The 56915-nt window shown below is 70.6% G+C and carries 52 protein-coding genes (1 of these 52 running past the window's edge); 21 read left to right on the top strand and 31 right to left on the bottom strand.

Going from position 1 to position 56915, the window contains the following annotated elements:
• The 4 genes from ORI60_RS10185 to ORI60_RS10170 all read right to left on the bottom strand — a co-directional run.
• Nucleotides 1-72: the beginning of a GNAT family N-acetyltransferase gene (locus ORI60_RS10185; RefSeq protein ID WP_266036652.1), read on the bottom strand. It extends 369 nt beyond the left edge of the window; the window shows 72 of its 441 coding nt (coding positions 1-72); its start codon is at nt 70-72; its stop codon lies beyond the left edge, outside the window.
• Nucleotides 73-151: 79 nt separating this feature from the next.
• Nucleotides 152-2431 (bottom strand): proprotein convertase P-domain-containing protein, encoded by a 2280-nt coding sequence (locus ORI60_RS10180; RefSeq protein WP_266036651.1) that lies wholly within the window; start codon nt 2429-2431, stop codon nt 152-154.
• 482 nt (nt 2432-2913) lie between these two features.
• Nucleotides 2914-3273 (bottom strand): S1 family peptidase, encoded by a 360-nt coding sequence (locus ORI60_RS10175; RefSeq protein ID WP_266036650.1) that lies wholly within the window; start codon nt 3271-3273, stop codon nt 2914-2916.
• A 208-nt stretch (nt 3274-3481) separates the two neighbouring features.
• Nucleotides 3482-4768 carry an MFS transporter gene (locus tag ORI60_RS10170; protein ID WP_266036649.1) on the bottom strand — a complete coding sequence of 429 codons (1287 nt, stop codon included), beginning with the start codon at nt 4766-4768 and terminating at the stop codon, nt 3482-3484.
• Between the two features lie 154 nt (nt 4769-4922).
• Between ORI60_RS10170 and ORI60_RS10165 the strand changes: the two genes are divergently transcribed.
• On the top strand, nt 4923-5471 hold the full coding sequence (locus tag ORI60_RS10165; RefSeq protein WP_266037280.1) for a class I SAM-dependent methyltransferase: 549 nt from the start codon (nt 4923-4925) through the stop codon (nt 5469-5471).
• A 177-nt stretch (nt 5472-5648) separates the two neighbouring features.
• Here the strand turns inward: ORI60_RS10165 and purU are convergent, their stop codons facing one another.
• From purU to ORI60_RS10140, 5 genes are read right to left on the bottom strand one after another with little or no spacing between them, the layout of a single operon-like run.
• The gene (gene purU / locus ORI60_RS10160) at nt 5649-6491 is read right to left on the bottom strand and encodes a formyltetrahydrofolate deformylase (RefSeq protein ID WP_266036648.1); all 843 of its coding nucleotides are present in this window, start codon (nt 6489-6491) and stop codon (nt 5649-5651) included.
• Nucleotides 6491-7069: a sarcosine oxidase subunit gamma gene (locus tag ORI60_RS10155; RefSeq protein WP_266036647.1), complete on the bottom strand. Its 579-nt coding sequence runs from the start codon at nt 7067-7069 to the stop codon at nt 6491-6493. The genes purU and ORI60_RS10155 overlap by 1 nt, the downstream gene beginning before the upstream one ends.
• The gene (locus tag ORI60_RS10150; RefSeq protein WP_266036646.1) at nt 7059-9896 is read right to left on the bottom strand and encodes a 2Fe-2S iron-sulfur cluster-binding protein; all 2838 of its coding nucleotides are present in this window, start codon (nt 9894-9896) and stop codon (nt 7059-7061) included. The genes ORI60_RS10155 and ORI60_RS10150 overlap by 11 nt, the downstream gene beginning before the upstream one ends.
• Nucleotides 9893-10174 carry a sarcosine oxidase subunit delta gene (locus tag ORI60_RS10145; RefSeq protein ID WP_266036645.1) on the bottom strand — a complete coding sequence of 94 codons (282 nt, stop codon included), beginning with the start codon at nt 10172-10174 and terminating at the stop codon, nt 9893-9895. The genes ORI60_RS10150 and ORI60_RS10145 overlap by 4 nt, the downstream gene beginning before the upstream one ends.
• 8 nt (nt 10175-10182) lie before the next feature.
• Nucleotides 10183-11421 (bottom strand): sarcosine oxidase subunit beta family protein, encoded by a 1239-nt coding sequence (locus tag ORI60_RS10140; RefSeq protein ID WP_266036644.1) that lies wholly within the window; start codon nt 11419-11421, stop codon nt 10183-10185.
• A 69-nt stretch (nt 11422-11490) separates the two neighbouring features.
• Here ORI60_RS10140 and ORI60_RS10135 point away from each other — a divergent pair, with 69 nt between their 5' ends.
• The gene (locus ORI60_RS10135; protein ID WP_266036643.1) at nt 11491-12150 is read left to right on the top strand and encodes a GntR family transcriptional regulator; all 660 of its coding nucleotides are present in this window, start codon (nt 11491-11493) and stop codon (nt 12148-12150) included.
• Here ORI60_RS10135 and ORI60_RS10130 read toward each other — a convergent pair.
• From ORI60_RS10130 to ORI60_RS10100, 7 genes are all read right to left on the bottom strand, one after another.
• Nucleotides 12113-13729, bottom strand: a complete 1617-nt coding sequence (locus tag ORI60_RS10130) for a BCCT family transporter (protein ID WP_266036642.1) — start codon at nt 13727-13729, stop codon at nt 12113-12115. The genes ORI60_RS10135 and ORI60_RS10130 overlap by 38 nt on opposite strands.
• A 5-nt stretch (nt 13730-13734) precedes the next feature.
• Nucleotides 13735-14865 (bottom strand): aromatic ring-hydroxylating oxygenase subunit alpha, encoded by a 1131-nt coding sequence (locus ORI60_RS10125; protein WP_266036641.1) that lies wholly within the window; start codon nt 14863-14865, stop codon nt 13735-13737.
• 20 nt (nt 14866-14885) lie between these two features.
• Nucleotides 14886-15179 (bottom strand): hypothetical protein, encoded by a 294-nt coding sequence (locus ORI60_RS44600; RefSeq protein ID WP_323055896.1) that lies wholly within the window; start codon nt 15177-15179, stop codon nt 14886-14888.
• Nucleotides 15176-17623: a GcvT family protein gene (locus tag ORI60_RS10115; RefSeq protein ID WP_266036640.1), complete on the bottom strand. Its 2448-nt coding sequence runs from the start codon at nt 17621-17623 to the stop codon at nt 15176-15178. The genes ORI60_RS44600 and ORI60_RS10115 overlap by 4 nt, the downstream gene beginning before the upstream one ends.
• Nucleotides 17620-18705 (bottom strand): S-(hydroxymethyl)mycothiol dehydrogenase, encoded by a 1086-nt coding sequence (locus ORI60_RS10110; protein WP_266036639.1) that lies wholly within the window; start codon nt 18703-18705, stop codon nt 17620-17622. The genes ORI60_RS10115 and ORI60_RS10110 overlap by 4 nt, the downstream gene beginning before the upstream one ends.
• Before the next feature lie 14 nt (nt 18706-18719).
• Nucleotides 18720-20000: a serine hydroxymethyltransferase gene (gene glyA / locus ORI60_RS10105; RefSeq protein ID WP_323055895.1), complete on the bottom strand. Its 1281-nt coding sequence runs from the start codon at nt 19998-20000 to the stop codon at nt 18720-18722.
• 181 nt (nt 20001-20181) lie between these two features.
• Nucleotides 20182-20964: an IclR family transcriptional regulator gene (locus ORI60_RS10100; protein WP_266036638.1), complete on the bottom strand. Its 783-nt coding sequence runs from the start codon at nt 20962-20964 to the stop codon at nt 20182-20184.
• Nucleotides 20965-21129: 165 nt separating this feature from the next.
• Here ORI60_RS10100 and ORI60_RS10095 point away from each other — a divergent pair, with 165 nt between their 5' ends.
• The gene (locus ORI60_RS10095; RefSeq protein ID WP_266036637.1) at nt 21130-21447 is read left to right on the top strand and encodes a bifunctional 3-phenylpropionate/cinnamic acid dioxygenase ferredoxin subunit; all 318 of its coding nucleotides are present in this window, start codon (nt 21130-21132) and stop codon (nt 21445-21447) included.
• Nucleotides 21448-21460: 13 nt separating this feature from the next.
• Here ORI60_RS10095 and ORI60_RS10090 read toward each other — a convergent pair whose 3' ends face one another.
• Nucleotides 21461-22231, bottom strand: a complete 771-nt coding sequence (locus ORI60_RS10090; RefSeq protein WP_266036636.1) for an SDR family oxidoreductase — start codon at nt 22229-22231, stop codon at nt 21461-21463.
• Nucleotides 22232-22293: 62 nt separating this feature from the next.
• Between ORI60_RS10090 and ORI60_RS10085 the strand changes: the two genes are divergently transcribed.
• Nucleotides 22294-23538, top strand: a complete 1245-nt coding sequence (locus ORI60_RS10085) for an MFS transporter (protein WP_266036635.1) — start codon at nt 22294-22296, stop codon at nt 23536-23538.
• Nucleotides 23539-23543: 5 nt separating this feature from the next.
• On the top strand, nt 23544-24155 hold the full coding sequence (locus ORI60_RS10080) for a TetR/AcrR family transcriptional regulator (protein ID WP_266036634.1): 612 nt from the start codon (nt 23544-23546) through the stop codon (nt 24153-24155).
• A 97-nt stretch (nt 24156-24252) separates the two neighbouring features.
• Here the strand turns inward: ORI60_RS10080 and ORI60_RS10075 are convergent, their stop codons facing one another.
• The gene (locus ORI60_RS10075; RefSeq protein ID WP_266036633.1) at nt 24253-27156 is read right to left on the bottom strand and encodes an ATP-binding protein; all 2904 of its coding nucleotides are present in this window, start codon (nt 27154-27156) and stop codon (nt 24253-24255) included.
• 133 nt (nt 27157-27289) lie between these two features.
• On the opposite strand from ORI60_RS10075, the gene ORI60_RS10070 reads away from it, so the two are divergent.
• Both ORI60_RS10070 and ORI60_RS10065 read left to right on the top strand, forming a co-directional pair.
• The gene (locus ORI60_RS10070; RefSeq protein ID WP_266036632.1) at nt 27290-28852 is read left to right on the top strand and encodes a S8 family peptidase; all 1563 of its coding nucleotides are present in this window, start codon (nt 27290-27292) and stop codon (nt 28850-28852) included.
• 21 nt (nt 28853-28873) lie between these two features.
• Nucleotides 28874-30406 carry a S8 family serine peptidase gene (locus ORI60_RS10065; RefSeq protein WP_266036631.1) on the top strand — a complete coding sequence of 511 codons (1533 nt, stop codon included), beginning with the start codon at nt 28874-28876 and terminating at the stop codon, nt 30404-30406.
• A gap of 69 nt (nt 30407-30475) precedes the next feature.
• On the opposite strand, the gene ORI60_RS10060 is transcribed toward ORI60_RS10065, so the two are convergent.
• On the bottom strand, nt 30476-32281 hold the full coding sequence (locus ORI60_RS10060) for a trypsin-like serine protease (protein ID WP_266036630.1): 1806 nt from the start codon (nt 32279-32281) through the stop codon (nt 30476-30478).
• A 136-nt stretch (nt 32282-32417) separates the two neighbouring features.
• Nucleotides 32418-33983, bottom strand: a complete 1566-nt coding sequence (locus ORI60_RS10055) for a phospholipid carrier-dependent glycosyltransferase (RefSeq protein ID WP_266036629.1) — start codon at nt 33981-33983, stop codon at nt 32418-32420.
• A 153-nt stretch (nt 33984-34136) separates the two neighbouring features.
• Here ORI60_RS10055 and ORI60_RS10050 point away from each other — a divergent pair, with 153 nt between their 5' ends.
• Together ORI60_RS10050 and dinB are read left to right on the top strand one after the other, a co-directional pair.
• The gene (locus ORI60_RS10050) at nt 34137-35102 is read left to right on the top strand and encodes a serine hydrolase domain-containing protein (protein WP_266036628.1); all 966 of its coding nucleotides are present in this window, start codon (nt 34137-34139) and stop codon (nt 35100-35102) included.
• Nucleotides 35103-35137: 35 nt separating this feature from the next.
• Nucleotides 35138-36328 (top strand): DNA polymerase IV, encoded by a 1191-nt coding sequence (gene dinB / locus ORI60_RS10045; RefSeq protein WP_266036627.1) that lies wholly within the window; start codon nt 35138-35140, stop codon nt 36326-36328.
• A gap of 72 nt (nt 36329-36400) precedes the next feature.
• Here dinB and ORI60_RS10040 read toward each other — a convergent pair whose 3' ends face one another.
• Both ORI60_RS10040 and ORI60_RS10035 read right to left on the bottom strand, forming a co-directional pair.
• Nucleotides 36401-36604: a cold-shock protein gene (locus tag ORI60_RS10040; protein WP_258949282.1), complete on the bottom strand. Its 204-nt coding sequence runs from the start codon at nt 36602-36604 to the stop codon at nt 36401-36403.
• Nucleotides 36601-36849 carry a hypothetical protein gene (locus ORI60_RS10035; RefSeq protein ID WP_266036626.1) on the bottom strand — a complete coding sequence of 83 codons (249 nt, stop codon included), beginning with the start codon at nt 36847-36849 and terminating at the stop codon, nt 36601-36603. Before ORI60_RS10035 ends, ORI60_RS10040 begins: the two co-directional genes overlap by 4 nt.
• A gap of 148 nt (nt 36850-36997) precedes the next feature.
• Between ORI60_RS10035 and ORI60_RS10030 the strand changes: the two genes are divergently transcribed.
• The 4 genes from ORI60_RS10030 (at nt 36998) to ORI60_RS10015 (ending at nt 40618) form a co-directional block, all read left to right on the top strand.
• Entirely contained in the window at nt 36998-37228 is a 231-nt protein-coding gene (locus ORI60_RS10030; protein ID WP_266036625.1) for a hypothetical protein, read from the top strand.
• A gap of 108 nt (nt 37229-37336) precedes the next feature.
• Complete coding sequence (locus ORI60_RS10025) at nt 37337-38995, top strand: discoidin domain-containing protein (RefSeq protein ID WP_266036624.1); 1659 nt, start codon at nt 37337-37339, stop codon at nt 38993-38995.
• 67 nt (nt 38996-39062) lie between these two features.
• Entirely contained in the window at nt 39063-40142 is a 1080-nt protein-coding gene (locus tag ORI60_RS10020; RefSeq protein ID WP_266036623.1) for a dihydrodipicolinate reductase, read from the top strand.
• Nucleotides 40139-40618, top strand: a complete 480-nt coding sequence (locus ORI60_RS10015) for a carboxymuconolactone decarboxylase family protein (RefSeq protein WP_266036622.1) — start codon at nt 40139-40141, stop codon at nt 40616-40618. The genes ORI60_RS10020 and ORI60_RS10015 overlap by 4 nt, the downstream gene beginning before the upstream one ends.
• Nucleotides 40619-40632: 14 nt before the next feature.
• Here the strand turns inward: ORI60_RS10015 and ORI60_RS10010 are convergent, their stop codons facing one another.
• On the bottom strand, nt 40633-42246 hold the full coding sequence (locus ORI60_RS10010; RefSeq protein WP_266037278.1) for a GMC oxidoreductase: 1614 nt from the start codon (nt 42244-42246) through the stop codon (nt 40633-40635).
• A 223-nt stretch (nt 42247-42469) separates the two neighbouring features.
• Here ORI60_RS10010 and ORI60_RS10005 point away from each other — a divergent pair, with 223 nt between their 5' ends.
• Both ORI60_RS10005 and ORI60_RS10000 read left to right on the top strand, forming a co-directional pair.
• Nucleotides 42470-42679, top strand: coding sequence for a hypothetical protein (locus ORI60_RS10005; RefSeq protein WP_266036621.1), 210 nt, complete (start codon nt 42470-42472; stop codon nt 42677-42679).
• Nucleotides 42680-42804: 125 nt separating this feature from the next.
• Complete coding sequence (locus ORI60_RS10000; RefSeq protein WP_266036620.1) at nt 42805-43353, top strand: DUF1062 domain-containing protein; 549 nt, start codon at nt 42805-42807, stop codon at nt 43351-43353.
• Here the strand turns inward: ORI60_RS10000 and ORI60_RS09995 are convergent.
• A complete protein-coding gene (locus tag ORI60_RS09995) occupies nt 43337-44206 on the bottom strand; it encodes a LysR family transcriptional regulator (protein ID WP_266036619.1) in 870 nt (289 codons plus the stop codon). The genes ORI60_RS10000 and ORI60_RS09995 overlap by 17 nt on opposite strands.
• A 74-nt stretch (nt 44207-44280) precedes the next feature.
• On the opposite strand from ORI60_RS09995, the gene ORI60_RS09990 reads away from it, so the two are divergent.
• A complete protein-coding gene (locus tag ORI60_RS09990; RefSeq protein WP_266036618.1) occupies nt 44281-44886 on the top strand; it encodes a dihydrofolate reductase family protein in 606 nt (201 codons plus the stop codon).
• A gap of 96 nt (nt 44887-44982) precedes the next feature.
• Nucleotides 44983-47967, top strand: coding sequence for a TIM-barrel domain-containing protein (locus ORI60_RS09985; protein WP_266036617.1), 2985 nt, complete (start codon nt 44983-44985; stop codon nt 47965-47967).
• Here the strand turns inward: ORI60_RS09985 and ORI60_RS09980 are convergent.
• Nucleotides 47945-48646, bottom strand: coding sequence for a FadR/GntR family transcriptional regulator (locus ORI60_RS09980; RefSeq protein WP_266036616.1), 702 nt, complete (start codon nt 48644-48646; stop codon nt 47945-47947). The genes ORI60_RS09985 and ORI60_RS09980 overlap by 23 nt on opposite strands.
• 145 nt (nt 48647-48791) lie before the next feature.
• On the opposite strand from ORI60_RS09980, the gene ORI60_RS09975 reads away from it, so the two are divergent.
• From ORI60_RS09975 to ORI60_RS09965, 3 genes are read left to right on the top strand one after another with little or no spacing between them, the layout of a single operon-like run.
• Nucleotides 48792-50111: an SLC13 family permease gene (locus ORI60_RS09975; RefSeq protein WP_266036615.1), complete on the top strand. Its 1320-nt coding sequence runs from the start codon at nt 48792-48794 to the stop codon at nt 50109-50111.
• Between the two features lie 5 nt (nt 50112-50116).
• Nucleotides 50117-51523 carry an acyl-CoA synthetase gene (locus ORI60_RS09970; protein ID WP_266036614.1) on the top strand — a complete coding sequence of 469 codons (1407 nt, stop codon included), beginning with the start codon at nt 50117-50119 and terminating at the stop codon, nt 51521-51523.
• A complete protein-coding gene (locus tag ORI60_RS09965; RefSeq protein ID WP_266036613.1) occupies nt 51507-52856 on the top strand; it encodes a carboxyl transferase domain-containing protein in 1350 nt (449 codons plus the stop codon). The genes ORI60_RS09970 and ORI60_RS09965 overlap by 17 nt, the downstream gene beginning before the upstream one ends.
• Here the strand turns inward: ORI60_RS09965 and ORI60_RS09960 are convergent.
• The 6 genes from ORI60_RS09960 to ORI60_RS09935 are packed head-to-tail and all read right to left on the bottom strand — an operon-like array spanning nt 52838 to nt 56605.
• Nucleotides 52838-53002: a hypothetical protein gene (locus ORI60_RS09960; RefSeq protein WP_266036612.1), complete on the bottom strand. Its 165-nt coding sequence runs from the start codon at nt 53000-53002 to the stop codon at nt 52838-52840. The genes ORI60_RS09965 and ORI60_RS09960 overlap by 19 nt on opposite strands.
• A 14-nt stretch (nt 53003-53016) precedes the next feature.
• Nucleotides 53017-53319, bottom strand: a complete 303-nt coding sequence (locus tag ORI60_RS09955; protein WP_266036611.1) for a hypothetical protein — start codon at nt 53317-53319, stop codon at nt 53017-53019.
• The gene (locus tag ORI60_RS09950; RefSeq protein WP_266036610.1) at nt 53316-54491 is read right to left on the bottom strand and encodes a cation:proton antiporter; all 1176 of its coding nucleotides are present in this window, start codon (nt 54489-54491) and stop codon (nt 53316-53318) included. The genes ORI60_RS09955 and ORI60_RS09950 overlap by 4 nt, the downstream gene beginning before the upstream one ends.
• Nucleotides 54492-54495: 4 nt before the next feature.
• On the bottom strand, nt 54496-54969 hold the full coding sequence (locus ORI60_RS09945; RefSeq protein WP_266036609.1) for a cation:proton antiporter regulatory subunit: 474 nt from the start codon (nt 54967-54969) through the stop codon (nt 54496-54498).
• A gap of 8 nt (nt 54970-54977) precedes the next feature.
• Nucleotides 54978-55625, bottom strand: a complete 648-nt coding sequence (locus ORI60_RS09940; RefSeq protein WP_266036608.1) for a response regulator — start codon at nt 55623-55625, stop codon at nt 54978-54980.
• The gene (locus ORI60_RS09935; RefSeq protein WP_266036607.1) at nt 55622-56605 is read right to left on the bottom strand and encodes a histidine kinase; all 984 of its coding nucleotides are present in this window, start codon (nt 56603-56605) and stop codon (nt 55622-55624) included. Before ORI60_RS09935 ends, ORI60_RS09940 begins: the two co-directional genes overlap by 4 nt.
• Nucleotides 56606-56712: 107 nt before the next feature.
• Between ORI60_RS09935 and ORI60_RS09930 the strand changes: the two genes are divergently transcribed.
• Nucleotides 56713-56850: a hypothetical protein gene (locus ORI60_RS09930; protein WP_266036606.1), complete on the top strand. Its 138-nt coding sequence runs from the start codon at nt 56713-56715 to the stop codon at nt 56848-56850.
• Nucleotides 56851-56915: the final 65 nt, after the last annotated feature.

Below are 56915 nucleotides of genomic sequence, written 5' to 3'. Positions count from 1 at the left end.
CATCGCGTCGAAGGCGAGGGCGGTGTCCGCGCCGTCCAGCTCGGCGACCGAGAGGGTGTTCTGAGTGGTCATGCCGCTGATGTTCACCGAAACAAGTGGCCTCTCAGAATACCCAGTGAGGGGTTAAACCAAGAGGCCACTTGTCGTGGAGCTACGGGGTCAGGTTGATGCCCCACGTGTCGATCGTGCCCACATCGGACGCCGCGAGGTCGCGGACGCGGAGCTTCCACGTGCCGTTGGCGCCCTCTCCCGCGAGGTTGGCGGTGAAGGTGCGGTCGATGTTGTCGGCGGAACCGCCCGAGCGGTTGTGCAGCGTGTACGACGTGCCGTCCGGCGCGATCAGGGCCACCGTCAGGTCACCGACGTACGGGTGGACGATCCGCACCGTCACCACCGAACCGGCGGACGGCGTCGCGGAACACCCGGAGATCACGACGTCGCTGTCGACCGCGGCGCCCGCGTCCGGGATGGCGACGTCGGCGGGGTTGGTGCCGGCGCAACTGCCGCCACCGCCGCCCGTGACGGTCAGCGAGTAGGTGGCCGTGCGGGAGGCGGAGCCGGCCGCGGTGATCGTCACCGGGTAGGTGCCCGCCGCGACGGACGCCGTCGTGCTGATGGTGAGCGTCGAGCTCGACCCCGTCTGGACGGACGCCGGGCTGAACGAGGCCGTCGCGCCGGAGGGGAGCCCGGACGCCGACAGCTGCACGCTCTGCGGGTCGCCGCTGACCGTCGCCGTGCCCACGGTGGCCGAGACCGACGAGCCCGCCGCCACCGAACCGGACGCCGGAGACACCGACACGGAGAAGTCGGCGCCCGGCGTGCCGGTGCCGACGGCCGACTTCCACAGGGTGTAGGCGATGCCGTCGACCGCGCGGTTGAGGTGCGTGTCGCTGATGTTCGCGGTGGTGTCGCACGAGGCGTGGTAGCAGGGGTCGAACGCGGCACCCGAGGTACCGCCCCACTTCGTCGCCTGCGCCGCGGTCTTGCGGGCGCTCGCGCCCATGGCGTAGCCGGACGCGGGGATGCCCGCGTTGGTGAAGGACGCGTCGTCGGAACGGTTGCGGCCCTCGGTGTTCTCCTCCGGCTGCAGGCCCAGGGAGTCCCAGTACGCCTTCATGTGCGTGGACTGCGCCGAGGTGATGTTGTTGATGAAGTAGCCGCCGTTGGTCGAGCCCACCATGTCGAAGTTGAAGTAGGTCTTGATCTTCGTGCGCTCGGTGGACGGGAGCTGCGAGACGTAGAAGCGCGAGCCGTTGAGGCCCTGCTCCTCGTCGGTCCACCAGCCGAAGCGGACCTTGTTCAGCATCGAGGGGTTGGTGCGCGCGAGCACGAGCGCGGTCTCCAGCAACGCCGACGAGCCCGAGGCGTTGTCGTTGATGCCCGCTCCCGCGGACACGCCGTCGAGGTGGGCGCCGAACATGTAGACGTTGTTCGCGTTGCCGCCGGGCCACTCCGCGATCACGTTCGGGCCGGCACCGGTGGTGCAGCCCGAGGTGCAGGGCTGCTCGGTGACGCTGAAGCCCGCCGCGGTGAGCTTGTCCTTCACGTACGTCACGGACGCGCGGTAGCCGGCCGAGGTCGAGCGCCGGTTGCCGCCGTTCTGCGAGGCGATCGTGCCGAACGCGGTCAGGTGCGCCTTGACCGCGTTGATGTCGATGTCCGGGATCTGCGGCCCGGTGCCGCCGGTGACCGTCAGCGTGTAGGTCGCGGTCTTGGTCGTGCCCCCCGCGGCCCGGACCGTGATCGGGTAGGTGCCCGACGAGATCGACGCCGCGGTGCTGATCGACAGCGTGGAGTTCGTGCCCGTCGTGACGGACGAAGGGCTGAACGACGCGATGGCGCCGGAGGGCAGCCCGGTCGCGGTCAGCGCGACGGTCTGCGCCTGGCCCGCGGTCGTCTGGGTCTGCACGGTCGTCGAGACCGCCGAGCCCGCCGCCACCGAACCGGACGCGGGCGAGACGGCGACGGAGAAGTCGTTCGCCGGGGTCGAGCCGCCGAGGTTCAGCGACCACGCGTCGATCCGGCCGACGTCGTTGTTCGCGTTGTCGTTGACCCGCAGCTTCCAGGTGCCGTTCGAGGTCTCGCCCGACAGGTCCACGGTGTAGGTCTGGTCGATGTTGTCCGCGGATCCGCCCGAGCGGTTGTGCAGGACGTAGGCGGAGCCGTCCGGGGCGACCAGGCTGACCTGGAGGTCGCCGACGTAGGTGTGGACGATCTTCACCGGCACCGTGGCGGTCGCGGACGGGGCCGAGGCGCAGTCGGAGATGACGATCGACGACTCGACCGTCGTGTTGTCACCGATCGCGACGTCGCCGTCGTTGGTGCCGGAACACCCGGCCAGTGCCGCGGGCGCGGCCGATGCGGGGACGGCCAGCGCCGCCACGGTCATCGACACCAGTGCTGTGGCGAGCAGAGATCTTCTTCTTCGCACAGTCGGGCTCCTTCGCAGGGATGCAGGGTCACGCGACCGTAGCCGCCGAAGTCGCGGCCGGCACCCGGTCGTTCGGATGGTTGTCGTCACGATCGGCGTGCGGCGTTCCGCCGATGTCCGTTTTCACTTTCAAGTCGTGGCTTCCGTTGGGCCATCAGAGGGATAGCGTCGGAGAACCGGCCGGAAGGAGACATCGATGTCGCTCTCGCCAGACACGCCTCCCGGCTTCGCGGACACCCTGCGCGCGGCCGTCGTGGCGCGGGGCCTGTCGCTGGAGCGGATCCGCGACCACCTCGCCCGCCGCGGGGTGTCGGTCAGCCTCGCGACGCTGAGCTACTGGCAGACGGGGCGCAGCCGGCCGGAGCGCCGGGCGTCGCTCACGGCGGCCGGTCATCTCGAAGAGGTGCTGGCGCTCGAACCCGGTGCGCTGTCCGGGCTTCTCGGGCCCGCGCAGCGCGGAAGCCGCCGTGAGACGAGCACGATCAGCGCGTTCTGGCCGGTGCCGTCGGTGATGGACGACGTCGTCGGCGGGGTCGACACGCGCTGGGACGGACCGAGCAGTACGTCTCCGACCCCGGCCACCACGGGCTGCCGGCCTGCACGGTGCCGGCCTGCTGGCGTTGCTGGGACCTGGTCTCCACGACGTGGACACCGTCGCCGAGCGCGCGCACCTTCTCCAGGAACCGTTCGGTGGCTTCGGTTTTGCGCGTGGTGTTGACGGTGACGTCGACCCGGTTGTCGCGCACGTCGACGCCCCAGCTGTACACGCCGGGCACGCCGTCGCCGATCAGCTTCTCGACGTCACCGAGCAGGTTCTCCAGGTCGGCCGCGCTGCGTCGCACGACAACGGCCTCGACGCCCTCGGCCCGCGCCCGCCGTGCGGCTCGCTCGTCCGCAACGGCGACGGTGAGCTTGCCTGAGCGCCAGAATCGATCCGCACGCGGCAGCGATGATTTTGCTGCGCATTCGCATGAGTGGAACTCCTTCAAAAGGCAGGGTGCGGAAACGGTATTCCGGCCTGCCTCGAAGGCGCATTGTTCAACTGTTCAGTCAGCGCGGCCAGCGCACGTGCTCGTCGTTGATGCGGAACTCGTGGGCGTGCGTCCACACAACGCCCTCGGCGTCACGGTGTTCGTGCTCGACCACTTCCGGATCGTGCGTGGGCCAGAACTTCACGGCGATGACCGCGGCCGCGGCGGTCACCGTGCCGAGAACGAGGAAGGCCGTGCCCGTGCCCGCGGACGTCGCCGCCCAGCCGGCGAGCGGGTAGCAGAACAGCCAGCAGGCGTGGGACAGCGCGAAGTCCGCGGCGAACAACGCCGGGCGGTCCGCGGGATCGGCGGAGCGGCGCAGCAGACGCGCTCCCGGCGTGAGGGCGAGCGAGCACCCGGCGCCGATCAACGCCCACAGCACCAGCAACGTCTGCCAGTGCCCGGCGAGCACGGTTCCCGCGCACAGCACGACGACCAGCAGGACCGCCGCGCGCAGCACCACGGCGCGGTCCGCGAACCGGTCGAGCAGCCCGGGCAGGGTGAGTGCCGCGACGAGCGATCCCAGGCCGTTCGCGGCCAGTGCGACGGCGACGTCGGACGCGTCGCGGCCGAGGCCGTCCCGCACGTGGGCCACGGTGTTCACGAACACCATCGAGCCCGCGGCCGCCGCCGCGAGGTGCACGGCGAGAAGCCCGCGCAACCGCGGGGTGGCGAGGTAGATGCGGATGCCGCGCGTGGTGGCGTCGTACCAGTCCCCCTTGCGCGGCAACGACTTCGGGCGCGGCAGTGCGACGGAGAGCACGAGCAGGGCCGACGCCGCGAAGCCGAGAGCCGTGCCGAGGAACAGCTCGTGGAAGCTCACCAGCGCCAGAGCCGCGGCGGCGAGCGCCGGACTGAGGAGGCTCTCCAGGTCGTAGGCGGTGCGCGACAACGTGATCGCGCGGGTGTAGTCCCGTTCACCGGGCAGGACGTCCGGCAAGGTCGCCTGGAACAACGGCGTGAACGCGGCGGATCCCGCCTGCAGCAGGAAGATCAGCACGTAGACGTGCCACACCTCGCCGGCCCACGGCAGCACCGCCGCGACCGCGACGCGGACGAGGTCCAGCGCGACCAGCACCGCCCGGCGGGGCAGCGCGCCGAGCACCGCCGTGGCGATCGGCGCCACCGTGACGTAGGCGATCATCTTGATCGCCAGCGCGGTGCCGAGCACCGCGCCCGCCGCGGACCCGGCCAGGTCGTACGCCAGCAGGCCGAGCGCGACGGTCGCGAGTCCCGTTCCGGTCAGCGCGACGACCTGGGCGCCGAACAGATTCCGGTAGACGGGATCGCGCAGAACGGAAACCACGGCGGAACTATAAGCACCAGAACAGGTTTGCGTCGACGGTGCAACAGCCGAACACTGGCAACAGCAATGGATTCACATTAATCCAATGTAGGATTTCTCCGTGCCCACCCCGTACGACGCCGTCGCCCCGCTGTACGCCGAACTCATCAGCGACATGCTCGACACCAGGCCGCTCGAACGCGCGATGCTGGCCGCGTTCGCCGAACTCGCCGACGGGCCGGTGGCGGACCTCGGCTGCGGCCCCGGCCACCTGACCGCGCACCTGCACTCGCTCGGACTGGACGTCTTCGGGCTCGACCTCTCCCCCGCGATGATTTCTCTCGCCCGCGAGGCCCATCCGGACCTGAGGTTCGAGCAGGGAACGATGGCCGCGCTGGACCTCGACGACGGCGTTCTCGGCGGAATCCTGGCGTTCTACTCGGTCATCCACATGCCGCCGCACGAGATCCCGGCCGTGTTCGCCGAGTTCTTCCGCGTGCTGGCACCGGGAGGCCACCTGCTGCTGGGGTTCTTCGCGGGTGACGATCCCGAGCCGCAGGAGTTCGACCACAAGGTGGTGCTCGCCTACCGCTGGTCGCCCTCCACCTTGGCGGAGCTGCTGGGGAAGTCCGGTTTCGCCGAGGTCGGGCGGCTGGTGCGGAAACCGGTCGAGGGTGAACGGTTCCTGCAGGCCCAGCTGCTGGTGCGCAAACCCACCGCCTGAGCACCCTGCCAGAAGCCCTGACCGAAGCGGCAGGACTCTCTCTGACGTGGGCGCGTTTCATGTTTGGTTATCGCACGCGGGAGCTTTCGTGCGGTAGGAGGGCACGCGTGGGCCCCGCGTGCAGCCCGGAGTGGCGGGGGGGGAGGAGGGCTGGCGCAAGCCGGCTCCGGACACGACCTAGCGGAAGACCACCGTGCCGTTGCCGTTGAGCAGGACGCGGTGCTCGCAGTGCCAGCGGACCGCCCGCGACAGGGCGAGCGCCTCGGCGTCGCGGCCCGCCGCGGTCAGCGCACGCGGGTCGTAGGAGTGGTCGACGCGCAGGACCTCCTGCTCGATGATCGGGCCCTCGTCGAGGTCCGGGGTGACGTAGTGGGCCGTCGCGCCCACGTACTTCACGCCCCGGTCGTAGGCCTGGCGGTAGGGCTTGGCGCCCTTGAAGCCGGGCAGGAACGAGTGGTGGATGTTGATCACGCGGCCCGCGAGCTTCGCGCACAGGTCGTTCGACAGCACCTGCATGTACCGCGCCAGCACCACCAGGTCGGCCTGGTACTCCTCGACGAGCTCGACCAGCCGCTGTTCGGCGGCCTGCTTGGTGTCGGCGGTGTTCGGCACGTGCACGAAGTCCAGGCCCGCCGCCTCCGCCATCGGCCGCAGGTCCTCGTGGTTGGACACGACGGCGGCGATCTCCCCGCCGAGACTGCCCGCGCGCCAGCGGAACAGCAGGTCGTTCAGGCAGTGCCCGGCCTTCGACACCATCACGAGCAGGCGCGGCGGCCGGTCGTCCCACAGGTCGAAGTCCATCTCGAACTCGCTCGCGACCTTCGCGAACTCCGTGGCGAGGTCGTCGGCGTCCGAGGAGTCGCACGAGAACGCGGTGCGCAGGAACAGCTTCCCGCGCACGTCGTCGTCGAACTGCTGGTGCTGCACGATGTCGCAGCCGTGGTCGACCAGGAACGACGTGACGGCGTGCACGATGCCCGCTCGCTCCGGGCAGTGGAGGGTCAGCGTGAACTGGGCCATCACGCCACCGCCAGGTACTCGGTGCACGCGTCGGCGAGCCACGCCGCGAAGTACTCGGCGAACGACGACCGCACCAGGATCGTGCACCGGTCCTCGCCTGTCACCTGCAGGACGATCCCCGTCCTGGCGAGGAGTGTCTGCACGCAAGTGCCGACGGGAGCCGAAGACGGGTGCAGGTCCACGGAACATCCGTGAGCAAGCACCTGCCGGACGAGCGGCCCTTGAAGGACCACGGTCGTGCGCTGCGCCGAAGTGTCCACAACGGACCCTCCGGCAGTCCCGAGCGCGCCACGCAACACCTCCTCGATCGTGACCTGCAGGCCGGGCGAGGCCGTGACGAGGAACTCGTCCGGTCCGAGCCAGAGCACCTCGGCGTCCCCGAATGGTCCGGTGCCGGAGGTGAAAGTGCAAGCAGCGGAAGGGAACGGGACTCCGAGCGCCGAGCCCGCCGCCGCGAGTGCGTCCGGGTCGGACACGCGGACGGTGAGCTGCGAGCGGAACGGCACCTCGGCGACGTCCAGCACCGGGGCGAGCGCCGCCAGGCGGTCGCGCCAGGCGGCGAGGGGACTAACCGTCACGACGGGCTCCTTCCTTGTCGTACAGCACGGATTCGGTGACGGTGACCGGCACGAGCGAGTCCTCGACGGGCACGTACAGCGTCTCGCCGATGCGTTCGTGGCCGGAGCGCACCAGCGCCAGCGCGAACGTGCGGCCGAGGGCCGCGCTGGGATAGCTCGACGTGACGTGGCCGAGCATCCGGACCGGCGGTTCGGGCAGGCGGTCGGTCTCCACGATCTGCGACCCCTCCGGCAGCAGCACGGCCGGATCTACGGGCAGGAGTCCCACGAGCTGCTTGCGGTCCGTGCGGTTGTTCTCGGCGCGGGCGAACGAGCGCTTGCCGATGAAGTCGGGCTTCTTCTTCGACACCGCCCACGACATGCCGAGGTCCTGCGGCGTGACCGTCGCGTCGGTCTCCTGCCCGATGATCGGGTAGCCCTTCTCGGCGCGGAGCACGTGCATGGTCTCGGTGCCGTACGGCGTGATCCCGTACTTCTCCCCCGCCGCCATCAACGCCTCCCACACGGCGATGCCGTGCCACGCGGTCACGTTGATCTCGTAGGCCAGCTCACCGGAGAAGCTGATCCGGCACACCCTCGCCGGCACGCCCGCGACCTCCGCCTCGCGCCAGGTCATGAACTCGAACGCCTCGTTGGAGACGTCCAGCGACGGGGCCACTGCGGCCAGCACGTCCCGTGACCGCGGGCCCACCAGCGGGATCGTCGCCCAGTGCTCGGTGACCGAGGTGCAGTGCACGTCGAGGTGCGGCCACTCCGTCTGCAGCCACTCCTCCATCCAGTCGAGGATCTTGGCCGCGTTGCCGGTGGTCGTGGTGACGAGGTACCGCTCCTCACCGACCCGGATCACGGTGCCGTCGTCGATCACCATCCCGTCGACGCCGCACATCACGCCGTAGCGGATCCTGCCGACCTTCAGCGTGCTCATCATGTTCGTGTAGAGCATGTCCAGGAACTTGCCGGCGTCGCGGCCCTGCACGTCGATCTTGCCGAGCGTCGAGCCGTCCATCATGCCGACGCTCTCGCGCGTGGCCTTGCACTCGCGCAGCACGGCCGTGTGCAGGTCTTCGCCGTCGCGCGGGTAGTACCAGGGCCGCTTCCACTGGCCGACGTCCTCGAACAACGCCCCGTGCGCCACGTGCCACGGGTGGATCGACGTGACGCGCACCGGGTCGTGCAGCTCGCCGCGGTCCCGCCCGGCCAGCGCGGCGAACGACACCGACGTGAACGGCGGGCGGAACGTCGTGGGCCGCTGCTCGGCCAGCTCGACGCCCAGCTCCTCCGCGACGATGCCCGCGGCGATCATGCCGGACGTCTTGCCCTGGTCGTGCGCGGTGCCGATGGTCGTGTAGCGCTTGACGTGCTCCAGCGACCGCAGACCCGCGCCGGTCGCCCGCAGCACGTCCGCCACGGTCGAGTCCCGTTGCAGGTCGACGAAGCTCGCGTCGTCGTCGCCCGGCACCCGCCACAGCACCAGGCCGGAACGGGCGGTGCAGCGCGAGTCCGACACGGGCAGCGGAACCTGGCCGCCGGGCGTGAACCCTGCGGCGGCCGCGGCCTGCGCACCGGCGTCCCGGCCCTGCCGCGCGCACGCGCCGAGGTCCAGTTCGCCGGTCGCGGACCCGGCGACCCGCACGGTGGGAAGTTCCTCGCCCGGCACGAAAGCGCCGAGTTCGGCGTCGTAGCGCAGCTTGCCGCGCGCCTGGCTGAACAGGCTCACCACCGGGTTCCAGCCGCCCGACACCAGGACGGTGTCGCAGTCGACGGTGAGGTCCGGCGAGGTGGCGGCCAGCGGAGCGATCCGCGCCCCGGTCACCCTGCGGTCTCCGTCGGTCCCGGCGACCACGTGCCCGGCGCGGACCTCGATGCCCCGCGCCGCGCACTCCGCCGCCAGCCGGGCAGGCGGCTCCGGGCGGGCGTCCGTGACCAGCGCGATGTCCACACCGGACTCGGCCAGGTCGATCGCCGCGCAGTAGGCGCTGTCGTCGGTGGTGAACACGACCGCCCGCGAGCCGGGCAGCACGCCGTAGCGGTGCAGGAACGTGCGGGCCGACGAGGCGAGCATGATCCCCGGCCGGTCGTTGTCGGCGAAAGCCACGGGGCGTTCGTGGGCACCGGTGGCGAGCACGGTCTGCCGCGTCCTGATCCGCCACACCCGCTGCCGGGCGACCGAGGCCGGCGCCGCGAACCCGAGGTGGTCGGTGCGCTTCTGCAGCGCCAGCACGAACCCGTCCTGGTACATGCCGAACGCCGTGGTCCGCTCCAGCACCAGCACACCCGGTGTGCTCTTCAGCTCCGCCACGACGTCCGCGACCCACTCGGCGGACGGCCGGTCGTCCAGGTACTCGTCCACACCCAGCAGCGCGCCACCGGCCTGGTTCTGCTCGTCGACCAGCACCACCCGGGCGCCGCTGCGAGCGGCGGTCAGCGCCGCGACCAGGCCGGCGGGGCCGGCACCGACGACCAGCACGTCGCAGTGCTCGTGCTTGGCGTCGTAGCGCGCCGGGTCCGGTTCGGGTGACAGCCGTCCCTGACCCGCCAGCCCGCGCGCCACCAGGCCGTCGTACAGCTCGACGGTCGTGGCGAGCAGCATCGGCTCGGAGAACGGTGCCTCGACCTGCACCAGCGACGTCGGGTCCTCGGACCCCGCCGCGACGATCCCGCGCGGACGGCCGAGCTTCACGCTGCTGCCGATCTGGTGCACCCCGTGGGCGAGCAACGCCGACGCGAGCGTGTCGCCGGGGTGCCCGGTGTACGGGCGGCCGTTGAAGGTGAAGTGCAGCAGGGTGTTCCGGTCGATCGAGCCACCGGTCGGGGTGCGGAAGGTCATGCGGTCACCTCGGGCATGGGCTCGCCCACGCGGTAGACGGCCAGCAGGTCGTGGGTGCGGGTGTCGCGGACGGCGTTGAACCACCGCCGGCACCCGGCGTGGTGGCTCCAGCGCTCGGCGAACGGGCCGCTCGGGTTCTCCCGGAAGAACACGTACTGCGCCCACTGCTCGTCGGTCAGCGCGGCCGGGTCCTCGGGGTAGGCGACGTGGGCCTGGCCGCCGTAGTGGAACTCCGCTTCCTCGCGCGGGCCGCACCACGGACACGGGATGAGTTGCATGCCTGCTCCTAGTGCGCGACGGCGGCGGCGCCGTGCTCGTCGACGAGAGCGCCCGTGGTGAAGCGCTCGAGGGTGAACGGCTCGTTGAACGGGTGCGGCTTGTCGTGGGCGATGGTGTGCGCGAAGCAGTCGCCGACACCGGGTGTGGCCTTGAAACCGCCGGTCCCCCAGCCGCAGTTGAGGTACAGGCCGCCGACGGGCGTGAGGCCGACGATCGGCGAGGCGTCCGGGCTGACGTCGACGATGCCCGCCCACGTCCGCAGCAGGTGTGCCCGCGCGAAGACCGGGAACAGTTCCAGCGCCGCCGACATCTGCTGCTCGATGATGTGGAACGAACCCCTTTGCCCGTAACCGTTGTAGCTGTCGATGCCCGCGCCCATCACCAGTTCGCCCTTGTGCGCCTGGGAGACGTAGACGTGCACGGCGTTCGACATCACGACGGTCGGGTGGACGGGTTCGAGCAGTTCGGAGACCAGGGCCTGCAACGGGTGCGAGGCGAGCGGCAATCGCAGCCCGACCATCTTCGCGAGCACCGAGCTGTGGCCCGCCGCGCACAACGCGACCTTGCCGGCCGCGATGCGACCGCGTGACGTCTCGACGGCGGTGATCCGGCCGCCGGACGTCTCCAGCCCGGTGACCTCGCAGTTCTGGATCAGGTCGACGCCCATCGCGTGCGCCGCCCGCGCGTAGCCCCACGCCACGTAGTCGTGCTTCGCGATGCCCGCGCGCGGCTGGTAGGTCGCGCCCAGCACCGGGTAGCGGACGTCCGGCGAGGTGTTGACGATCGGGCAGATCTCCTTGACGCCGGCGGGATCCACCCACTCCGCGTCGATGCCGTTGAGCCGGTTGGCGTTGACGCGCCGGACGCTGTCGCGCACGTCCTGCAGGCTGTGCGCCAGGTTCAGGACCCCGCGCTGGTCGAACAGGATCGGGTAGCCGAGGTCGTCCTCCAGGCCCTCCCACAGCTTCAGCGAGTGCTCGTAGATGCCGGAACTCTCGTCCCACAGGTAGTTCGACCGGATGATCGTGGTGTTGCGGGCCATGTTTCCGCCCGCGAGCCAGCCCTTCTCCAGCACGGCGACGTTCGTGATGCCGTGAACCTTCGCGAGGTAGTACGCGGTCGCGAGGCCGTGCCCTCCGCCGCCGACGACCACGACGTCGTAGGAGGACTTCGGTTCCGGGTCGTCCCAGAGGAAGTCGGGGTGCTCCGGCAGGTGCGCTCCGGGCGGCTGAGCCGAGCTGGTCATGCGCGACGCCTCCAGCTGAATCATCTGGTCGACTACTGGTATATCAGTCTGTGCGTTACCGTAGGTCACATGAACGCACGGGTCAACGACGAGCCCGCCTCCGTCTCACTCACCGAGCGGGCGTACGCGGTCCTGCGAGATCGCCTGGTCATGCTGGAGATCAAGCCGGGTGAGCCCATCAACGAGGACAGGCTGCGCACCGAGCTCGGCGTCGGCCGCACCCCGATCCGCGAGGCTCTCAAACGGCTGGAGCAGGAACGGCTCGTCGTCGCCTTCCCGCGCCGCGGCACGTTCGCCACCGACGTGAACATCTCCGACCTCTCCCACATCTCCGAGGTGCGCAGGACCCTGGAACCCCTCGCCGCGGCGGCCGCGGCCGAACGCGCCACGGCGCAGGACAGGGCCGCTCTCACCGAGCTGCGCTCACGGCTGGACACGGCGGCACCGACGGGCGACAACACGGAACTCCTGCGCACCGACGTCGGCGTGCACCGCGCGATCTACGGGTGCGTGCACAACCCGTTCCTCGAGGACACCCTGATCTCCTACGACAACCTGGCCACCCGGATCTGGTGCGTGTTCCTGCCACGACTGCCCGGAATGGCTGGTCACGTCGACGAACACGTGCCCCTCCTCACCGCGATCGTCGAGGGCGACGCGAAGAAGGCGAGCGAGCTCGCCTCCCAGCACGTCATCGGTTTCGAACAGGCGATTCGGGCGTTGATCTAGCGATCTGGTCGACGGTGTGGGCGCAGTGCTTCTCCCACAGCACCATCGGGTCGCTGCGCAGGTCCTTCGCCAGCGCCACGCACAGCACGACCATGACCAGCGCGAACGGTGCCGCGGCGATGATCGTGAGGTTCTGCAGCCCCGTCAGCGCGGTCGCCCCTCCACCACCGACCAGCAGCATCACCGCGGCGACGCCACCGGTCGCGACGCCCCAGAACACCACCAGCCGCCGGTGCGGTTCGATGGCTCCGCGCTGCGACAACGAGCCCATCACCAGCGAGGCCGCGTCGGCGCCGGACACGAAGAAGATCGCCACGAGCACCATCACGACCACCCCGGCGACGCCCGCCAGCGGGAACTGCTCCAGCACACCGAACAGCTGGGACTCGGGGTTCGCCGCCCCAGCGAGGTCGGTTCCGCCGCGCTGCAACGTGATCGCCGTGCCGCCCATGATCGTGAACCAGACCAGGCTCACCGCGGACGGCACCAGGATCACGCCGCTGACGAACTGCCTGATCGTCCGGCCGCGGCTGATCCGCGCGATGAACATGCCGACGAACGGCGTCCACGAGATCCACCACGCCCAGTAGAAGATCGTCCAGGACGCCAGCCAGCCCTCCATCGCGCTCCCGCCGGACGCGGCGGAGCGGGAGACCATCTCGCCCATCTCGCGGAAGTAGTCGCCGATCGCCGCCGGCACCAGGTTCAGGATCAGCACGGTCGGCCCGACGACGAACACGAACACCGCCAGCACCGTCGCCAGCACCATGTTGATGTTCGACAGCCACTGGATGCCCTTGGCCACCCCCGAGACCGCCGACGCCACGAACGCCACCGTCAGCACCGCGATGACACCGATCAGTACGCCGACGCCGGGGTTCTCCGACACGAACCCGCCCGCCCTCAACCCGCTGCCGATCTGCAGAGCGCCGAGACCCAGCGAGGCCGCCGACCCGAACAGCGTCGCGAAGATCGCCAGGACGTCGATCACCCGGCCCAGCGGCTTCTCGGACACCCGGTCGCCGAACAGCGGTGCGAACGCGGCACTGATCAGCTGCCTGCGGCCGCGGCGGAACGTGCCGTACGCGATCGCGAGGCCGACGACGGCGTAGATCGACCACGGGTGGATCGCCCAGTGGAAGAGCGACGTCGCCATCGCGGTCTCGACCGCCGCGTCCGAGCCGCCCTCGACCGTGCCGGGTGGCGGCTTCACGAAGTGCGACAGCGGTTCCGCGACGCCGTAGAACATCAGGCCGATGCCCATGCCCGCGCTGAACATCATCGCGACCCACGAGATCGTCCGGAACTCCGGCCGCTCGTCGTCCTGCCCGAGCGGGATCCGGCCGTAGCGGCTGAAGGCCAGCCACAGTGCGAAGATCACGAACCCGGTCGCCGCCGTCAGGAACGCCCAGCCGGTGTAGCGGATGACCCAGGCGAGCACCGCGGACGAGACACTCCCAAGACTCGCCGTGCCGAGCACTCCCCAGGCAAGGAAGGCGGCGGCGACGACCGCGGACACCGTGAAGACCACGCGGTCCGTGTGGATTTTCGTCGCGGGTAAGAACTTCGGTTCGGACATGGTGTCTACCACCTCGTCGCGGATGTGACTTCCTGGACCCAGCGGTGGAACTCCCCGATGTGGTGCTCGGAGGGAACCAGCACTCCCCCTTGCGCGTAGGCCCGCGACGACATCGCGGGCTGGCACCGTTCGCACGCCTCGAAGTCCTGCTCGTTGACGCGGTGGAACAGCTCGACCGACCGCGACACGTCCTTGCCGGTCGCGACGACGTCCTTGGCGTAGAGCCAGTCGCACTCGACGATCGTGCGGTCGGCGGCCATCGGGAACATCCGGTGGATGATCACGTGGTCCGGCACGAGGTTGATGAACACCTGCGGCCGCACGGTGATCGCGTAGTACCGGCGTTCCTGGTCGGAGGCGACGCCGGACAGGTTCTCGAAGCCCTCGCTCCCGTCGATCGTGAAGCCCTTGATCTCCTCGCCGAACACCGCCCCGTGCCCGACGTAGTACTGCGCGGCGTACCCGTCCGCGAACTCCGGCAGGACCTCCGTGAGCTCGGGGTGGATGGTCGCGCAGTGGTAGCACTCCATGAAGTTCTCGATGATGAGCTTCCAGTTGGCCTTGACGTCGTAGGTGATCCGGCGGCCCAGCTCCAGCTCGCTGACCTGGTAGTTGCCGATCGCGTCGAGGTTGCCCAGGCGTTCGCGCACGTCCTGCTGCACGGTCTCCTCGAACGACGCCGGCTCGTCGGCCAGCGAGATCCACGCGTAGCCGAGCCATTCGCGCAGGTGCACGGTCTTGAGCCCGTACTCGACGCGGTCGACGTCCGGCATGGAGGTGAGGTTCGGCGCGGCGACCAGCTTGCCGTCCAGGCCGTAGGTCCAGGCGTGGTACGGGCACTGGAAGTTGCGCTTGACCGTGCCGGTCTCCTCGACGCACAGCTTGGCGCCGCGGTGCCGGCAGATGTTGAGGAACGCGCGCAGCGACCCGTCGCGCGAACGGGTCACCAGGACGCTCTCGCGTCCGATCTGGACGGTCCGGAAGTTGCCGGTGTCCGGCAGGTCGGCGCCGCGGACCGCGCAGAACCACATCCGCTCGAAGATGTTCCGCTGCTCCAGCGCGAAGATCGCCGGGTCGGTGTAGGTGTTGCCGGGCAACGTGGGGATCAGGCTGGACGGGAGGTCGGTCGCGGTCATGGTGGCTCCGTGAGGGGAAGTCAGAACAGGAGAGATCGCGCGTCGCGGCCGGCGCAGATGACCAGCAGCGGTGCGGCGTGGGTGCTCGACCGCGTCAGCACGCGGGCACCCGTTCCGGACGGCTCGACGTGGAAGTCGATCACCGTCTCCTCGAAGCGCAGGTCCGCGCCCGCCCGGAAGGCCTCGTCCGAACTGGGCAGCTCGGCCTGCGACCGGCTGTCCAGCCCGAGCACCCGCAGTCCCCGCGCGGCGAGGCGGTGCGCGGCCGCCCCGCCGAGGTCGCCGAGCCCGATGACGATGACGTCGTGGGTCATGACCGGATCCGTTCCATCTTCGGGTCGAAGAGCGGTTCGGACGACACGACGGCCTGGACCCGCTCACCGAAGTACCCGATCTCGACCGGCGTGCCCTCCACCGCCACCCCGGCGGGAAGCCAGGCGTAGGCGATGTTCTTGCCGATCGAGTAACCGCGCGCCGCGCTGGTCACGTACCCGACCGGCACTCCTCCGGCGAACACGGGCTCTGACCCCATCACGACCTGGTGGTCGTCGTCGATGACCAGGCAGGTGAGCTTGCGTGCCACCGTGGCCTCCGACTTGCCCTCCAACGCCTTGCGGCCGTGGAAGTAGCCCTTGTTCATCCGGACCGCGAAGCCCAGCCCCGCCTCGAACGGGTCGTGCTCGGTGGTCACGTCGGCGCCCCACGAGCGGTAGCCCTTCTCCAGCCGCATGCTCGTGAACGCGCTGCGGCCGGCCGCGATGACACCGTGCCGCTGCCCGGACTCCCAGAGCGTGTCCCACAGCCTGCGTCCCATGTCGGCGGTCGTGTAGAGCTCCCAGCCGAGCTCACCGACGTACGACAGGCGCATCGCGGTGACCGGCACCTCGCCGATGAAGGCTTCCTGGGCCTTGAAGTACCCCATCGCCTCGTGGGAGAAGTCGGTGCGGGTCAACGGCTGCAGGAGATCGCGGGCCAGCGGCCCCCACAGGCCGATGCAGCACGTGCCGGGGGTGATGTCGGTGATGTGCACGCCGCCGTTGGGCGGCATGCGCCTGCGCAGCCAGTCGAGGTCGAGCGGGCCGTTCGCGCCGACCTGGAACCGGTTCTCGCCGAGCCGGGCGACGGTCAGGTCGCTGCGCACTCCCCCGTCCTCGTTGAGCAGCAACGTGTAGACCACCGCGCCCGGCTTGCGGTCGAGCTGGTTGGTGGTCATGGTCTGCAGGAACGTCAGCGCCTCCGGGCCGCTGACCTCCAGTCGCTTCAGCGCGGTCATGTCGAACATCGCGACCCGCTTGCGCGCGACGAGGGCCTCGGCACCGGCGATCGGCGACCAGAACCGGGACGCCCACTCGTTGCGTCCGGGGATCTGGGCGACCTCGGGCAGTGAGGCGTTGGCCTCGTACCAGTGCGGCCGCTCCCAGCCCGACGCTTCGAGGAACACCGCGCCCAGTTCCACCTGCCGCTCGTGGAACGGGCTGGTGCGCAACGGCCGCGGGTTCTCGGCCGGCTGCAGCGGGTGCAGGACGTCGTAGACCTCGACGAACGCCCGGCAGCTGCGCTCGTGCACGTAACCGGGCGAGCGCTGGACGTCCTCGAACCGGTTGAGGTCGCAGCCGTGCAGGTCGACGCCCGGCTGCCCGTCGACCAGCCACTCGGCCATCGCCTTCGCGACGCCGGCCGAGTGCGTGATCCACACGGCCTCGGCCACCCAGAACCCGTTCAGGCCGGGGTGTTCGCCCAGCAGCGGGTTGCCGTCCGGGGTGAAGGAGAACAGGCCGTTGACGCCCTCCTCGACCTTCGAGTCGGCCAGCACCGGCAGCAGGTCGACGGCGGCGTCCCAGGAGGTCTCGAAGTCCTCCGGGGTGAACGCGATCTCGGACGGCATGGTCGGCGCCACGTCGAAGTCGAGGATGTCGTCCGCCGAGATCGGCATCGGCCGGTGCCCGTACGCACCGATGCCGATGCGGTCGACGTGCTCGCGGAAGTACAGGTCCGCGTCCTGGTGGCGCAGCAACGGCTTCGACATCTCGGACAGCTCGGTGTTGACGCCCTTCAACGCCGGCAACGGGGCCGTCTTCACGTACTGGTGCGCCATCGGCACGAGCGGGATGTCGAGGTCGACCATCCTGCCGATGCGCGGGCCCCACATGCCGACGCAGGACACGACGACGTCGGCCTGGAACGTGTCGTGCTCGGTGACGACGGCCTTCACCCGGCGACCGGCGCGTTCGATACCGGTGACCTTGTGGTGTGCCAGGAACTTTGCGCCGCGTTCCACCGCCCTGCGTGCCTGCGCCTCGGCCGCGCGCAGCGGCTTCGCGAGGCCGTCGCCCGGGATGTGGAACCCGCCGAGGATCTTGGCCGGGTCGAGCAGCGGGTGCAGCCGCGCGCACTCCTCGGGGTCGCGCAGAAAGCTCTCGACGCCCCACGACGTCGCCCAGCCGTGGCGGCGCTTGATGTCCGTCCAGCGTTCCGGGGTGGTGGCGACCTCCAGGCCGCCGAGCTGCTGGAAGCACCACTGGTCGTCCAGCGTCAGCGCCGCGTACTTCTCCACGGTGTACTTGGCGAACGACGTCATGGTCTTGCAGCCGGTGGTCTGGAACACCAGGCCCGGCGCGTGGGAGCTCGACCCGCCGGTCGCGAAGAGCGGTCCCTGTTCGAGCACGGTGATGTTGGTCCACCCGCGTGCGGTCAGTTCGTCGGCCAGCGCGCATCCGACGATGCCCGCGCCGATCAGCACGACTCTCGGCTGGGTCACAGGACCACCACCGAACGCAGCACGCGGCCGTGGTGCATGTCCTCGAACGCCTTCTCGACGTCGCCGAGCCCGATGGTCTCCGAGACGAACGCGCCCAGGTCCAGCCGGCCCTGCAGGTACAGGTCGATCAGCATCGGGAAGTCCCGTGAAGGCAGGCAGTCGCCGTACCAGGACGACTTCACCGCGCCGCCGCGTGAGAACACGTCGATCAACGGCAGTTCGAGCTTCATGTCCGGGGTCGGCACACCCACGAGCACGGCGAGACCTGCGTGGTCACGGGCGTAGAACGCCTGCTGGAACGTCTCCGGGCGGCCGACCGCGTCGATCACGACGTCGGCGCCGTTGCCCTCGGTGAGCTCCCGGATCGCCTCCACGACGTCCTGCTCGCGGCCGTTGATCGTGTGCGTGGCACCGAAACGACGTGCCCATTCGAGCTTGGTGTCGTCGAGGTCGACGGCGATGATCGTGCGCGCCCCCGCCAGCCGGGCGCCCGCGATGGCCGCGTCACCGACACCGCCGCAGCCCAGGACCGCCACGCTGTCGCCGCGGGTGACGCCGCCGGTGTTGATCGCGGCGCCGATGCCCGCCATCACGCCGCAGCCGAGCAGGCCCGCGACCTCCGCCGGTGCCTTCGGGTTCACCTTGGTGCACTGTCCCGAGTGGACGAGCGTCTTCTCGGCGAACGCGCCGATGCCCAGCGCGGGTGACAGCGGTGTGCCGTCCTGCAGCGTCATGGGCTGCGCCGCGTTGTGGGTGTTGAAGCAGTACTGCGGACGGCCGCGCAGGCAGGAGCGGCACGAACCGCACACCGCGCGCCAGTTGAGGATCACGAAGTCGCCGGGTACGAGGTCGGTCACGCCGTCGCCGACGGCCTCGACGACGCCCGCGGCCTCGTGCCCGAGCAGGAACGGGAACTCGTCGTTGATCCCGCCCTCCCGGTAGTGCAGGTCGGTGTGGCAGACCCCGCAGGCCCGCACCTCCACCAGCGCCTCGCCGGGGCCGGGGTCCGGCACGAGGACGGTCTCGACCGAGACCTTGGCCCCGCGCCCCGCAGCCACGACACCGTTCACCGCATGTGCCACTTGAGTCGCTCCTGTCAGAGGTGGGGGTAGAGGGGGTTCTTCGCCGCCAGCCGGGCGACGCGAGCGGAGAGGTCGTCCTCGTCGGAGGACGGCTGGAGCGCCACGGCGATGATGTCGGCGACCTCGGCGAAGTCGCCGGCGGTGAAGCCGCGGGCGGCGAGGGCGGGAGTGCCGATCCGCAGGCCGGAGGTGACCATCGGCGGGCGCGGGTCGAACGGGACGGCGTTGCGGTTGACGGTGATGCCGATGCGGTGCAACCGGTCCTCGGCCTGCTTGCCGTCCATTTCGGACTCGACGAGATCGACGAGCACGAGGTGCACGTCGGTGCCGCCGGAGAGCACCCGCACACCGGCTTCGGCGCAGTCGGGCCGCGTGAGGCGTTCGGCCAGGATGCGCGCGCCTTCGAGGACGCGCTGCTGGCGTTCGCGGAACTCACCGCCCGCCGCGATCCTGAACGCGACCGCCTTGGCCGCGATGACGTGCTGCAGCGGCCCGCCCTGCTGGCCGGGGAACACCGCGGAGTCGATCTTCTTGGCCAGCTCCCGCCGGCACAGGACCACGCCACCGCGCGGGCCGCCGAGCGTCTTGTGGGTCGTGGTGGTGACGATGTCGGCGAACGGCACGGGGTTCGGGTGCAGCCCCGCCGCGACGAGACCGGCGAAGTGCGCCATGTCGACCATGAGCCTGGCCCCGGCGAGGTCGGCAATGCGGCGGAACTCGGCGAAGTCGAGCTGCCGGGAGTGGGCGGACCAGCCCGCGATGATCAGCTTCGGCCGCGACTCCAGCGCCAGTCGCTCGACCTCGGCCATGTCCACGCGGCCGGACTCCCGGTCGACGTGGTAGGCCACGACGTCGTACAGCCGGCCGGAGAAGTTGATCCGCATGCCGTGCGTCAGGTGGCCGCCGTGCGCGAGGTCTAGCCCCATGATCGTGTCACCCGGCTGCAGCACCGCCGCCATCGCCGCGGCGTTGGCCTGCGCGCCGGAGTGCGGCTGGACGTTCGCGTGCTCGGCGCCGAACAACGCCTTCACCCGCTCGATCGCCAGCGACTCGACGACGTCGACGTGCTCGCACCCGCCGTAGTAGCGGCGGCCCGGGTAGCCCTCCGCGTACTTGTTGGTCAGCACCGATCCCTGCGCCTGCAGCACGGCGACCGGCGCGAAGTTCTCGGAGGCGATCATCTCCAGCGTCGACCGCTGGCGGTGCAACTCGGCGCGGATCCCGGCGGCGACCTCCGGGTCGAGTTCGTCGAGGTCCTGGTCCAGAACTGTGGTGGTGGGAACGGAGAGCGACAACGGGCCAACCCTTCCGAGCAAGTTCCGCAATACGCAACGAGGTCCGCATTATGCAACTGCAGCGCGCATCACGGTGCGACCCGCGCGAGCCGTTGTCAAGCCCTTGTCGCACGGACGGAGGCACCCGAAAAGGAGAGGAGCCCCCGGCCGCGGCCGGGGGCTCCTCGTTTCCGAATCTCTTTCACGGCACGGGATGCCCCATGCGGACGGAGAGGTCTCGCGACGCGACGCGCAGCTCCTCGACGATCTCGGGCATGCGCTTCTGCGAGAGCCGGTAGGCGGGACCGGCGGCGCTGATGGCCGCCACGACGTCGCCGCGCGAACCGAACACCGGCACGGCGACCGCGTGCAGGCCGGCCTCCAGCTCCTCCATGCAGGTGGCGAACCCGTCCTCGGCGGTGCGGCGCAGCACGCTGCGCAGCTTCACGGGATCGGTGATCGTGCGCGGGGCGCAGGACTCCAGGTCGCCCGAGAGCAGGCGTTCCTGCTCGGCCGGCGACGCGGCGGCGAGCAGGACCTTGCCGCTCGAGGTGGCGTGCAACGGCGTGCGCTGGCCGATCCAGTTCTGCGCCGCCACGGCGGAGCTCCCCCGCGCCTGGCTCACGTTGAGCGCGACGTCGCTGTCGAGGATCGCGATGTTCACGGTCTCCCCGAGCCGGTCCGCCAGCGCCGAGCAGACGGGACCTCCCACCCGGACGTAGTCGAGCTGACCGCTCACCGCTCCGGCGAACCGCAGCATGCCGAGACCGATCCGGAACGGACCGCGTTCGCCGTCCTGCTCCACGAGCTCACGGGCCTGGAGCGTGTAGACGAGTCTGGACGCGGAGGACTTGTGCACACCGAGCTCGGCGGCGATCTCGGTGATCCCCGCTTCCCCGTTGCGGGCCAGCAGCTCCAGCACCGACACCGCCCGATCGACCGATTGCACCAGCGCAGGGTCGCGCGCCTCCCCGTTGTTGCTCATCACGCAACACTATCCGATTGGCGCAACGCTGTGTTGCGAACGAGTACGCGGTGTTGCACCGAGAAGACGCTCGGCGCTTGAGCCTTGACGCGTCCCGAAGACCTCCGTCATTCTGCTGTTGCGTATCGCACACCCAGTTCCGTAATACGCAACGGAGGGTTCCTGATGATCACCGCTTGCGCCGTCGACGACCTGCCACCAGGCGAATCCGTGCGGATCGACGGCCAGCCCGCGATCGCGGTCTTCAACGCGGACGGCGAGTTCTACGCGATCGACGACACCTGCAGCCACCAGGACGCCTCCCTGTCCGAGGGCTGGCTGGAGGGGTGCTTCGTGGAATGCCCGTTGCACGCCGCGCTATTCGACCTCCGCACCGGCGTGCCGACGTGCCTGCCCGCCAAGAAGGCCGTGCGCACGTACCCCGTCGTGGTGCGGGACGGCGTGATCCACGTGGACACGGGTGGCCGGGAGGCCGTGGCCTGAGAAGGGTCGCGTCTCACAACGCGGCCAGCAAAGCGGCCGTCCGCTGCTCCAGGTGCGGCCGGACGTCATAGCCCGTGAAGATCCACGGTGAGCGCTTCTCCATCCCCGCCAGCACCATCTCACCCACCTCGTCGATGCCCGGCCCGCTGCTCAGGAACTCCTCGACGGCGGGCACGTGCTCCTCGTGCAGCGCAACGTCCGCGGCCAGTGCCCTGGTGTTCGCGACGATGTCCGTGTCGACCGGGCCCGGGCACAGCACGCTGACCTCGATGCCGTGCGCGGCCACGTTCAGGCGCAGCGACTCGGACAGCCCCACGACGGCGAACTTGGCCGTCGCGTACAGCACGTTCGGGTCGGACACGAGCCCGGCGGCCGACGCGGTGTTCACGACGTAGCCGCCGGCACGCTCGATCATCCGCGGCAGGAACGTCTGGATGCCGTTGATCACGCCGGTCAGGTTGACGGCGAGGGCCAGGTCCCACTTGTCGTAGGTCAGCTCGGTGACCGGGGCGTGCGGCACGATGCCGGCGTTGTTGAACAGCAGGTCCACCGGCCCCAGAGCCCGTTCGGCCTCGTCCGCCGCCTTCTGGAACGCCGCCCGGTCGCGCACGTCCAGCAGGTGGGCCTCGGCACCCAGTTCACCGGCCGCGCATTCCAGCGCGGGCGCGTCGACGTCGGCCAGCGCCAGGCGCACGCCGCGCTTCCCCAGCGCCCGTGCGATCCCCAGGCCGATCCCCCTGGCACCGCCGGTGACGAAGGCGGCCGAACGCGTCCATTCCCGCATGGGAACACCCCACTATGTTGATCTGCCGACACTATGTTGACTGACACAGTAGCCTGCTCAGAATGACCACGACATCGCTCAGGGAAGTTCTCGCCACCGGCGGGCCCGCCACCGTCGGGGTGCTGGCGGGCCTCCAGGTGCTGGACAGCGTCGACGGCGTGATGTTCGTGGTCTTCGCCCCGGAAATCCGCGAGTCGCTCGGCGTCAGCACAGCGACCATCGGCGTCGTGGGAGCCCTCGCCGGGGTGATGGTCGCCCTCGCCGCTCTCCCGCTCGGCCTGCTGGGCGATCGCCACCGCCGCACCACCATCGCGGGCGTGGCCACCCTCGTCTGGGCCGTGGCGGCGGGGCTTCTGGGCCTGGTCCAGCACCTCTGGCAGGCCGTCGTGCTCCGCGTGGCCGCGGGCATCGGCAAGGCCAACGAAGGACCGATCCAGTCGTCGCTGCTCGTCGACGCCTACCCGCCGGCGGGGCGCGGGCGGGTGCTCGGGCTGCACCGCGGCGGGCAACCGCTCGGCATCGTCACCGGCCCCCTGCTGGCAGCGGCCTTCGCGGCGTTGATCCCCGAGGAGCACGAGCCGTGGCGCTGGGCGTTCGCCTTCCTCGCCGTGCCGGCGCTCCTGCTCGGCCTGGCCGCGTTGCGCCTGCCCGAACCCGTCCGCGACCACACCACGGCGACACCGCGCGGCGTGCTGAAGGAACTCGCGAAGATCCGGACGTTCTCGGGCGTGGTGGTCTCGCTGGGCGCGTTCGGGGTCTCCGTGACGACGATCCCGATCTACCTGAACGTCATCCTCGAGGAAGACCTCGGGCAGGGCGCGGCGTCCCGCGGCGTGATCACCGCGGTCTGCGCGGCCGGCGGACTGCTGGGCGCGACGCTCGGAGGGTTCTTCAGCGACAGGCTGTTCCGGCGCAGCCCTCGGGCGTGCCTGCACCTCGCGGCGGGCTCGCTCGCGGTGCTCGGCATCGGGTTCGCGGCGCAGGCGCACGCGCCCGGCGTCACGACCTACGTGGCCGTCGGGGTGGTCACCCAGGCCATGACGTTCGCGGGCATCGTGCCGCTGAGCCTCGTCGTGGCCTCGGTGACGCCGAAGGAGTTCAGGGCGACGGCGTTCGCACTGGTCGGGGTCTTCACGGCGGTGGTCGGCGGACTCGGTGGCGCGGTGCTCACCGGCGTGGCCGAGAAGCTGTGGGGCGCGCAGGCGGCGGTCGCCGCGGTCGCGCCGCTGGCCTCGGTCGTCGCGGGCCTCGTGCTGATCGGCACCGCCCGGCACGTGCCGGGGGACGTCGCCCGGGTCGTACGATGATCGCCGTGAACTCCCCAGGGCAGCGCCGGATCGACGAGATCGGCGACGAGAGCCGACGCCGCATCCTGGACGCCGCCGAGGAACTGTTCGCCGAGCGAGGTTTCGACCGGACGTCCTTTGTGGACATCGCGAGGCGGTCGGGCATCAGCCGCGGCTCGATCCCCTGGCACTTCAAGAACAAGGACGGCCTCGTGATGGCCGTCGTGGAGCGCGCGGTCGCGCGGATCTGGCCCGCCGAGCGCTACGAGACGGTGCCGTCGCTCACCGAGGTGTTCGCCGAGACCGCCGAGCTGCTCAGGAGCGGCAACTCGGCGCTGGTGTTCATGATCCTGGTCGAGGCGCTCGGCGACCGCGGCGTCGTGCACGACCAGTACCGGCAGTTCTTCGCCCGCAGGCGTGAGGGCATCGAGGAACTGCTGCGGTTCAAGCGCCCCGCCGGCGTCGATCCCGTCCAGGCGGCGGAGCGGGAGCGCACCGCGGCCGTGGCGCTGAACGGCGCGCTGCTGGGCATCCACCTGCAGGCCCTCGTCGATCCGGAGAACGTGGATCTCGACGCCGCGCTGGTCTCGGTCGCCACGATGTTCGACCGGAACCTCGCGGACGTCTGGCGCGACTGAAGCACCGCGCCAGGGCTGCGAGGTGGAGGCGAAGGAGATCGCCGACACCACCGAACGTGATGCCTCGTCGACCGCGTCCGGCCGCGACCCGACAGGCCTAGGCGAGATCCTCGGCCTGCAGCTCGGCCCGCGACGACACCCCGAGCTTGCGCAGCACCCGTGCCGCGTGCTGCTCGACGGTGCGCGGTGACAGGAACAGCACGTCCGCGATCTTGCGGTTGGTGTGGCCGGCGACCAGCAGCCGGGCCACCTCCTGCTCGCGCGGCGACAGCTCGTCGCCGTAACCGCGCCGTCCGCGCCGCGACGGCTTGCCGCCGCCGATGCTGCGCAGCTGGTGCCGGCACCGGGCCGCGTCACGGGTGGCGCCCAGGCCGTCGAACGTGTCCACCAGGGCCGACAGGATCTCGGCCGCCTTCTCCTGGTCGGTGGGCAGCAGGCAGGCGGCTTCGCGTTCCGCGACCAGCGCGGTGAGGTAGGGCGCGGGCAGCGCCGAGTACCGGTCGGCGGCCTCGCGGAAGAGCGACATGGCCGTGTCGGCCTGGCCGCGTGCCTCGGCGAGCAGGCCGCGGCACCACGCGAGGGCGGCGAACGCCATCGGGGCGTCCCTGCCCTCGATCCCCGCCGCGATCTCGTCGATCAGCGTCTCCGCGTCGGTCTCCCGGCCGGCCGCGAGGAACGTGGCCACGGCGACGGGGCCTAGCTCGGTCGCCCACACCCACACGCCCTTCGTGCGCACGATCGCGAGGCCTCGGTCGACGTCGACGCAGGCGCGGGTGATCTCGTCCTGCGCGAGCATGGTCCTCGCCAGCGCCGCGCACCCGGCGATGGCGACGGGCGCGATCGACTCCTCGGGGGCGAACGCGCCGGTCTCGGTGAGGTAGCTGGTCGCCTCCGCCCACTCGCCGCGCGCCATCGCCAGCGAGCCGAGGACCAGGCACAGCTCGCTGGCCAGCGGGAACAGGTCTCGGTACTCGTCGAGCAGGCTCGACGCCCGGCCGGCGAGGCCGTCCCAGTCGCCGGTCAGCCAGTCGAGGCGGGCCCTGGTCGCGTGGGCGGTGCTCGCCGTGAACGGAGCGCCGCACTCCGCGGCCAGCCGCAGGCCGTCGCGCAGCAGGTCTGCGCACCGGCCGAAGTGACCGGTCGTGGTCATGGCGTCGGCGAGGTTGCAATGGGCGCGGGCGAGCTGGCGCAGTGCGCCGGAGGTGGGCGCGGACGCCGGCCGGAGCTCCCACTCGGCCAGCACCGACGGGTCGCCCGTGTGCATCTTGGAGCCGACCTCGTTGGCGTACAGGGCCATCTTCTGCTCGAGATCGGTCTCGGCCGCCCGTGTCCTGCTGACGCGGTCGAGCCAGGGCTGGACCTCGCTCATCGGGGTCATGCCCAGGTAGGACAGTCCCAGCACGGCTTCTCCCCGCGCGGCCAGGTCCGGGCACTCGGTCAGGTCGGCGACGGCCCGTTCGAGCTCGGAGCGGGCCTCCTCGACCCCGCCCGCCTGGCGGATCAGCAGCACACCCCGGTAGTGCCGGACCTGTCCGCGCGCCGCGGTCGACAGGCGCCGGTCCGACAGCAGGCGTTCCAGCGCCTCGGTCGGATCCAGCTGGTCGAGGCCCTGGTGGGCGATCTGACCGAGCTTGATCGCGAGCCGGTCGACGTCGGCCGCGGGCACCGCCGGGTCGAGCAGCAGCCGTTGCAGGAGGGCCGTGGCCGTGCCCGCGTCGCCGTTCTCGACCGCCCTGTCCGCGGCGGCCTCGCCGTAGCGCAGCCACTCGGACGTGCGCCCGGCGCGTTCGCTGTGCTCGGCGAGCTGGACGAGCGGGCGTGGTTCGACCCGGTCGAGCACCTCGGCCGCGCGGCGGTGCAGCTCCTGGCGGTCCGGTCCGCTCAACGTGTCGTAGACGGCCTGCTGGGCCAGCGCGTGCCGGAAGCCGTACCGGCGTGCGCCGACCTCGTGCAGGACGTGGCCGGTCAGCGCGTGCGTCAAGGCGGCGCGGCTCTCCCCGATCTCCGCCACCTCGCCGAGCAGCTCGGCGGACGCGGGCGCGCCCAGCACCGCCGCGGCCTCGACCAGCCGGGTCGCGGCGGCGGGCAGCGCGGCCAGCCGTTCGGCGATGGCGTCGCGCAGCAGGACCGGCACCTCGACGTTGTCGAGCAGCCTGCGCGCCGTGGCACCGTCCGCGTGCACGGCACCGGCCGGATTCCGCAACGCCCGCAACGTCTCCTCGACGACGAAGGGGATGCCCGCCGTGCGTTCGTGCAGTTTGGCCGCGAACTCCGCCGACACCGCCTCGCCGTCGAGGATCGCCGACGTCAGCGCCCGCACCTCGGCCACGTCGAGCGGTTCGAGCTCCAGCAACGCGCTGGTGATGCCGGTGGGCGGCCGGTACGCCGACCCGAGCGGCACACCACCCGGCACGTCCTCGCGGCGGTAGGTGACCACGATGGACAGGTTGGCCGGCGGATCGCCCATCAGGAACCGCAGCAGCTGCCGCGACCCGTCGTCGGCCCAGTGCAGGTCCTCGACGACGAGCAGCACCGGTCCGAGCACGCCGATCAGCTCGCGCATCGCGCGGAACAGCCGGTGCCGGTCGGCCCGCGGATCACCGGTCGGAGGCAGCGGCGGTGGCAGGTACTCGGCGAGTTCCGGCAACGGTGAACCCAGCACGCCCGCCACCGGGCTCAGCCGCGAGTGGTTGCGCGCCAGGCGATCCGTGCAGTCGCGCAGCGCCTCCAGCACCGCGCCGTACGGGAACGGCTCCCCCACCGGCTGGCAGTGGCCCATGAGGACGGAGATCGGGCCCAGGTCGGCGTCCAGCAGCTCCCGCACCAGGCGTGACTTCCCGACGCCCGCCTCGCCCTCGATCATGATCACCGCGGGCTGGCTCGGCACGGCTGCCCGCAGCGCGCCGAGCTGGTCACCTCGGCCCACCAGCACCGGCGAGCTGGTGCGCATCAGTCCGCCGGGGTCGCAGCGCCGCGCCCTGGACTTCGGTGTCCGGCTCATCCGCACCGATGTTAGGCGAAAGACGGGTATCCCTACGTAGCGATATCCGGATTGTTCGCCGTTCGGCCTCGATCGATGGTGATCGGCACGTGCCGCCCATCCCTGCAGTGGCGGCCAGAACGGAGAACCCGAGATGCGACTCGATCGCACAACACGAGTGCTCGCGGCCGCCGGCCTCGGCCTCGCCGTCGCGGCGGCGGTGAGCAGCCCCGTCTCCGCCCAGACGGGCTCGATCCAGAAGACCGACAGGCCCGTCGCGGGCAGCTACATCGTCGTCTTCAAGGACGGTGCCAGCGACGTCCCGACCACCAACGCCAAGGCGCTCGACCTCGCCCGCAAGCACGGCGGCAAGGTCAGCAACACCTACGTCGCCTCCGTGCGCGGCTTCGCCGTGAAGCTGGACGAGGCGGCGGCGCGGCGGCTCGCGGCCGACCCGTCGGTGGCCTACGTGCAGCAGGACGGCTGGGCGAGCATCTCCGACACCCAGACCAGCCCGACCTGGGGGCTGGACCGGATCGACCAGGCGAACCTGCCGCTGGACCAGCGCTTCACCTACCCGAACACCGCCTCGAACGTGACCGCGTACGTCCTCGACACCGGGATCTACAAGGCGCACACCGAGTTCGAGGGCCGGGCCGTGGACGGCTACGACTTCATCGACAACGACTCCGACGCCTCGGACTGCCAGGGCCACGGCACGCACGTCGCCGGCACGGTCGGGTCGAAGACGTACGGCGTGGCGAAGAAGGTCGGCCTGGTCGCGGTCCGCGTGCTCGACTGCTCGGGCAACGGCCAGTACTCGCAGATCATCAAGGGCATCGACTGGGTCGCCCAGAACGCGAAGAAGCCCGCCGTGGCGAACATGAGCCTCGGCGGCGGCGCGGACTCCACTGTGGACAGCGCGGTGAAGCGCGCCATCGCGGCGGGTGTGACGTTCGGCCTGGCGGCGGGCAACAACAACGGCAACGCCTGCAACACCTCTCCCGCCCGCGTGCCGGAGGGCATCACGGTGGCCGCCAGCGACTCGGCCGACAAGCGCTCGATCTACACCGGCGGGCAGGCGTCCAACTGGGGTTCCTGCGTCGACCTCTTCGGGCCCGGCTCGAACATCACGTCGACCAGGAACGGCGGCGGCACCACGTCCATGGGCGGCACGTCGATGGCCACCCCGCACGTCGTCGGCGCCGCCGCGCTGTACGTGTCCGCGAACCCGTCCGCAACCCCTGCCCAGGTTCGCGACGCGCTGGTGAACAACGCGACGACCGGCAAGATCACCGATCTGCAGGGCTCGCCGAACAAGCTGCTCAACATCAGCTTCATGGGCGGCGGTGGCCCCGACCCGGAGCCGTGTGCCGCCGCCACCAACGGTGACGACGTGTCCATTCCGGACAACAACACCGCGGTCACGTCGTCGGTGACCGTCACCGGCTGCACCGGCAAGGCCCCGGCCACCACGCAGGTCAAGGTCGACATCAACCACCCCTACACCGCTGACCTGGCCATCGACCTGGTCGGTCCGTCCGGTGCCGTGTACAGCCTCAAGAAGGCCAAGGGAGCGACCTCCTCCGGCGGTGTGCACGAGACCTTCACGGTCGACGCCTCGGCCGAGGACCGCAACGGCACGTGGAAGTTGCAGGTGACCGACGTCTGGACCTACGACGCCGGGAACATCGACACCTGGACCCTGACGTTCTGACGACGCCCGGAAGGACCTCCCATGCACCGCACCACCTGCGGGCTCGCCGTTCTGATCGTCGCCTCCGCCCTGCTGGCAACCCCGGCACAGGCGGCTGAGGCCGACTTCGTCAAGGCCCGCACCCCCGCGGCCGGCGGCAGCTTCATCGTGTCCCTCAAGCCCGGCGCCGCCGTCCAGGCGTCGTCGAGCGCTCTCACCCAGAAGTACGGCGGCACCCTCGACGCCGTGTTCTCCCACGCCATGCGCGGCTTCCAGGTCAAGAACCTGACCGAGGCCGCGGCGCGGAGGCTGGCGGCCGACCCCGCCGTCAAGGCCGTCTACCAGGACGGCACCGCGAAGGCGCTGGACGTGCAGGACAACCCGACGTGGGGCCTGGACCGCGTGGACCAGGCGTCCCTGCCGCTGGACAAGAAGTTCACCTACCCCGGTGGCGGCGCTTCGAACGTGACGGTCTACATCACCGACACGGGCGTCAAGACGTCGATCGCCGACTTCGAGGGGCGCGCGTCCGTGGGCGCCGACTTCATCGCGGACGGCCAGAACGGCCAGGACTGCTCGGGCCACGGCACGCACGTGGCGGGCACGGTCGGGTCGAAGACCTACGGCGTGGCGAAGAAGGCCAAGCTGGTCTCGGTCCGCATGCTCGGCACGAACTGCACGAGCAGCGGCCCGGACTCGGCGGGCGTCAAGGCCATCGAGTGGATCACGGCGAACGCCCAGAAACCCGCCGTGGTCAACGCTTCCTGGACCTTCGACACCGCCGACATCGGCAACGACGCCATCGCCGGGATGGTCGCCTCCGGCGTGCAGATGGCCGTCGCGTCGGGCAACAGCTCGACGAACGCCTGCTCCACCGGTCCCGCCAAGATCGCGTCACTGATCACCGTGAACGCGACCTCGTCCAACGACGCACGCGCCTCGTTCTCGAACTACGGCTCGTGCACGGACATCTTCGCCCCCGGTGACGGCATCACCTCGCTGGGGCTGAACGGCGGCGCCACGAACATGTCCGGCACGTCCATGGCCACCCCGCACGTCGCGGGTGTCGCGGCCCTGCACCTGTCGGCCAACCCGTCCGCGAGCCCACAGGCCCTGCGCGACGCGCTGGTGAACAACGCCACTGACGGCAAGGTCACCAATCCCGGTACCGGTTCGCCGAACAAGCTGCTGTACAGCGGTTTCGTCGGCGGCGGTCCCGACCCGGTGTGCGGCCCCGGCACGAACGGCGACGACGTGTCCATTCCGGACACCGGCACCGCCGTCTCGTCGTCGGTCACGATCGCCGGCTGCGCCGGCAACTCCACGGCCTCGGCGACCGTCAAGGTCGACATCAACCACACCTACACCGGCGACCTGGCCATCGACCTGGTCAGCCCGTCCGGGAAGTCCTACGTGCTCAAGAAGGCGGGCGGCGCCTCGTCCTCGGCGGGGGTCCACGAGACCTACACCGTCGACCTGTCCTCCGAGGCGCGCAACGGCACCTGGAAGCTGCAGGTGAAGGACGTCTACACCTACGACACCGGCAACATCGACACCTGGACCCTGACGGTCTGAGTCCCGCGTGACAGGTCGAGCCCCGGAGCCGTTGAGGCTCCGGGGCTCTTTCCTGTTCCCCCGCGGGGTCTAGCGGGTGACGGTCAGCGTGAACGTGGTCGTGCCGGTCTTCCCGTCGGCCGAGGTGGCCTTGATGGTGATCGGGTAGGTGCCGGGCGGGGTGGAGAAGTTCGTGAAGACCCAGACGTTGCTGCTGCCGTTCTGGCCGATCGTGGCCGGGTTGAACGACATCTGGGCACCGGTGGGCACACCGGACGCCGTCAGCGTCAGGTTGCCCGTGCCGCCTGCGGCCTTCACCAGGGTCTGGGCGAGCATGCCCTGCCGGACGCTGGCCGAGGACGGCGACGCGGTCACCGCGACCTCACCGGTCGGCGGTTCGCTGCCCTCGACCGTGAGCGACACCGTCGTGGTGGCGGTCTTCCCTCCCGCGTCCGTGCCCGTCACCGTGATGCCGGTCGTGCCGGCGGTCGCGGTGCTGGAGACGTCCAGCGTCAGCTTGGACGAGCCGCCGGCACCCACCGACGACGGCTGGAACGTGGCCTTCACGCCGCTGGGCACGCCCGAGGCGGACAGGGTGATCGTCCGGCCGTCGCCGCTCGAGGAGATCGTGGTGGAGACGTACTTGCCCTTCGCCGCCTTCACACTGCTCGGCGAGGCTCCCAGCGTGAAGTCGCCCGGCTGCGGGTCGCCGCCACCGGTGACGGTCAGCGAGTACTTGCCGGACGCGGTCTTGCCGCTCGTCGTGGTGCCGCCGACGGTGACCTCGTAGGTGCCGTTCGGCGCCGAGGTGCTCGCCTCGAACGTGACCTTGGCCGAGTTGCCGGTGGTCACCGACGTCGGCTGGAAGACCGCCTTCACACCGCTCGGCAGGCCACTCGCCGACAGCGTGGCGTTCTCCGCGCCACCCGAACCGGCCGTGGTGGTGATGCCCGCGGACACCGTCTTGCCCGCCGCCACCGAACCGCTGCCGGGCGCGACGGTCAGCCCGAAGTCGCCGACCGGGGGCTGCTCGCCGACCTCGGTCTTGACCCAGTCACCCATCTCGTTGTCGAGGCGGCCGTAGATCGAGTACCACTTGAAGTCGGACCGGCTCCACGACGCGACGCCGTAGATCTTGCCGTCGAAGATCAGCGGGCCGCCGCTGTCACCGGGCAGGATCGAGATCCGGCCGTCGGAGTACCCGGCGCAGATCATGGTCGCCGACTTGAAGCCCGCGCCGACGCCCTGGCAGACGCTGTCCCCGTTGACGACCGGCAGGCTCGCCTTGTCGAGGGTGACGTCCTGCGAGTTGTCGTTGAAGTCCTTCTTGCCGTAGCCGAAACCGAGACCGGTCTTGCCCGGCGCGGCACCGCCGGCGTCCGCGGAGGTGGCGAACTTCGGGTACGCGGCACCGCCCTTCAGGGCGATGTCGCGGTCCACGGTCACGACGGCGACGTCGTAACCCTGGTCGAAGTTGACGTACTTCGGGTGCTTCTTGTAGCTGACGACGTTCACGGCGAACCCGGTGCCGGCGCCGCCCTGGTAGTCCTTGAGGTCGTCGAGCCCGTAGACGAACTTCTTCTCCCCCTGGGCGTCCGCGCAGTGCGCCGCGATCAGGATCTTGCGCGGCGCCACGACCGTGCCGGTGCAGGTCTGGCCCTCCGGCCGGGTGCCCCCGGCGCGGATGCCCGCGATGATGCCCGGGAACTCGCTCACGGTGGCGCTCTGCCCGCCGACGAACATGGGCGAGGCGTCACCGAGGTTGGCGGGGACGGTGTCCCCCAGGTAGTTGGCCGCAGGGGCGTTCGGCGGTGCGGCGTTCGCGATGCCGACCGGCGTCAGCACCGTGGCCGCGACCAGGGCCAGCAGGCCCCAGGACCGTGGTGTTCTCGTCACGTTGGTTCCTCTCCGGATCTCGGAACGGCCCACCTCAGGGCAGGGACGGGGGCCGTTCGCTGCGATCACTGTCGGAGCCCCGCACGCGCGGAACAATCAGGGTTCGCATCCGTAGGGGTACGGAACTTTCACGTACCTACGCTTTGCGGAAGATCGTGATGGAGTGGCCGACCACGTCGATCGGGGCGCTGGTGTCGATCAGTGCCCGCAGCACGTCGTCGGCCTTGGCGATGGCCGTGTTGGACACGACGAGCAGCCCGTGCACCTGGTCCGGCGGCACCGCGCGCGGATCGGCGGCGCGGATGCCGTAGTGCTCGGGCACTCCGGAGCCCTTGTAGACGAGCCACATCCGTTCACCGGGGTACCGCTTCAGGCGCTCGGCCAGCCTGCCCAGGTCCTGGCCCCAGTCGACGTTCGAGTCGTGCAGGTGCAGGTGGGTCTTGGACGGGCCGCCGAACACCTCGTTGGAGTACGGCAGGTAGTAGGGGAACGTCCACAGTGAACTCACCGCGGCCAGCGCGACCGCGAGTGCCGCGTAACGCCGGTGCGCGACCACCGCGGCGGCGACCGCGAGGAACATCGGCACGAAGATCGCGTACCGGACGCCGAGGTCGCGGTTGCCGGTCATCGCGATGAGCAGCAGCACGGCGGCGGGAGCGAGGACGTACGCTGCCGCCGGGCGTTTGATCATCGCGACGGCTCCGGCCGCCCAGAGGAGCAGGGCTCCCAGCGGTGTCTTCACGAGCAGCGCGGCCGGCAGGTAGTACCAGTGCGAACCCTCGTAGTGCGTGCCGAAGAGGTAGCCGCCCCAGACGCGGCTCTCGAACCCCAGCTGGACGCGCATCCCGTCGAGGTAGGGCTCGGGGAACGGCAGCAGGCCGACCGGTGCGGACGGCAGGCCGGGCGGGGTCTCCCAGCGCAGCAGCGGGTCCACGGCGAGGTACGACGCCCACACCACGGCGACCGCGATCAGCACCACGACGAGCGCGGCCTTGACGCGGGCCTGCCAGAAGACCAGGAACAGCAGCACCGGGACCGCGGCCAGGGTGTTCATCTTCGTCGCCAGCGCCGCGCCGAGGGCCAGTCCGGCGAGCGGCAGGTACGGCGCGGGGCCGGTGCGCGCCCGCCACAGCAGCCAGGCCGAGGTGAGCAGGAACCCCGCCGCCGGAACGTCCAGCGCGGCCAGCGATCCGTGGGCGATGAGGTCGGGCGAGAACGTGTACAGCGCGAGCGCGACGAGCCCGCCGGACCTGTTCGTGAGGTCGGTGGCGAACAGGAGGACGACCAGCCCGAACAGCAGTGTCAGCACGATCATCGGCAGGCGCGCCGCCAGCAGCAGTGCGCCGGGGTCGTTGCCCGACTCGTAGAGCAGGTGCCTGCCCAGTTCGGTCTGGTCGCCCCCGAAGCCGGGGGCGAGGCGGACGCCGGTGAACGCGAGCCCGGTCGCCATGATCAGCTTGCCCAGCGGCGGGTGCTCGGGGTTGTACCGGAGGCCGTGCTCCTGCAGCTGGACGACCGCCGCGCCGATGTAGACGGGTTCGTCGACCGTCGGCGTCTGCGCGACGGCGGTGGTGATCATCGCGACCGCCATCTGGGTCAGCAGCACGGCCGCGGCCAGCACGAACAGCCAGCGCCGTGGTGCTCTCACCGGCACCGGGCGCGGCAGCACCCCGGCGGGGCGCTGAATCGTGGCGAGCGACAAGACCGCTCGGTCCTCTCCCGTGGACGAACCAACCAGACACTTCCCGAAACGGGATGCCCGCCGGATCGGTTGCTCCACCTGCCTGAGGCGTGGAGGGAGCCGCTGCGCGAAATTCGTTTCAGCGAGGCGGCGGCACAGGGCTAGCCTGCGCGAATGCCGTTGGGAGACTTGGACAAGATCGCCGAGGACACCGGTTTCTCCGGCGTGGTCCAGGTCGACCGCGCCGGGGAGGTCGAGTTCGCGAAGGCCTACGGGCTCGCCAACCGCGCGTACGGCGTGCCCAACACCGTGGACACCAGGTTCGGCATCGCCAGCGGCGGCAAGGGGTTCACCGCGCTGACCGTGCTCTCGCTGGTCCACGAGGGGAAACTGGCGCTCGACACCACCGCCCGTTCGCTGCTCGGCGAGGACCTGCCCTTGATCGCCGACGACGTGACGGTCGAGCACCTGCTCACGCACACGTCCGGCATCGGCGACTACCTCGACGAGGAGGGCGACTGGCAGGTCGACGACCACGTGATCGGCGCCGTGCACGAGCTGACCACGACGGAGGCCTTCCTGCCGTTGCTGGACGGGATTCCCACCAAGTTCAAGGCCGGCGAGCGGTTCGGGTACTGCAACGGCGGCTACGTGGTGCTGGCACTGCTGGCCGAGCGTGCGAGCGGGCAGGGCTACCACGACCTCGTCCGCTCCAGGGTGCTCCGCCCGGCGGACCTGACGAGGACCGGCTTCCTGCGCTCCGACGAACTGCCCGGCGACGCCGCCGTCGGCTACCTGGAGGGCAGCGACCGCTCGAACGTCTTCCACCTGCCCGTGCTGGCGAACGGTGACGGCGGCATCCACACGACGGCGGGCGACATGTCGAAGTTCTGGCGCGCGTTGTTCGCGAGCGGGGACGCGGAGCTGGTGACGAGGCCGCGCCACGACGTGCCCGAGGAGTCGCTGCGCTACGGCCTCGGCTTCTGGCTGCACCAGACCAGCGACGAGGTGATCCTCGCCGGGTACGACGCCGGAGCGTCGTTCAAGTCCACTCACGACCCTCGTACTGGCACCACCGTCACCGTCCTGTCGAACACCTCGTCCGGCGTCTGGCCGATCGCGCGCGCACTGATGTCCTGACAGCACTGTTCTGAACGGGTGACGGATGCGAACATGTGTTCGTGAGCACCCCGATCCTGCACGCCGACCTCGACGCGTTCTACGCGGCGGTCGAGCAACGGGACGACCCGAGCCTGCGCGGTCGTCCGGTGATCGTGGGCGGTGGCGTGGTGCTGGCCGCGAGCTACGAGGCCAAGGCGTTCGGCGTGCGCACGGCGATGGGCGGCGCGAGGGCCCGGCGGCTGTGCCCGCACGCGATCGTCGTGCCGCCGCGGATGCCGGCCTACTCCGCCGCGAGCAAGGCGGTGTTCGAGGTGTTCCGCGGCACGACGCCGCTGGTCGAGGGCCTGTCGATCGACGAGGCGTTCCTCGACGTCGGCGGCCTGGGCCGGATCTCCGGTCCCCCGGAGGTGATCGCCGCACGCCTGCGGGCGGACGTGCTCGCCCAGGTCGGCCTGCCGATCACGGTCGGGGTGGCGCGGACGAAGTTCCTGGCCAAGGTCGCGAGCGGGGTGGCGAAGCCGGACGGCCTGCTGGTCGTGCCCGCCGACCGCGAGCTGGAGTTCCTGCACCCGCTGCCCGTCGAACGGCTGTGGGGCGTCGGCGAGGTGACGGCCGCCAAGCTGCACGCCCTGGGCCTGCGCACGGTCGGCGAGGTCGCCGGGCTCGGCGAGGTGGCGCTGGTCTCGATGCTCGGCAGGGCGGCGGGCAGGCACCTGCACGCGCTGGCGCACAACCACGACCCGCGTCCGGTCCAAACAGGACGGCGCCGCCGCTCGATCGGCTCGCAACGCGCGCTGGGCCGCCGGGAACGCACCCGCGACGACCTCGACGCCATCCTCGCCTCACTGCTCGACGGCATCGCACGGCGGCTGCGCACGGCCGAGCGCGCGTGCCGGACCGTGGTGCTGCGCCTGCGGTTCGCGGACTTCACGCGAGCGACGCGGTCGCACACGCTTCGACACCCGACGACGGAGACCGAGGTGCTGCTGGCGGCGGCGCGGGAACTGCTCGGCACGGCGACGCCGATGATCGAGAACCGGGGCATCACGTTGCTGGGCGTCTCGCTCACCAACCTCCAGGACGACGCGCCGATGCAGCTGGCGCTGCCGTTCGAGGAGCGGAAACCGGCCGCACTGGACGCCGCGCTGGACCACGTGCGCGACCGCTTCGGATCGGCGTCCGTGACGCGGGCGACGCTGCTGGGCCGCGATCCCGGCATCTCCGTACCGCTGCTACCGGACTGATCACCTGGTGCGCGCACGACACCGTGGAGCGACCGGCCATCGGCCGATCACTCCACAGTGGACGTAGCTGGTCTAGACGAGGCGCACGGCGCGAGCCTGCGGCCCCTTCTGCCCCTCACCGATCTCGAACTCCACGGCCTGGTCGTCGGCGATGCCGTGATGCCCGTAGTCCTGCACCTCGGACTGGTGCACGAACAGGTCAGGCCCGCCGCCCTCGGGCGCGATGAAGCCGAAGCCCTTGCTGCCGTTGAACCACTTGACAGTTCCTCGAGTCACCTGCGAGCTCCTTCGACGCCGACTGCGGTGGACACCGGCAGGTTCGCCAGGCCGAGCATGGACAACAGGTCACGGCAGTCGCCCACGTCACGAGCGTGCTCCGCCACTCGCTTGGCGGCCTGGCGCTGGTGCTGGAGCCCGGTGGTCTCGGCGAACAGCCTCGCTTGCGCGAAGTCCTGCGCCGCGTGACGCGGCTTGCCGAACCGGGAGGACGAGGAGGGTGAAGACGGGAATTCCGGCTGCAAGCCGGTGCTCCGTTCTCCGGCCGGAGACACCGGACCGGACGGGATCGGGGACCGCAGCGGCTGGTTGCCGTCGGCTGGTACCCCAACGCGGCCCACAGTAGCCCAATGACCAGCGCGAAGCACCACGAACACCGCGTATCGTCGATCCATGCCGAATGACGAAGGTGGCCCGGCGCTCGCCCCCACGCTGTCCGAATGGCTCAAAGCACGGGAGGAAACGGCCCGCCACCTGGCCACCGGCGCCGCGCGCACGGTGGACGAGGAGTGGGTGCAGCGGCTCGCCGACCTGCTCGCGACGGAGAGGTCGTGGCAGGAGCAGTACACCGAACTGGTGGCTCTCGGCAGCGCGGACGGCCGGTTCCCGACCTCGAACCGCTGAGCACGCACGCCCCTGCCGTCACGGCTGAAGTTCCGGTTCGTCGAATTCTTGCGTGATGTTGTTGACATCTTGCACTCTGGAGTCGGGTCGCCGACAAAGGAGTGCGCGATGTCCCTGTCACGCCGAACACTGCTGAGCACCGCGCTCGCCGCTCCCGCGCTGGGGCTCCTGCCCGCCCCCGCACGCGCGGCCAGCCCTCCCGGCGACGTCGTCGGCAAGATCACCGCGGGCTACCAGGGTTGGTTCGCCTGCCGCGGGGACAACTCCCCCATCGACGGCTGGTGGCACTGGAACAACGACTGGAGCAGGCCTCCCGCACCGCCCACCAGCTCGATCGTCGCGTGGCCGGACGTCCGCGACTACGCGCGCACGTACCCGACCGCGTTCGCCGCCCTCGGCGACGGCCGGCCCGCGACCCTCTTCTCGAACTACGACCGCCAGACCGTCGACGTGCACTTCCAGTGGATGCGCGACAACAACATCGACACGGCGGCCCTGCAGCGGTTCGACCCGACCGGCGGCGAGGGCCCGATCCGCGACGCGGTGACCGCGCACGTCCGGCCCGCGGCGGAGGCCACCGGCCGGAAGTTCTACATCATGTACGACGTCACGAACTGGACGAACATGCAGTCGGAGATCAAGACCGACTGGCTGGACAAGATGTCCGCGTACACGTCCTCCCCCGCCTACGCCCGGCAGAACGGCAAACCGGTCGTGTGCGTCTGGGGCTTCGGGTTCAACGACCCCGGCCGGCCGTGGGGCCCGCAACCGTGCCAGGACGTCGTCGACTGGTTCAAGGCGCGCGGCTGCTACGTGATCGGCGGTGTCCCCACCCACTGGCGGCTGGGGATCGAGGACTCCCGGCAGGGCTTCGGCGACGTCTACCGGTCGTTCGACATGATCTCTCCGTGGATGGTCGGCCGGATCGGCACCCCGGCGGACACGGATCGCTTCCACACCAACGTGAACACACCCGACAAGGCGGAGTGCGACGCGCTCGGGATCGACTACCAGCCGTGCGTGCTGCCGGGCGATGTCGGGTCGCGGCAACGGTTGCACGGCGACTTCATGTGGCGGCAGTTCTACAACATGGTCCGCCTTGGCGCGCAGGGCATCTACATCTCGATGTTCGACGAGTTCAACGAGGGCAACCAGATCTGCAAGACCGCCGAGACGCTGGCCGACGTGCCGGCCGGATCCGGTTACCTCGCACTGGACGAGGACGGCACCCGCTGCTCCGCCGACTACTACATGAGGCTGACCGGCGACGGCGGCAGGATGCTCAAGGGTGAGATCGCCCTGACCGCGACCAGGCCCACCCTGCCGTGGATCGGCGGCCCGCCCGCCCCGGACACCGACCTCGCCGCCGGGCGCCCCACGACCCAGAGCTCGCAGACCCAGCACTACGGCAGCGGCCTCGCCGTCGACGGCGATCCGCACTCCTACTGGGAGAGCGCGAACAACGCCTTCCCGCAGTGGATCCAGGTCGACCTCGGGGTGGCGCACGCCGTCCGCAGGGCCGTGCTCGCACTCCCGCCGAACCCCGCGTGGGGGCGGCGCACCCAGACCGTGACGATCGAGGGCAGCACGGACGGCCGGTCGTTCAGCCGGCTCGCCGGGCCTGCCGGGTACGTCTTCGACCCCGCGACCGGCAACTCGGCCACGGCCACGTTGCCCGGCACCCAGGCCCGGTTCGTCCGGCTCACCTTCACCGGGAACACGGGCTGGCCCGCGGGTCAGCTGTCGGGGTTCCGGCTCCACACCTGATCACGCCGCGGCGTCTCGCCGGATGGGCGCTGTACAACTAGAACGTGTTCTAGGTAATCTGCACCACATGATCGCCACAGTGGTGTGGGGCACCGGCAACGTCGGCCGTGCCGCCATTCGCGCCGTCGACGCCCATCCGGCGCTGAAGCTGACGGCCGTGGTCGTCCACAACCCGGAGAAGGTCGGCCGCGACGCGGGTGACCTCGCCGGGATCGAGCAGGAGCTCGGAGTCGCGGCCACGAACGACATCGACGCGGTGCTCGCCACGAGTCCGCGCGCCGTGGTCTACGCCGCGTCGGGTGACATCCGGCCGGACGACGCGCTGGCCGACATCACGAAGGCGATCCGCGCGGGCGCGGTGGTCGTCACGCCGTCGCTGTACGCGCTCTACGACCCCCGGAGCGCACCGCCTGAACTTCGAGAACCGGTTCTAGCCGCGATCAAGGAGGGCGGCGGCTCGCTGTTCGTCTCCGGCGTCGACCCGGGCTGGGGCAACGACGTGCTGCCGTTGCTGATCAGCGGGCTCGGCCACACCGTCGACGCGGTGCGCTGCCAGGAGATCTTCGACTACTCCACCTACGACCAACCCGACGCGGTGCGGTGGCTGATCGGGTTCGGGCAACCGCTCGACTACCAGGCGCCGATGCTGATGCCGACGGTGCCGACCATGGTGTGGGGCGGGCAGATCCGGTTGATGGCCAGGGCGTTCGGGGTCGAGGTCGACGAGATCCGCGAGACCGTCGACCGGCGCGCGCTCGACGAGACGGTCACGACGCGGACCATGGGCGAGTTCGAGAAGGGCACCCAGGGCGCGATCCGGTTCGAGGTGCAGGGCATCGTGAACGGCGAGCCGCTCATCGTCATCGAGCACGTGACGCGCATCCACAGCTCCTGCGCGACGGACTGGCCGATGCCCCCGTCCGGCGACGGCACGCACAAGGTGATCATCGAGGGCCGCCCGCGCATCGAGGTCTCGGTCGAGTCCGCCGACGAGGGCGAGAACCGATCCGCGGGCGGCAACGCGACCGCCGTCGGCCGCATCGTGAACGCCATCGACTGGCTCGCCGAGGCCGAGCCGGGACTCTACGACGCGCTCGACGTCCCGCTGCGCGCCGCGGCCGGCAAACTCGGAAGGAGCAGGCCGTGAACATCGACATCCCCGAGGGCAAAGATCCCATCGGATACGTGTGGGGCGAGCTCGTGCCGGGCATCGGCGTGGCCGCGGCCAACCTCTCGCTGGCCGTGTACCAGCACACCACGCTGGGGCTGCGCGAGTTCGAGGCGGCGCGGCTGCGGATCGCGCAGATCAACGGCTGCATGTTCTGCCTCGACTGGCGGACCGAACGCGACGGCGAGAAGGTCGAGGACGACTTCATCGACGCGGTGACCCAGTGGCGCACCACCGACGCCTTCGACGACCGGGCGAGGCTGGCCGCGGAGTACGCCGAGCGGTACGCACTGGATCACCACGGTCTCGACGACGAGTTCTGGTCGCGCATGACCGCGCACTACAGCCAGGTGGAGATCGTGGAGCTCACGATGAGCATCGGAGCCTGGCTCGTGTTCGGCAGGCTGAACCGGGTGTTCGGCCTCGACGCCCTGTGCGTGCTACCGAAGTTCTGACATCCGCACGGGACTCAGAGGTCGGTCGCGATGATCTTCTCGATGTTCCGCTCGGCCAGTGCCGTGATCGTGACGAACGGGTTCACCACGGTGGTGCCGGGGATCAGCGATCCGTCCATCACGTACAGGCCCGGATAACCGTGCAGGCGGCCGTAGTTGTCGGTGGCCTTGTTGAGGACCGCGCCGCCGAGCGGGTGGTACGTCAGGTGGTCGCCCCAGATCTTGTAGACGCCGAAGAGGTCGGTCCGGTAGATCGTCCCCTCCTTTGAGTTGATCCTGTCGAAGATGGTCTTCGCGGCGTTGATCGAGACCTCCTTCCACGCCGTCTGCCAGCTGAGGTCGACCTTGCCCGCGGCGGGGTTCCAGGTGAACTGGGCGCGGTTCGGGGTCTTCGTGATCGACAGGTAGAACGACGCGTAGGTCTCGATGCCGGTCGGCAGCGGCGCCACCTCGGCGAAGGCGCCACCCGAGGTCCAGTTGTCGATGCCCAGGGTCGGGATGGACGACTGCAGCTTGCCGGTCGGGTCCCACATGTGGTTCGCGCGGCCGCACATGACGTTGCCGTTGTCGCCCCAGCCCTTGCCGACCTCGCCGTTCAGGTTCGGCAGCGCGCCCGTGGCCTTGAGCTTGACCAGCAGCTTGCTCGTGCCGACGCTGCCCGCCGCGAAGAACACCCTCGCCGCGGTCACCTCCTTGACCGCGATCGGGTCGCCGTTGGTGTTGAGCTGCTCGATGGTGACCTTGTAGCCGCCCGTCGCCGGGACGACCGAGACGACCCGGTGCAGCGGCGAGATGGTGACGCGCCCGGTCGCCCTGACCTTGCTGAGATAGGTCTTCTGCAACGACTTCTTGCCGTAGTTGTTGCCGTAGAGGATCTCTCCGGCCAGAGCCGACTTCGGGACGGTCCCCGCCGCCTCCTGCTCCATGTAGTTCCAGTCGTACACGGTGGGCACGAAGACGTACGGGAAGTTCGACCGCTGGGCGTGCTTGCGGCCCACTCGCGAGTACTGGTAGGCCTCGGTGGTGTCGAACCAGGCCGGGCGGATCATGTTGACCCCGAGTTCGGCGTTGGCACGGGGGTAGTAGGTGCCGTACATCTCGTCGGGGTTCACCGTCGGCAGGACGTCGCCGAAGTGCTCGCGCTTCGGCGTGACGGCCATGCCGCCGTTGACGAGCGAGCCGCCGCCGACGCCGCGTCCCTGGTAGACGGTGATGCCGGCGAACTCCTCGGCGTCGAGGATGCCGGTGTAGCGCGGGATCGCCTTGTCGATCGGGAAGCCCAGGAAGTTGCTGAGCGGCTGTTTCGTCTTGGTGCGCAGCCAGAAGGACCGCTGGTCCGGGATGGTGGTGTTGGCGAAGATCTTGCCGTCCGCGCCGGGGGTGTCCCACGCCATGCCCATCTCGACCATGTGGACGTCGACACCGGCCTGGGCGAGCCGCAACGCCGCCACACTCCCGCCGTACCCGGTGCCGATCACCAGCGCGGGAACGACCGCCGCGTCCGCGATCGACGCCGCCGCCTGTGCCACCGGCGCGACACCACCGAGCGCGACCGTTCCAAGAATAGAACCTGTTCCAGCTATGAACGAACGTCGTGAAAGACCCTCGAAACCGTTGTCACACGTCATTGTGTGGGTCATGTGATCTTCCTCACTGTGGGCGCATGAGAACAAGTTATACCGGCGGTTGTAGATCAAGTCACTACCTGGTAGTCCCGGTTCGCCCAGGTGCGCGGTGCAGGTGAGGGTCTTGGCGGCTGGATCCGGAGGTCACTCCGACACGCCGTGCGGCTCGGTACGACCACACGATCCGGGGACGTCCGGACACGCCTGGCCGCCCGGCGATCGAGCGATGCCCGCGGTATCCGACGGTGGTGAGGAGTTCACCGGACAGGTGGAGGAACTGGGGATCTCGTACAGCACCAGGACTGTCGGTCCGTTGTGGACGCTTGTCCGAAGGGCCCGGCATCCGGACGGCGGAGTCGTCACGCGGCCCTGCGGCCCGCCCGCCGAAATTGAGTGGAACGGCTCGGCCCCGGCCGCTACCTTCCTGCCGGACTGATCCCCGGAGAAGGACGTGCCGTTGTACACCGTCTGAGTCTTCCCAAGCGCTGGTCTTCGTTGCGCGCCGCTCTCTGAGCTGCGCGCTCCCCTTGCTGCGGATTTCTCACCGAACGGTGTACCTCTGTGCTCACCACCTGGGCCGTCGTGCCCACCTGTCTTCCCCTCGTCCGCCGTCGTTGCCACGTGTGCTCCGCCGACCGCTTCCGGGCGAGCGGCAAGTTCCGCGTCAACGCCAACCACAAGGTCCTCGACGCCTGGCTCCTCGTGCTCTGCACGGGCTGCGGGGACACGGCCAAGCTCACGATCTTCGAACGCTCCCACGTCCGCACGGTCCGTCCCGCGTTGCTGGACCGGCTGCACGCCAACGACCTGTCACTGGTCGCGGAACTGCTGCAGGACAGCGTTCTGCAGCGCCGCAACCACGTCTCCCTCGACTGGGAGGGCGCGTGGCGGCTCGACACCGGCGGGTCCGATCACCTGGACCAGGAGGTGGTCGACGTGACGGTCCGGTTCACGGCACGGATCCCGGTCCGGCCCGTGCGGCTGATCGCGGACGCGTGCGGGCTGTCGCGCGGTGAGGTCGAACGGCTGATCGTCGAAGGGAAGGTCGTGTCGGCGATCCGGCTGACCGGCAAGGTCTCCGGCGACTTCACCTTCACGCTGAAGCGCTGAACGAGCGCGTCAACGCGGCCAGTACGGCGGCCACGCCCGGTGGATCGGGCGGGTCGCCGTACGTCGCGGCGTGGATCTCGCGGTGCAGACCCACGAGCTCGGTGGCGTGCACGTCCGGCCGGCGGTGCGCCTGCAACCCCAGCCCGGCCAGGATCGCCACACCCGCGCCGGCGGCCACGAGCGCCTGCACCACCACCATGTCGTCGCTGTGCGAGGCGATGCGCGGTGCGAAGCCCTCGCTCCGGCAGACGGTCTCCAGTTCGGCCCGGCACGCGTCGCACCCGCCGATCCACGCCGAGTGCCGGTGGTGCGCGAGGCTGTCGTCCGGCCGTGTGCTGATCAGGTGGATCGGGTCGTCACCGAGGTGCACGAACCGGAAGCCCTCCTCCACCGGCGTGCCGGCGTGCCGGAACACGACCGCGACCTCGGCCTCACCGTGCCGCAGCATCGCGAGCGCCTCGACCGGATGCCGTTCGAAGAGGCTCAGTTCGAGGCCGGGATGCTCTCCCGCCAGCGCGGCGGCCGCCCTGGGAACGATCGTGGCGGCCGTGGAGGCGTTGGCGGCCACCCTGACCCGGCCGGAGCGCAGGCCGACCTGGGCCGCGAGCTCGGTGGCGGCGGCGTCGACCCGTCCGACGATCTCGGCGGCTCTCCTGGCGAGCAGCTCTCCTTCAGGCGTGAGGCGGATGCCGCGGCCGACCCGCTGCACGAGCTTCACGCCCGTGGCCGCCTCCAGCCTCGCCAGGTGGTGGCTCACCGACGGTTGCGAGTAGTGCAGCTGCTTCGCGGCCTCCGTCACGGAACCGTGCCGGGCCACCGCCGCCAGCACCTTCAGGTGCACGAGGCTGAGCATTCATCAAGGCTATCGATGAATTGTGCGCGCCATCGGCATTGGACGTCATGAGTCGGGCGAACCAGGCTGGGTCCATGACCAAGGTGACGTGCGACCTCTCGATCTCCCTCGACGGCTACGCGGCAGGGCCCGGCCAGACCGAGGACCGTCCGTTCGGTGACGACGGCGGCGACGGCTGGGGCAGCGAGTTGCACAGGTGGATGGAGGACCCGGCCGAGCAGAGGTGGCAGATGGACCGCATGGCCGAGACCAAGGCGTTCATCATGGGCCGCAACATGTTCGGCCCGGTCCGCGGTTCCTGGGACCGCCCGTGGAACGGCTGGTGGGGCGACAACCCGCCGTACCGCGGGCCGGTCTTCGTGCTCACCCACCACCCGCGCGAACCTCAGCCGATGGAGGGCGGCACGACGTTCCACTTCGTGACCGAGGGCATCGCGGCGGCGTTCAGGCTCGCCCGCGAGGCGGCCGGGAACGGCAACATCTCCATCCACGGCGGCGCCGCCACGATCAACCAGTACCTGACCGCGGGCCTGGTCGACGAGCTCCGGCTGCGGATCGTGCCGATCACGCTCGGCGCCGGGTCGCGGCTGTTCGACGGAGTTCCCGGGCTGAACCTCGAACAGGTCGACTCCCGTGCGGGAGCTTCCTTCACGCATGTGACGTATCGCATTGTGCGCTGAATGGCCTCTTGATCGCTCCACATCGTCAGGCCAAGGTGAGGAACGTTCAGGTCCCTGAACACCTCGGAAGCCGACGGCGTCAGACGAGGAGCACGAATGCGGAAACGCACGACGATCGTCCCTCTGCTAGCCCTTCTGAGCCTGGTCCTCCCTGTACCCGCGACCGCCCAGCCGGGCGGCACGGTGGTCTCCGGGCAGGCCAGGTTCCAGATCCTCTCCCCCACCCTGGTCCGCTCCGAATTCGCCGGGGACCGCCGCTTTGAAGACCAGGCCACTTACAACGTTGTAAACCGCACCTTCCCGCGCACGGCCTACTCCTCGCGCGTCCAGGACGGCTGGCTGACCATCACGACGTCGGCCATGACCCTGCGGTACCGCGTGGGGTCCGGGCCGTTCCGCGCGGACAACCTCGAGATCAAGACGGCCGGCACGACCGCGTCCCCGTGGCGGCGGGTGGTCTGTGCGACCGGGCAGCTCTGCGAGGCGGAGGACCAGCAACGGGAAGGCGTGCTGGTCGCGGCCGACCACCCCGGCCACTCCGGCGCGGGGTTCGTCGCCGGGTTCTCCTACGCCAACAACGGGATCACCGCGACGGTGCGCGCCTCCAGCGCGGGCAGGCACCGGCTGGTCGTGAAGTACGCGAACGGGCGGGGTGGCGACGGCAAGCACGAGAGCCGGACGCTCGGGCTCGCGGTCGACGGGCAGGCTCCTCGTCAGGTCACCCTGCCCGCGACCGCCGACTGGGGCGCCTGGCAGCAGGTCTCCACGGAGGTCGACCTGTCCGCGGGCGAACACCGCGTCTCCCTGACGCGCGGTGCCGCCGATTCGGGCAACGTCAACGTTGACAGCCTCGCTCTGCTGAGCGGTGACCAACCGTATCCCGGCGTGCGGGCGGTGGACGACTGCCGGTTCGGCACCAGCTGCGAGGCCGAGAACGGCCTGGTCTCCGGCGCGGCGAAGATCGCCGCCGAGCACGCGGGGTTCGCGGGCACCGGGTTCGTCGCCGAGCTCGTCGGGGGCACGCGGCTGAGCCAGCGCGTGACCAGCGTTCCGGCCGCGGGCACGTATCCCGTGGTGCTGCGCTACGCCAACGGCGTCGGCGGCGACGGCAAGCACGAGGCCCGGACCGTGCTGGTCAACGGTCAGCCGATCAGCCTGCCCGTCACGGCGAACTGGGCCACGTGGGCCACCGCTACGGCCCAGGTCTCCCTGCCCGCGGGCACGTCCGACCTCACCATCACGTGCCCGGACACGGGCTGCCACGTCAACCTGGACACCGTCGGGGTCGACAACTCCGTCCAGCACCTGGCGCTCGGCGGCTACCGGCGCTCGCTCGACGGCTACACGGGCAACAGCGGCGATCCCCAGCTGACGCCCGGCCTGATGTACCGCGACGGCTGGTACCTGCTGGACGACACGACTTCCGCTCTGCGCAACGGAACTCCGCGCGTGGATCGGGGCGCGCAGCCGTACCAGGACGGCTACGTGTTCGGCTACGGCCAGAACTACAAAACGGCGCTCGGTGACCTCACGGCACTGACCGGCGGGCCGAAGTTGTTGCCGCGCTGGGCCTACGGCGTCTGGTACTCCGAGTACATCGACCGGACCGCCGCCGACTTCCGCGACCGGATCCTGCCCGCGTTCCGGCAGCACGGTGTGCCGCTCGACGTCCTGGTGGTCGACACGGACTTCAAGGGCCACAACCTGTGGAACGGCTGGCGCATGGACCAGACGAAGTTCCCGGACCCGCAGGGCTTCCTCGACTGGGCGCACGGTGAGGGCCTGCACAGCACGCTCAACATCCACCCGAGCATCCAGGGCGACGACCCCGACTTCGCCCGCGCGCAGGCCACCGCGAAGGGCAAGCTGGCCAGGGGTTCCTGCACGAACTGCTACGTGTTCGACTGGGGCGACCCGGACCAGCTGCGCGCCTACCTGGAGCTGCACCAGAAGATGCCGACCGACTTCTGGTGGCTCGACTGGTGTTGCGACGGCTCGGGTTCGTCGCTGCGCGGGGTCACGCCCGACTCGTGGATCAACGAGCAGTACGCGAAGATCGGCGCGTTCGCGTTCTCCCGCGGGTTCGGGTCGCTGCAGGCGGGCGGGTACAGCGGCTCCGGGCCGCTGCCGACCGGTCCGTGGGCGGAGAAGCGCTCGACCCTGCACTTCACCGGCGACACCTCGTCGACGTGGGGCACGCTGAAGGCGACCATCGGCTACACCTCGGCCGAGGGCGTGTCGACCGGGATGTCGAACATCAGCCACGACATCGGCGGCCACAACGACACCACCGGGCTGCGGGGGTCGGAGACCTACCTCGACAACGGCCAGGTCCGCTACACCACCAAGATGCCGGACGACATGTACGCGCGGTGGGTGCAACTGGGTGCGTTCCAGCCGATCACGCGCCTGCACAGCAACCACGGCGACCGCCTGCCGTGGCAGTACGGGGCGGCGGCGCAGGCGTCGGCGACGAAGTTCCTGAACCTGCGCGAACGGCTGGTGCCGTACATCTACTCGCTGGCGGAGCAGGCGAACCGCACCGGCGTGCCGATCCAGCGGCCGGCGTGGCTCGAGTACCCGGGCAGTCCGGAGGCCTACTCCACTGTGGACAGCCAGTTCCTGCTCGGGCCGGACGTGCTGGTCGCGCCGATCACGACGCCCGGCGAGACCGGTTCGACGCGCGTCTGGTTCCCGCCCGGCCAGTGGACCGACTACTTCACCGGGCAGGTCTACCAGGGCAACACCTGGGCGACCGTCAGCGCGGGCTGGGACACCATGCCGGTGTTCGTGCGAGCGGGCGGGATGCTGGTCGAACGCAGCTCTGACGTGGCCAACGACGTGCAGAACCCGGCCGGCCCGCTGACCGTGCACGTGACGGCAGGCGCCAAGGGCGAGTTCACCCTGTACGAGGACGGCGGGCGCACGCGGATCATCCAGCACGGCGACACGATCGTCCTGCTGTCCGGCAAGGTGTCCAAGCGGGACTGGAAGTTCGTCGTGCACAAGGCCGACGGGACCAGCCACGTCGTGCAGGCGCGCAACTCGCCCGCGGTGGTCAGTCTTCGGGCACCCAGGTGAGCAGCCTGACCTTCGCGACGGTGCGCACGTGCTTGCGCATCGCCGCGGCGGCCTTCTTCGCGTCCCCCGCGGCGATGGCCTCGTAGATCGCCGTGTGCTGCGCCAATGACCGGGACGGGCGCCCCGGCTGGCGCAGCGACTCGGTGCGGCTCTCGGTGATCTGGCCGGCGATGGTCTTCATGAAGTCGGCCAGCAGCGAGCTGTGCGCGGCGGCGGTGACGGCGGCGTGGAAGCGGCGATCCCCTTCCACGCCGTTGTCCCCCGCGTCGATCTCGTCGCGCATGAAGTCCAGCGCCGCGCGGATGGTCTCCAGCTCGGCGTCGGTGCGGCGTTCGGCGGCCAGCTCGGCGAGCTTGGTCTCCAGCGCCTCGCGCGCCTCCAGCACCTCGGGGAGGCGCTTGCGGCGTTCGACGAGCTGCTCGACCGGTTCGACGTCGAGGGTGTCGCGGACCAGGTACGTGCCGCCGCCGTGCCGTGCCTCGACCAGGCCCTGGACCTCCAGGACGACGATCGCCTGCTTGATGGACGCGCGGCTCACGCCGAGGCTCGCGGCGAGATCGCGTTCGGCGGGCAGCCTGTCCCCCGCGCTCAGGCCCGCCTCCACCACGTGCGCGCGCAGGCGCTCCAGCACCTGCTCGTACAGGCGGGACTTGACCATGGGCCGCAGTGCCTCGGACATCGTCCCAGGATAACCGGTCAAGTGGCTCAGCCACTAGGCCACCTCTTGACAGCGGCTGGACCGTGAGCGGAAAGTGGCTGAACCACTTGGCCACTGAGCCAGCCCAGGCCATCCACCCGGACAGCCCCAACGACGGGAGCCCTGCATGTCCGCCGAACTGATCTCGATACTCGTGCTGGTCGTGGTGTTCGTCATCGCCACGACCAGGTCGATCAACATGGGTGCGCTCGCCTTCGCCGCGGCCTTCGGGGTCGGCACGCTGGTGGCGGACATGAAGACCGACGACATCTTCAAAGGCTTCCCCGGCTCGTTGTTCGTCGTGCTGGTCGGGGTGACGTTCCTGTTCGCCATCGCCCGCGCCAACGGCACCACCGACTGGCTGGTGCACATGGCGATCCGCCTGGTCGGCGGGCGGATCGCGTTGATGCCGTGGGTGATGTTCGCGATCACGGGTGTGCTGACGGCGATCGGCGCGGTGAGTCCGGCGGCGGTCGCGATCGTGGCGCCGATCGCGATGGGGTTCGCGGCCAAGTACCGGATCAACCCGTTGCTGATGGGCGTCATGGTCGTGCACGGCGCGCAGGCCGGCGGGTTCTCCCCCATCAGCATCTACGGCACGATCGTCAACGGGATCGTGGCGAAGGAAGGCCTGCCGGGCAACGAGATCGTGCTGTTCCTGGCCAGTCTCGTGGTGAACCTGCTGATCGCCGCCGTGGTGTTCGTGGTGCTGGGCGGCATGAAGCTCGCCAGGCAACCGCTGGAGGCGCCCGCGCTGGCCCGCACCGGTGGTGGTGACGACGCGCTCGGCGGCGGAGCCGGCGACGACGACACCCGCGACGTGACCGACGTGGCGGAAGAGCGGGTCGCCCTGACCGCGCCCCGCATCGCGACGCTCCTCGGCCTCGCCGCCCTCGTGATCGCCGCGCTGGTGTTCGACCTCGACGTGGGCCTCGCCGCGATCACGGTGGCCGTGCTGCTCAGCGTGGTGTGGCCGGAGACGTCCAAGCAGGCGATCACCCAGATCACCTGGCCGACGGTGCTGCTGATCTGCGGCATCCTCACCTATGTCGCGGTGCTGCAGACGATGGGCACGATCAAGTGGGCGGGTGACTCGGTCGCCGGTGTCGGCGCTCCGCTGCTCGCCGCCCTGCTGATCTGCTACATCGGCGCGATCGTGTCGGCGTTCGCCTCGTCCGTCGGCATCATGGGCGCGCTGATCCCGCTGGCCGTGCCGTTCCTGCTGCTGGGCGAGGTCAGCGCGATCGGCCTGATCGCGGCGCTGGCGGTGTCGGCGACCGTGGTCGACGTGAGTCCGTTCTCCACCAACGGCGCCCTGGTGCTGGCCGGTGCGCAGGACGTCGACCGCGACAAGTTCTTCAAGCAACTGATGGTCTACGGCGGGATCATGGTCGCGGCGGCGCCGCCGCTGGTCTGGCTCGCCCTCGTCGTCCCGGGAATCTGGTGACCTTGATGTTCGCTCTGCAGTCCGACCGCGTCGCCCTCCGCTTCGGCGACCGGACCCTCACCCACGCCGAGCTCGGCGCCTGCGCCGGGGCTCTGGCACAGCGGCTGTCCGGCCTGCCTCGGGTGGCGATCTGGGCGACCCCGGCCATCGAGACGTGCGTCGCGGTCGTCGCGGCCCTGCTCGCCGGGGTGCCCGCGGTGCCGCTCAACCCGAAGGTCGGCGAACGCGAGCTCGCGCACATCGTGACGGACAGCGCGCCCGCCGCGGTGCTCGCCGCTCCCGGCGTCGAGCTCCCCGAGGGCCTGGGACCGGTGCCCCGACTGGACGTCGTGCTCGACGGCGGGGGCGCCGCGTCGTTCGCCGATCCCGGTGCCGAGGCGCCGGCGCTGATCGTCTACACCTCGGGCACGACCGGCGCCCCCAAGGGCGTCGTGCTGCCACGCCGGGCGATCGTGTCCACTTTGGACGCGGTCGCGGAGGCGTGGGGGTGGGCCGGGGACGACGTGCTGGTGCACGCGTTGCCGTTGTTCCACGTGCACGGGCTGATCCTCGGCGTGCTGGGCCCGTTGCGACGGGGCGGCACGGTGCACCACCTCGGCAAGTTCTCCACCGCAGCGGTCACGCGGGCGCTGGCCGGTGACGGCACGATGATGTTCGGCGTTCCGACGATGTACCACCGCATCGCGGAAGAAGTGGGCGACGACCCGGAGCTCGCCACCGCGTTGAGCGGGGCGCGGCTGCTGGTGTCGGGCTCGGCGGCCCTGCCCGTGCGCGACCACGAGCGGATCGCCGCCGCGACCGGGCAGCGCGTGGTCGAGCGGTACGGGATGACCGAGACGCTGATGAACACCAGCGTCCGCGCGGACGGCGACCGCAGGCCGGGCGCGGTCGGCGTGCCGCTGCCCGGCGTCGAGGTGCGGCTGGTCGACGACGCCGGGCGGACGCTGGACGACGCCGGCGCGATCGGGGAGATCCAGGTGCGCGGGCCGAACCTGTTCACCGAGTACCTCAACCGGCCCGACGCCACCGCCGAGGCGTTCGCGGACGGCTGGTTCCGCACCGGCGACGTGGGCACCCGCGACGAGGACGGCTACTACCGCATCGTCGGGCGCAAGGCGACGGACATCATCAAGAGCGGTGGCTACAAGATCGGCGCCAGCGAGATCGAGAACGCCCTGCTGGACCACCCCGGGGTCAAGGAGGTGGCGGTGACCGCCGAGCCCGACGACGACCTCGGCGAACGGATCGTCGCCTGGGTCGTGCCCGCCGGGGCGGAGCCGTCCCCGGACGAGCTGGCCGACCACGTGGCGCGGCTGCTCACCCCGCACAAGCGGCCTCGGGTGGTGCGGTTCGTGGAGTCGTTGCCGCGCAACGACATGGGCAAGGTGATGAAGCGTGCCCTACGGGCGTGAGCCGGCCCGTGAGGTGATCGGGCGGGTGGCGTCGTCCTTCGCCGAGCTGCCGGACGGCCTGGGGCCCTCCGCCGGGGACGGGCCGCTCGGCTGGCCGGGCTACGGCGACCAGCTCGCGCGAGCGGCGGCCTCGACCGGTGAACGCGAGTCCGCGGTCTGCGGGGTCGCCGAGATCGGCGGGGTCACGGCCGCGGTGGTGGCGTTCGAGTTCGGGTTCCTCGGCGGCTCGCTGGGAACCCGCACCGGCGCCCGCATCGAGCAGGCCTTCACGCACGCCCGCGAGCTCGGCCTGCCGGTGGTCTCGCTGGTCGCGACCGGTGGCAGCCGCATGCAGGAGGGCACGCTCGCGTTGATGCAGCTGCCCCGGATCGCCCGGCAGCTCACGCTGAACCGGGAAGCAGGGCTGCCGCACATCGCCGTCCTGCGCGATCCCACGACCGGGGGCGGCTGGGCCACGCTCGGGGCGGGTGCGGACGTCGTGCTGGGACTGCGCGGCGCGCAGGTCGGGTTCGCCGGGTCACGGGTGCGCCCGCCGGGGTACTCGGTGACGCAGCAGTTCGCGGCCGGTCTCGTCGACCAGCTCCTGGCACCGGAGGAGCTGCGCGAGCGGCTGGAGCGCTGGCTGCGGCTGCTCACCACCACGTCCACCGGCGGCCCCGCTCCCGTGCCGCCGGCGCTGGGACAGGCGACGCTGCCGAAGAGCGGCTGGGACGCGGTGGTGCGCGCCCGCACGCTGGGCCGCCCGCGCGCCAAGGAGTACCTCGCCTCCTACTTCGACTGGCACGAGCCGGTCAGCGGTGATCGCGGCGGTGGCGTCGATCCCGGTGTGCTGTGCGGGTTCGGGCACCGCGACGGGCAGACCATCGCCTACGCGGCGCAGTGCGGCACGGCGACCCGGCCCGCCGGGTTCCGCACGGCGGCCCGGCTCGTCCGGCTGGCGGACCGGCTGGGGATCCCGGTGCTGACGCTCGTGGACACACCGGGTGCCGCCAACGACGAGGTGGCCGAGAAGGCCGGGGTGGGCGCCGCGATCGCGGACATGTTCACCGCGGTCGCGGCGGCGCGGGTGCCGGTGACGACGCTGGTGATCGGAGAGGGCGGATCCGGTGGCGCGCTGGCGTTCGCCGCGCCGGACCGGATGTGGGTGACGCCGGACTGCTACTTCGCGGTGATCTCGCCCGAGCTGGCGAACGCGATCCTGAAGCGGGACCCGGCGCGGGCGCGGCAGACGGCGGAGGAGTTGCGGTTGCGGCCGCAGGACCTGGTCGAGCTGGGCGTGGCGCGGGGGATCGCCCAGCCCGACCAGTCCGCCGATCAGGCCACGGCCAGGTAGAGGAAGGCCAGAAGCGAACTCGGGACGCAGATGGTCACGAGTCCGACGACGCCGTAGAACGGCTCCTTCTTGAACACCATCGCGCCCAGCGCACCGACACCGGCGAGCACGGACGCGACGAACAACAGCAGAACGACGTACGACATGGGAGGTCCTCAGGTCAGGGGTGGGTGGAGCCGGGAGCGGCCGCGTGCGGCGGTGCCCGGCTCGACCGGTGACCTGAGGTCGTTCCCTCGACGTGCTGGGCGGCGGCCACGACGACCGCCGCCGGGCCCTGCGGCGGGCGTGGGCCGGACGCGGGGCCGGGCAGCGCCCAGCAGGCGTCCGGAGACGCCGTCGTCTGCACGTGCACGGCCGAGACCGGAGCGTTCAGCCCTGATCCCGGCCGGTCCGAGGCCGTGTCGCGGGTGCTCGTGCCGACGAACGCCAGCAGCAGGGCCAGCAGGAGTGCCGGCCACCTCACCGAGCCGCTGCCCGCCTGCGGAGGAAGAACTCGCCGACCGGTTCCACGTAGCGCGCCGCGATGGGGCCGATGATCGCCATCAGCAGCACGTACGCGGTGGCGAGCGCGGCCAGCTGATCGTTCACGTGGCCGGAGGCGACGGCCAGACCGGCGATGACGATGGAGAACTCCCCTCGCGCGACCAGCGCGGCACCGGTGCGGGCGCGGCCCATCGTCCCGATGCCCTGGCGCCGTGCCGCCCACCAGCCCGTCGCCACCTTCGTCGCGGTGGTGATCACGGCCAGCAGCACCGCCATGCCGAGCACGGGCGGGATCGTGCGCGGATCGGTGTTCAGTCCGAACACGACGAAGAACATCGCGGCGAACAGGTCCCGCAACGGTTCGAGCAGCCGCGTGGCGTTCTCGGCGGTGGAGCCGGAGATCGCGATGCCGAGCAGGAACGCTCCGACGGCGGCGGACACCTGCAGCTCCGAGGCGATGCCGGCGACCAGCAGCGCCGACCCGAGCAGTTTGAGCAGGAACACCTCGTGGTCGGGGCTGTCCACCACGGCCGAGATGAACCGGCCGTACTTCAGCGCCACGACCAGGACGACGGTGATCGCGAGCAGCGAGATGCCGACCGACGTGAGCCCGCCGACGAAGCTGACGCCCGCGAGCACGGCCGTGAGCACCGGCAGGTAGACGGCCATCGCCAGGTCCTCGAACACCAGCACCGAGAGGATCACCGGAGTCTCGCGGTTGCCCAGGCGGCCGAGGTCGCCGAGGACCTTCGCGATGATGCCGGACGACGAGATGTAGGTGACGCCCGCCATCGCCAGCGCGCCGACCGGGCCCCAGCCGAGCATCAGCGCGACGATCGCGCCGGGTGCCGCGTTGAGCACGATGTCGAGGACACCGGCCATCCACGACTTCTTCAGGCCGGTGGTGAGTTCGGACGCCGAGTACTCGAGGCCCAGCAGCAGGAGCAGCAGCACCACGCCGATCTCGCTGGCGAGGTGGGCGAACTCCTCGATGCCGTGCAACGGGACGAGTCCACCCGAGCCGAACGCGAGACCGCCGACGAGGTAGAGCGGGATCGGCGAGATGCCGAATCTCCAGGCGAGGCGGCCGAGCAGGCCCAGTCCGAAGAAGACCGCACCCAGCTGGATCAGGGCGATCGTGGTGTCGTGCACCGGCTCAGCCGCCCGTCAGGATGTCCGCGGCGGCGTCGAGACCGTCCGAGGTGCCGACGACGACCGCGAGGTCGCCGTTCTCGAACAGGAACTCGGGGCCGGGCGACGGATGCGCGTTGCCCGCGCGCACGACCGCGACGACGGAGGCGCCGGTGCGGGTGCGCAGCGCCGTGTCGCCGAGCGTGCGGCTGGAGAACGCCGTGACCGGCAGCTGGCGGGTCGTGATCCCGGTGATGTCGGCGTGCTGCCTGGCAAGCTTCGAGACGAGCTGCGGCGCCCCGAGCAGCCCGGCGAGCGTGCCCGCCTCCTCCGGCGCGAGCGGGATCGACGCGACGGTCGTGTCGGGATCGTCCTGTTTGGACATGATGAGCTCGAACTTGCCGTCGCGGTAGGAGATCACGCCGATCCGGCGGCCGGAGCGGAGGGAGAAGTCCTGCCTGACCCCTATGCCGGGCAGGGGCGTCACTTCGACGTTCACTCGAGTTCCTAGGGTTCAACGAGCCCGGCGCGGATCGCGTACCGGGTGAGTTCGAGGCGGTCCCTGAGCCCGAGTTTCTGCAGCAGGTTGGCCCGGTGCCGCTCGACGGTCTTGACGCTGATCACGAGCATGTCCGCGATCTCCTTGGAGGAATGGCCCTCCGCGACCAGCTTGAGGATCTCCTCCTCGCGATCGGTGATCGCCTTGGCCGGGAGGCCACCGCCCTCCCCCGCGCGGTCGAGGTAGTTGCGGATCAGCGAGTTCACCGCGCCGGGGTAGAGGAACGGCTCGCCGCGCATGGCCGAGCGGCAGGCCTCCACCAGGTCGCGGTCGGCGACGGACTTCAGCACGTACCCGGAGGCGCCCGCCTTGAGCGCCTCGAAGAAGTACTGCTCGTTGTCGTACATCGTCAGCATCAGGATCCGCAGGTCCGGCAGGAGGCGCGAGAGCTCGCGCGCGGCCTGCAGCCCGGTCAGCCGCGGCATGGCGATGTCGAGGATCGCCAGGTCCGGCTTCTCCCTGCGCGCCATGCTGATCGCCTCGGCACCGTCGCCCGCCTCACCGACGACCTCCAGGTCGGGTTCGTTGTCCAGGATCATCCGGACGCCGCGGCGGACCAGCGCGTGGTCGTCCGCGAGCAGGATGCGCACGGTCATCCGCCCTCCCCCTTGGCCTTGACCACCAGCCTGACCTCGGTGCCCGGCAGCGCCGGCCCGACGGTCAGGTCGGCGCCGACCAGCAGCGCCCGTTCCCGCATGCCGCGGATGCCCGCCCCTTCCTGGCCGTCGCCGATCCCCCGCCCGTTGTCGCGCAGCAGCAGCTCCACTTCGGACGGACGGGCCGTCAGGGCGAGCTCGATCTGGTCGGCCCGCGCGTGCCGGACGGTGTTGGTGAGCCCTTCCTGCGCGACGCGGTAGACGACCAGTTCGGTCTCGGCGTCGAGCGCGGGCAGGTTCTTGTCGAACGACCGCTTGATCGTGAGGCCGGCCGGGTCACCGATCTCCCGCGTGAGCGCCTTGAGCGCGCTGACCAGTCCCAGCTCCTCCAGCACACCAGGCCGGAGCCGCCGCGCGATGCGGCGGATCTCGTCGAGCGTGCTGCGCGTGGTCTCCTGCACCTGGAGCAGTTCCTCGCGCGTCTCCTGCGGCGACTGGTCCGCCACCCGCTTGAGACTCAGCAACACCGCCGTCAGCGACTGCCCCACCTCGTCGTGCAGCTCCTGCGCCACCCGCCGCCGCTCGGACTCCTGCGCCGACAGCGCGATGGCCGAGCTGTACCCGCGCTCGGTCTCCAGCCGGTCGATCATGCTGTTGAACGTGGTGATCAGCTCAGCGATCTCCCCGTGCCCCGCCGCCCGCAACCGAGGCCCGGGCTTGAGCAGGTCGATCGTGGTCATCGCCCGCGTGAGCCGCCCGAGCGGCGCCAGCCCCACCCGGATCAGCACGGCGTTCGCGATCAGCATCACCACCAGCCCGGCCCCCAGCACCAGCACCTCGCGCAACGGCGCCGGCGTCGACACGGTCGCGGGCCCGAACACCAGCAACGCGGCCGCGATCAGCAGGACCAGGGCGTTGAGCAGGAAGATCCGCCCGAACAACGACACGCGCGCCGCCTCTCCGTGATCACTTCCCGCCACGCCTGCGAGGCTGACGGGTGGGGGCACCACGTGTCCATCCGTGGCAACACCCATGTTCGCGGGGGCCGGGCGGGTGCGCCGGTCGGCGGGCTGCGGGTGGGGTTCTGGTGGGGACCGTCACGCCGGGTGGAGTGACGTGGGTCGCGCCCGGCGAGGCGGCCGTGGCGAGGCGGCCGTGGCGAGGCGGCCGTGGCGAGGCGGCCGTGGCGTGGCGGTACGGCGGTGGCGTGGCGTGGCAGCAGTAGTGGGTGGCGCGGCCGTGTGGATGGCACGGCCGTGTGGGCGGCGCGGCGGCGGGTGGCACGGCGGC

This window comes from Lentzea sp. NEAU-D7, from assembly GCF_026242055.1.
Lineage (GTDB): Bacteria > Actinomycetota > Actinomycetes > Mycobacteriales > Pseudonocardiaceae > Lentzea.
Note: the sequence above shows the minus strand (reverse complement) of the source record. Positions and strands in the feature narration are given on the sequence as shown.

What these genes read in the sequence shown, in the direction of transcription:
- ORI60_RS10165 (WP_266037280.1), top strand. Translation starts at nt 4,923, where the DNA reads ATGCTCGACACCAGGCCGCTCGAACGCGCGATGCTGGCCGCGTTCGCC.
- purU (WP_266036648.1), bottom strand. Translation starts at nt 6,491, where the DNA reads ATGGCCCAGTTCACGCTGACCCTCCACTGCCCGGAGCGAGCGGGCATC.
- ORI60_RS10150 (WP_266036646.1), bottom strand. Translation starts at nt 9,896, where the DNA reads ATGACCTTCCGCACCCCGACCGGTGGCTCGATCGACCGGAACACCCTG.
- ORI60_RS10145 (WP_266036645.1), bottom strand. Translation starts at nt 10,174, where the DNA reads ATGCAACTCATCCCGTGTCCGTGGTGCGGCCCGCGCGAGGAAGCGGAG.
- ORI60_RS10140 (WP_266036644.1), bottom strand. Translation starts at nt 11,421, where the DNA reads ATGACCAGCTCGGCTCAGCCGCCCGGAGCGCACCTGCCGGAGCACCCC.
- ORI60_RS10135 (WP_266036643.1), top strand. Translation starts at nt 11,491, where the DNA reads ATGAACGCACGGGTCAACGACGAGCCCGCCTCCGTCTCACTCACCGAG.
- ORI60_RS10130 (WP_266036642.1), bottom strand. Translation starts at nt 13,729, where the DNA reads ATGTCCGAACCGAAGTTCTTACCCGCGACGAAAATCCACACGGACCGC.
- ORI60_RS10125 (WP_266036641.1), bottom strand. Translation starts at nt 14,865, where the DNA reads ATGACCGCGACCGACCTCCCGTCCAGCCTGATCCCCACGTTGCCCGGC.
- ORI60_RS44600 (WP_323055896.1), bottom strand. Translation starts at nt 15,179, where the DNA reads ATGACCCACGACGTCATCGTCATCGGGCTCGGCGACCTCGGCGGGGCG.
- ORI60_RS10100 (WP_266036638.1), bottom strand. Translation starts at nt 20,964, where the DNA reads ATGAGCAACAACGGGGAGGCGCGCGACCCTGCGCTGGTGCAATCGGTC.
- ORI60_RS10095 (WP_266036637.1), top strand. Translation starts at nt 21,130, where the DNA reads ATGATCACCGCTTGCGCCGTCGACGACCTGCCACCAGGCGAATCCGTG.
- ORI60_RS10090 (WP_266036636.1), bottom strand. Translation starts at nt 22,231, where the DNA reads ATGCGGGAATGGACGCGTTCGGCCGCCTTCGTCACCGGCGGTGCCAGG.
- ORI60_RS10085 (WP_266036635.1), top strand. Translation starts at nt 22,294, where the DNA reads ATGACCACGACATCGCTCAGGGAAGTTCTCGCCACCGGCGGGCCCGCC.
- ORI60_RS10075 (WP_266036633.1), bottom strand. Translation starts at nt 27,156, where the DNA reads ATGAGCCGGACACCGAAGTCCAGGGCGCGGCGCTGCGACCCCGGCGGA.
- ORI60_RS10070 (WP_266036632.1), top strand. Translation starts at nt 27,290, where the DNA reads ATGCGACTCGATCGCACAACACGAGTGCTCGCGGCCGCCGGCCTCGGC.
- ORI60_RS10065 (WP_266036631.1), top strand. Translation starts at nt 28,874, where the DNA reads ATGCACCGCACCACCTGCGGGCTCGCCGTTCTGATCGTCGCCTCCGCC.
- ORI60_RS10050 (WP_266036628.1), top strand. Translation starts at nt 34,137, where the DNA reads ATGCCGTTGGGAGACTTGGACAAGATCGCCGAGGACACCGGTTTCTCC.
- ORI60_RS10030 (WP_266036625.1), top strand. Translation starts at nt 36,998, where the DNA reads ATGCCGAATGACGAAGGTGGCCCGGCGCTCGCCCCCACGCTGTCCGAA.
- ORI60_RS10025 (WP_266036624.1), top strand. Translation starts at nt 37,337, where the DNA reads ATGTCCCTGTCACGCCGAACACTGCTGAGCACCGCGCTCGCCGCTCCC.
- ORI60_RS10020 (WP_266036623.1), top strand. Translation starts at nt 39,063, where the DNA reads ATGATCGCCACAGTGGTGTGGGGCACCGGCAACGTCGGCCGTGCCGCC.
- ORI60_RS10010 (WP_266037278.1), bottom strand. Translation starts at nt 42,246, where the DNA reads ATGACGTGTGACAACGGTTTCGAGGGTCTTTCACGACGTTCGTTCATA.
- ORI60_RS10005 (WP_266036621.1), top strand. Translation starts at nt 42,470, where the DNA reads ATGCCCGCGGTATCCGACGGTGGTGAGGAGTTCACCGGACAGGTGGAG.
- ORI60_RS09995 (WP_266036619.1), bottom strand. Translation starts at nt 44,206, where the DNA reads ATGCTCAGCCTCGTGCACCTGAAGGTGCTGGCGGCGGTGGCCCGGCAC.
- ORI60_RS09990 (WP_266036618.1), top strand. Translation starts at nt 44,281, where the DNA reads ATGACCAAGGTGACGTGCGACCTCTCGATCTCCCTCGACGGCTACGCG.
- ORI60_RS09985 (WP_266036617.1), top strand. Translation starts at nt 44,983, where the DNA reads ATGCGGAAACGCACGACGATCGTCCCTCTGCTAGCCCTTCTGAGCCTG.
- ORI60_RS09980 (WP_266036616.1), bottom strand. Translation starts at nt 48,646, where the DNA reads ATGTCCGAGGCACTGCGGCCCATGGTCAAGTCCCGCCTGTACGAGCAG.
- ORI60_RS09975 (WP_266036615.1), top strand. Translation starts at nt 48,792, where the DNA reads ATGTCCGCCGAACTGATCTCGATACTCGTGCTGGTCGTGGTGTTCGTC.
- ORI60_RS09970 (WP_266036614.1), top strand. Translation starts at nt 50,117, where the DNA reads ATGTTCGCTCTGCAGTCCGACCGCGTCGCCCTCCGCTTCGGCGACCGG.
- ORI60_RS09960 (WP_266036612.1), bottom strand. Translation starts at nt 53,002, where the DNA reads ATGTCGTACGTCGTTCTGCTGTTGTTCGTCGCGTCCGTGCTCGCCGGT.
- ORI60_RS09940 (WP_266036608.1), bottom strand. Translation starts at nt 55,625, where the DNA reads ATGACCGTGCGCATCCTGCTCGCGGACGACCACGCGCTGGTCCGCCGC.